The sequence below is a fragment of the Micrococcus sp. CH7 genome (assembly GCF_001595485.1).
Classification (GTDB): Bacteria; Actinomycetota; Actinomycetes; order Actinomycetales; family Micrococcaceae; genus Micrococcus; species Micrococcus luteus.
The window spans coordinates 57392-97909 of sequence record NZ_LOSQ01000015.1; the positions used below are offsets into that span (position 1 = coordinate 57392).

Below are 40518 nucleotides of genomic sequence, written 5' to 3' on the forward strand. Positions count from 1 at the left end.
CTCGAGGCGCTCAGCTCGGTGAGGGGCGGCGGAGATGATGTTGCTTGGCGGGATCTCTCCAGGGGGATCAGAAGGAGTGGTAGCGGGTGTGGATCCTGTGGAGAACGCCGTTCTGCCGCGTCACCATGCGGATTCGGCTGGGGGAACCGTGTGGACGCCCGCTCGTTCGGGGTGTGCATCCGGTGTGGACGAGCCCCGGAGGCCCTCCCCCGCTCTGCACAGGCCCGACCGGAGTTGTCCAGACTCGTCCCCGGATCCACCCCCCCAGTTGTCCACATTCCTGTCCACAGGGCACGTCCACACCCGTCGAAACCCGCGAGATCATGCGGTTTTCGGCTGTGGAGACCTGTGGATACGTGTGGACCACCGAATGACATCCGTGTGATTCACCAGCCTGTGCACCGTCGTCGTCCCCAGGGGTGTGGACGCGGCGTGAGCGGCCTGATTCCGCCATCCACAGGCGCGGAGGTTGTCCACAGTGGCGGGGGTTCTCCACAGAGTTGTCCACACCGGTGGACAATGTGGAAGAAGACTCGAGTCCCGGTCGAAGGTTCGAACCGGGACTCGAGGGGGCAGTGGGTGGCTCAGGCGCCGCGCTGTTTCCGCTTGATCTCGTTGGTGAGCTCGGTGACCTGGTTGTAGATCGTCCGCCGCTCGGCCATCAGCTCGCGGATCTTGCGGTCCGCGTGGATGACGGTGGTGTGGTCGCGGCCGCCCAGGACCTGACCGATCTTGGGCAGCGACATCTCGGTCAGCTCGCGCAGCAGGTACATGGCGATCTGCCGCGCCGTCACCAGCGTGCGGGTGCGGGACTTGCTGGTCAGCTCCTCGAGGGTGAGATTGAAGTACTCCCCCGTGGCGTGCAGGATCAGCTCCGGCGTGATCTCGTGCGCCGTCTCGTCCGTGATCAGGTCCTTGAGCACATGCTCGGCCAGCTCGATGTCCACGGTCTGCCGGTTGAGCGAGGCGAACGCGGTCACGCGGATCAGCGCGCCCTCGAGCTCGCGGATGTTCGTGGAGATGCGCGAGGCGATGTACTCCAGCGCCTCCGGCGGGGCCACGAGCCCCTCGGCCTCCGCCTTCTTCCGGAGGATCGCGATGCGCGTCTCGAGGTCCGGCGGCTGGATGTCCGTGATCAGCCCCCACTCGAAGCGGGAGCGCAGCCGGTCCTCGAACCCGGAGAGCTGCTTGGGCGGCAGGTCCGAGGTGATGACCACCTGCTTGTTGTTGTTGTAGAGCGTGTTGAAGGTGTGGAAGAACTCCTCGACCGTCGCCTCCTTGTCCGCCAGGAACTGGATGTCGTCGATCAGCAGGATGTCCACGTTGCGGTAGACCTGCTTGAACGAGGCGCCCTCGTCGTGGCGGATGGAGTTGATGAAGTCGTTGGTGAACTCCTCCGAGTTCACGTACCGCACCCGCAGGCCCGGGTAGAGGCGACGGGCGTAGTGCCCGATCGCGTGCAGCAGGTGCGTCTTGCCCAGGCCGGACTCGCCGTAGATGAACAGCGGGTTGTACGCCTTCGCCGGCGCCTCGGCCACCGCGTTCGCGGCGGCGTGCGCGAACCGGTTGGACGAGCCGATCACGAACGTCTCGAAGTGGTAGCGGTCGTTGAGGCGGCTGGTCTCCGCGGACGTCGACGGCGGCGCGGGGGTCGGCTTGCCGTTCCCGCTCGGGGCCGCGGTCGCAGCGGGCGCGACGTCGGCCGGCGGCTCGATGCGGAAGCCCGGCAGCTCCTCGGCGACGGCGCGGCGGGAGGTGGCGGCGGTCGCAGCCGGGGGCAGCTCGACGTCCGGCACCGCGGCGGCGGCCGGTCCGCCCGCGAGGGAGGAGCGGCGGGCCTCGGACGAGGGGGTCCGCGGCGGCTGCAGGTTCGCGTCGATCGAGATGGCCAGCAGGATCTCCTCGCGGAACTCCTTGGTCAGTGCGTCCGTGAGGGCGTCGGCCACCTGGGTGCCCTGGAGCGTCTCGCGGGTGGTCTCGTTCGGCACGGCCAGCAGGAGCGTGTTGCCGATGAGGCCCTGCGGCTGGGCCAGGTAGACGAAGCCCATGAGGCGGGCGCTGACCCGCGCGTCGTCCTCGAGGGAGCCCACGACGGAGCGCCACGAGCTGAGCACGGCCTGGTCTGCCACCACGGAGGCTTCCTTTCCTGGGGCAGACGTCCCCGAGGACGGGGGCGGCTGCGCGAGACGGACGACGGTGCTCGGAGTCTAACGGTTGTCCACAGGGTTGTGCACAGACGGTGGACAACCCCTATCATCCTGTGGACGACCGTCCCGGGCGCCCACGGGCGTCCGGGATCCGCGCGCACCCGTTTGACCCCTGCGTACCCCGGCCACTAGAGTTGTCTGGTCCCCCGGGTGTCGGTTGATCGTGCCCGCCGGGGATTTCATGTCAGAGCCTCACCGGTCCTTCCCCCTGGTCCACCTGCTCAGGTCGACGGTCGAAGGCACACAACACGTCGTGGAGAGATCACAGTGACCAAGCGCACGTTCCAGCCCAACAACCGCCGTCGTGCCCGCAAGCACGGCTTCCGTGCCCGCATGCGCACCCGCGCCGGCCGCGCCATCCTGTCCGCTCGCCGCGGCAAGAACCGCGCCGAGCTGTCCGCCTGAGGACCTCGGTCCAGGGACGGCGCGCCCCGTGCTGCCCCGTGACCGTCGCGTCCGCACGCCCGCGGAGTTCCGTCACCTCGGTCGCACCGGCACCCGCGCGGGTCGGCGCACCGTCGTGGTGAGCGTCGCCACGGACCCCGATCAGACCCGGTCCACGTCGCCGAGCGCCCCTCGGCCGCGGGCCGGGTTCGTCGTGTCCAAGGCCGTGGGGAACGCGGTGACCCGCAACCGGGTGAAGCGGCGGCTGCGCGCCGTCGTCGCGGATCAGATGCGCCTGCCCCCGCTGCGCGACCTGCCGGTTCTGGTGCAGGTCCGCGCGCTGCCGGCCGCCGCCGAGGCGGACTACGCGCTGCTGCGCCGCGAGACCGTCGGCGCGCTCGGCAAGGCCCTGAAGCCGCACCTGCCCGCCGCCTCGGAGCACGCGTAGATGACCGTCACGCCCTCGCCCTTCGTCGTGCTCGAGCCCTCCCGTGAGTGGGGGCCGCTGCGCGCGCTGCCGTCCGCCCTGCTGGCGGGCCTGCTCACGGTCTATCGGGCCGTGGTCTCCCCGCTGTACGGACCCGTGTGCCGGTTCTTCCCCAGCTGCTCCGCCTACGGGCTGGAGGCCGTGCACGTGCACGGCGCGGTGAAGGGGTCGTGGCTCGCCGCGCGGCGCATCGGCCGGTGCCATCCCTGGAACGACGGCGGCGTGGACCCGGTCCCGCCCGGGCACCGACGCTGGCCGCCGGGCCGGCAGCCGCGCATCCTCGCCCTGAACCACCCTCCCATCCCACCTGATCTCCCGCAGGAGGATTGACCCCCATGTTCGAAGCCATCCTCTCCCCGTTCCGCTGGCTGATGTCCTGGCTGCTCGGGGCGTTCCACAGCATCCTGGAGTTCGCGGGCCTGCCCGCGGACTCCGGCTGGACGTGGGCCCTGTCCATCCTCCTGCTGGTGGTGCTCATCCGCACCCTGCTGATCCCGCTGTTCGTCAAGCAGATCAAGGCGCAGCGCGCCATGCAGGCCATCCAGCCCGAGCTGCAGAAGCTGCAGGCCAAGTACAAGGGCAAGAAGGACCAGCTCTCCCGCCAGGCCATGGCCATGGAGCAGCAGGCGCTCATGAAGGAGCACAAGGCGAACCCGTTCGCCGCGTGCCTGCCGCTGCTGATCCAGATGCCGTTCTTCTTCGCGCTCTACCAGGTGCTGCTCGGAGCGCGCGGCGCGGCCGAGCGCGGCGAGGCCATGGACGCCCTGTCCGCGGACCAGATCCGCTCCTTCGAGGGCTCCACGATCTTCGGCGCCCGCATGTCGGACACCTTCATGAACTCGCTCGGCGCGCCGGGCAGCACGCCCGTGATCGTCACGGCGATCGTGCTGATCCTGCTGATGTCGGGCTCGATGTTCTTCATGCAGAAGATGCTCATGACGAAGAACATGACGCAGCAGGCCCTCTCCGGCCCGATGATGCAGACGCAGCAGATCATGCTCTACGCCATGCCCCTGATCTTCGGCATCGGCGGCATCAACTTCCCCATCGGCGTGCTCCTGTACTGGACCTACTCCAACTTCTGGGCCGTCGGCCAGCAGTGGTGGATCATCCGCAACAACCCGACCCCGGGCTCCCTCGCCGAGAAGGAGCTCAACGAGCGCCGCGCCGCCAAGGGCCTGCCCCCCGTGGGCCAGAAGGTGTCGAACGCCGAGGCCACGCCCTCGTCCGCGCACACCCAGGCGGGCCGCGGCGGTGCCGTGCTGAACGGTGAGGTCGTCCGCCAGTCGGGTCAGCGCGTCCAGCCCCAGCGCAAGAACCGCAGGAGGAAGTGAGCATGTCCGCCGAGAACGTGACCCCGGCCCCCGAGGCCGAGGACGCCGTCGTCGAGACCCCCGTGGGCCAGGGCTCTCGCGTCGCGGAGCAGGACGGTGCCGCCGTCTCGGAGGCGGTGCGCCGCCTCGAGGAGGAGGGCGACGTCGCCGCGGACTACGTCGAGGAGCTGCTCGACATCGCGGACCTGGACGGGGACATCGACATCGAGGTCCGCGACGGGCGCACGTACGTGTCCGTCGTCTCCGAGGACCACGATGAGCGCCTGGACGGCCTCGTCGGCCCCGACGGCCGCACCCTGGAGGCCCTGCAGGAGCTCGTCCGGCTGGCCGTGCTCGCCGCCACGGGGCACCGCTCCCGGCTGATCCTGGACGTCTGCGGGCACCGGGAGCGCCGCAACGTCGCCCTGCGCACCGCCGCCCAGGCGGCCGTCGAGCGCGTCCGCGCCGGCGAGGGTCCCGTGCACCTCGAGCCCATGGGCGCGTACGAGCGCAAGATCGTCCACGACGTCGTCGCGGACGCCGGCCTGACCTCCGAGTCGGAGGGCGAGGGCGCCCGCCGGCACGTGGTCATCTCCGCCGATGACTGAGCGGGGCTCGGCCTACGAGCGGCGCCCCGGGCTGGATCCGCAGGACCGGGGCGACCGCCCCGCGCCCGTGGGGCAGCCGGCGCCGCCGCTGACCGACGCGCTGCGGCCGGCCGCCGTCGAGCTGTTCGGCGAGGCCCTCCCCCGGGCCGAGGCATACGTGGCCCACCTGGCGGACACCGGCATCGAGTGGGGCCTGATCGGCCCGCGCGAGGCACCCCGTCTCTGGGAGCGCCACGTCCTGAACTGCGCCGTGGTCGAGGAGCTCCTCCCGCAGGGCGCGCTCGTGGCCGACGTCGGCTCCGGCGCGGGCCTGCCCGGCCTGTGCCTCGCGCTCGCGCGCCCCGACTGCCAGTTCCTGCTCATCGAGCCGCTCGAGCGGCGCGTGGAGTGGCTGGACAGGGTGGTCGCCGACCTCGGCCTGGAGAACGTGGACGTGATCCGCGGCCGTGCCGAGCAGGTCTCCGGGAACCTCGACGTCGACGTCGTGACCGCCCGCGCCGTGTCCGCGCTGAAGACCCTCGTGCCGCTGGCCATGCCGATGCTGCAGGGCGCCGGGGAGCTGCTGGCCATCAAGGGCCGCTCCGCGGCCGACGAGATCGCCGCCGCCCGCAAGGTCCTGCGCAAGTATGGTGGTGCCGAGCCCGAGATCCTCACGGTGGGCGAGGGCCTGCTGCCCGAGACCACCACCGTCGTGCGCGTCAGCGCGCGTCCCCGCTGACCCCTCCCCCACCGGGACGGGACGGGCCGGGCGGCAGCAGATCCGCACACCCGCGACCCAGGAGGTAGAGCCGCATGGCGCAGGAGCAGGAGAGCCGGGGTGGGGCCTGGAGGGCCCTGCGCCAGAAGTGGACCGGCCGGACCGCCGAGAAGGGCGGCGCCGACGCCGAGGAGCCCGCGCGGCTCCAGCGTCGCCGTCTGACGCGCCCCGACCGCACCCGCGTGTTCACGACGTCCAACCAGAAGGGCGGCGTCGGCAAGACGACGACGACGGTCAACCTGGCCGCGGCCCTCGCCCGCGCGGGCATGCGGGTGATGGTGGTGGACATCGACCCGCAGGGCAATGCGTCCACCGCGCTGAACATCCCCCACACCGGAGACGTGGCCTCCGTGTACGACGTGCTCCTGGGCGAGATGGAGATCCAGGACGTGGTGCAGGACGCCCCGGACGTAGATGGCCTTCAGGTGGTGCCCGCGACCATCGACCTGGCCGGTGCCGAGATCGAGCTGGTCTCCCTGGTGGCCCGCGAACAGCGACTGTCGCGGGCTCTCGAGGCGTACACCGCCTGGCGCGAGGAGGTCGGGCAGGAGCGGCTGGACTACGTGTTCATCGACTGCCCGCCGTCCCTGGGCCTGCTGACGGTCAACGCGTTCGTGGCGGCCGAGGAGGTGCTCATCCCGATCCAGGCCGAGTACTACGCCCTCGAGGGCCTCTCGCAGCTGCTCAAGAACGTGCAGATGATCCAGAAACACCTGAACCCGCGCCTCCAGGTGAGCACCATCCTGCTGACGATGTTCGACGCGCGGACCAACCTCGCCGTGCAGGTGGCGGAGGAGGTCCGGACGCACTTCCCGGAGCAGCTGCTGAACACCGCGATTCCCCGCAACGTCCGCATCTCCGAGGCCCCCAGCTATCAGCAGACGGTGCTGACCTACGACCCGGCCTCGGCCGGCGCCGTGGCGTACCGGGAGGCGGCTGCAGAGATCGCCAGCCGCGGTGCCCCGGCCGTGAAGGGCTGAAGCGCAGGCGACCCGCTGCTGCGGTCGCCGGATGGCGCTGCTGACGACAACGAAGCCCGCCGGGGGAGCGATTCTCCGGCGGGCTTCGTCGTGAGTGAGCGTGGCCCGGAAGATGGGGAGTGAAAAGACAAGCGGAAACGCTGGGCATATTGGAAGTTCGTGTTTCACGTGAAACGACCTTCTCCGAGGGTGCGAGCGTGGTGCCGCCGCGGCGGGACGATGGGGAGGGGTGCCCGTGGTGTACCGCTTCCGCCTGACACGCTCCCCTCTCTTCCGCTGGGCCGGCCCCTCCGCCGCTGGCCAGGCGCACCTGTCGCGAGGCCTGGGTGCAGCCGCGGGCGGCGACGCACGAACTCACGGGGTGAACGGCATGGCGGCGGGGCGGAGACGGCGGCTGTGAGGGCCGGCGGTGCACGCTGCGTTGAAGTGCTCCGCGAGGGCTGCGCGAGGGCTGCGCGACGCGTGGGGAACGTCCTGGCCGCCGGGCGCGGCCGTGCAGGGTATGGTCCGTCCCTCCTCCTTCACCCGGGTGCGCTGCAGCCTCGAGGATGCAGCCAGCGAGCAGGCCGGGTGCTGTGACTGGGTGCCCCCTCTCCCCCACGGTCAGACCTCCTCGCCGTCGGTGACGTGCAGGGAATCGGGGCCAGAGCGGAGCACGGGCCGTCGTGTCGCCGCGAGGCGCGCGGACGGTCTGCCGTCAGCGTGTGCGAGAGCAGACGTCAGCGGCTATGGTGGGCTGCTGTGATTCGTCTGAGTTGGAGGGGCCGAACGGCGGCGCCAGAAGGACAGTTCTACTGTGCATTCCTGTGTACGGAGTAGGAGAGACTCCGGCAAAGAGGGGCGGCCGCACGCCCCCAATGTATAGAGAGACAAGCATGTGAGCTGGCACTTTGCGGAGTCAGCAGTGGTTAGCGGCTATCGTCGATGTTGATATGTGGACAAGATCTGTGGACAGTGGACGTCTAGGGTGTGCGGCCGTAGATGCCTCTGCGGTGCTGATGAGCCCTGCTCAGTCTCCTGTTGCGTCTGACGACTGGGCACGGGGACGGCGTGTGAATGGTGACTGCGGTGGAGGCCCCCCGGGGAGCCCGCGGCGGCTCCGTGCGGGATGGGGCGGGCCGTGTGGTTCTGTCTTGCAGCGACGTGGGAACCAGGGCGTCGAGTAATCGCCCGGTCGCCGGGGGTTTCACGTGAAACACGGTGGTTCCGCGCTCACCTAGCGTCGATCCCTGACCGCAGCTGTACGCGGATGGAGGCATTGAAGACACACTTTCCACACGAGGCGGTCCTGAAACTTTGATGGGCGGCCCCAGCTGACAGGACGGATGGAGTCAGTGGGTGGGGTGGAGCGCCCGCCGCGTCACTGTACTGCCGCCCGTGACATCGGCGACCACATCGAGCAGTACTGTCAAAGGCGGAAGTGGATGCTCGCTGCCCCGACATGCGACCCGCGACCCGACGTTCCCTCCCAGCCGTTTCACGTGAAACTGAACGACCGGTGATCGGGGCTCACTAGATCGAGCCAGTACCATCAGCGACGCGGCAAGTCTGAACCTCTCAAGATATAGAGGGCCCTGCGCACGCCGGCCTCGGAGTGCGACCCGCTGGTGGGCGAGCTTCCATGGATGAGCGCGCGGTCGAATCTTCGAACGATACGTTTCACGTGAAACGAGCTCCGGGACAAAGGGCCGTGCCGCGAGGTCCCCACCTCGGGCAATCCAGGGAGCACACGTTCCGTGCCGGGAGCGAGCTGACTGAGAATGGCGCAGGAATGTGGCACTGACTCGCAGGTGAGCGAGCACGTGGCCCACCCGAACTCATGTCGTACTTGGATGACAGATTCGTCCGTGTTTCACGTGAAACGCGGATGGTGAAGCAACGTTCAATTCGTCAGCTGCGCGAGTGCGAGGAAGCACTGACGGCGAAGCGACGAGTAGCCGAGCTCATCCGCTCGGTGATTCGAGTGTTCACATCGCACCGCGGGGGAGTGAGACGAGTGCTTCGTTGCTGGTCCGGCATTTCACACAAGATGAGGCACATCATCATGCGGGTAACCAGCAATCTGAGTATCGTCCGCACGGGAGGTGATCGGCCGGGGAGCACATGGAAAACAAACCGAGCAGCCGTGATTCTGATACCGTCCGCTCGTCGACGCGGGCTCGCGTTTCATGTGAAACGAGTGAACCTCGAGAGGGAACACGAGGAGGTCTTGAGGATTGCAGCGGCACCCTTCCGAAGCGCCCCCACTATGAGTGTTCCACGTGAAACACTCACGCTCGCGGCAGGTGCTGTCCGCGCGCCCACATCCTGCCGTCCGGGCCCAATACGGACGTCTCACCCCAGAACCGAGGCCCGAACCTCGCCGCGCCCCTTGCACGTGTCAGGCCCTCGCGCGCCCCCCGGCGGTCAGGGCCAGAGCACCTTGAGAAGTGTCTTCCCGCCGCCCGGGACCATCGAGACCAGGCCGCTCACCTACACTGATCCCAGACCCACTCACTGCAGGAGGACCCGTTGAAGACGAGCCGTCGAGGAGGCCTGGGGCGAGGCCTCGGCGCCCTGATCCAGAGCACTGTAGAAGCCCCGGAAGAGAACGCCGAGGCCACCTCCCCGAAGGACTCTGCGGTGCCGGTGAAGAGCGGCCCGAAGTCTGCCGCGGCAGCGGAGGCCACCACGACATCGACGCGGAGCACCGCGACGACCGAGACGCCAGGGGGGTCCAACGAGCCCGCCCCGTCGGCCTCGCAGCGGAAGACCGCGGGCCGAACGACACAGGCCGGGAAATCAACGGCTGCGACTGGCAGGAACGCCACGTCCGCCACGAAGGCAGGGCCCACCTCGTCGAAGCGTGCCTCGCGACCCGCGCAGCGTCCCGTCGACGTGTTCTTCTCCGCAGAGTCCGAGGATGCACCCGCGGCGCGGCCGACCAAGGGGCGTCCGGCCATGCCGACGGTGAAGGCGCCCAGCAAGCGTGCCACCTCCGCGACGTCGTCGAGGAAGGAACCGGGGGACTCGAGCGTTGAGTCCGCCGCGACCGAGGGGACCGTGTCCGCGGACATCGCGGTCCTGCGGGAGATCCCGGTGGGGGACATCCACCCCAACCCGCGGCAGCCGCGTGAGGTGTTCGACGAGGACCACATGGCGGAACTGGTCACCTCGATCCGCGAGGTCGGCATCCTGCAGCCGATCGTCGTGCGCGAGGTGGACGGCCCCACCCCCCATGAGCTGATCATGGGAGAGCGCCGGTGGCGCGCCACCCAGAAGGCCGGCCTGGACACCATCCCGGCGATCGTCCGCCAGACCCCGGACCAGGACCTCCTGCGGGATGCTCTGCTGGAGAACCTGCACCGCTCCCAGCTGAACCCGCTCGAAGAGGCCGCCGCCTACCAGCAGCTCATGGAGGACTTCGCCTGCACGCAGGAGGAACTGTCTCAGCGCATCGGCCGCTCTCGTCCGCAGATCTCCAACACGCTGCGGCTGCTCAAGCTGCCGCCCCTCGTGCAGCGCCGCGTGGCCGCCGGCACGCTCTCGGCCGGCCATGCGCGTGCGCTGCTCGGTCTCACGGACCCGTCGGACATGGAGCGTCTGGCGCAGCGGATCCAGTCGGAGGGCTTGTCCGTCCGGTCCACGGAGGAGGCGGTCGCGCAGCTGCAGGGCGGGCTCCGGCCGGGCCGCACGCCGCGGCGCAGCACGGACGACGCCCGCCACGAGCGCCTGGACCACTACGCCACCGCGCTCACCAGCCGCCTGGACACCGCCGTGAAGATCACCCTCGGCGCGCGCAAGGGCCGCATCGCCATCGACTTCACCACCGTGGAGGACCTGAACCGCATCATGGACCTCATCCAGGGCGGTCAGGACGGCAAGGGGAAGGGCAAGAAGTCCTGATCCGGAGTTCCCGCGGACGGCGTCCACGGGCACCCGCCGCTGGTCCTGAAGATCAACGCACGACGGCCCCGTCACCCTCTGGGGTGACGGGGCCGTCGTGGTGAGTGGGGGAGGGGCTCAGCCGAGCAGGGCCGAGAACTCCTTCTCCAGCGCGGCCTTGGGCTTGGCGCCCACGGACTCGGCGACCTTCTCGCCGTTCTGGAAGCCCACGACGAGCGGGATGGAGGTGACGCCGTAACGCGCGGCGATGGCCGGGTTCTCGTCCACGTTGAGCTTGGCGATCACGGCCTTGCCCTCGTGCTCCACGGCCATGTCCTCCAGGACGGGTCCGAGCATGCGGCACGGGCCGCACCACTCGGCCCAGAAGTCCACGAGGACGGGCAGCTCGGACTGGAGGACCTTCTGGTCGAAGTCGGCGTCGGTGACGGTGATGGTGCTCATGGCAGCCTCCTGGGGTTTGTTCTGTGTCTGACGAGGGTGGACAGGGGTGTTATCGACATGATTCATGACGCTCCGTCAGGGGTCATGAGTCAGTGGCTCATGCCGGGTTCGCGTCCGACTCCGGGCCGGCCGGCGCGGCCTCCTCCACATCGGCCACGGTCGCGAGGTAGTGCTCCACGTCCTGGGCGGCCACGCAGCCCGAGCCGGCGGCGGTGACGGCCTGGCGGTAGGTGTGGTCCGTGACGTCGCCGGCGGCGAAGACGCCCGGCTGGGAGGTCCGGGAGGACGGATGGTCGATGCGGATCGTGCCGTGCTCCGTGAGCTCCACCTGGCCCTGCACCAGGTCCGTGCGCGGGTCCTGGCCGATGGCCACGAACAGGCCGGTCACGTCCAGCGTGGACGCCTCGCCGGTGCGGGTGTCCCGCAGGCGGAGGGTGTTGACCTTGTCGTCACCGGTCACCTCCGTGACCTCGGTGTTCCAGCGGAACTCGATCTTCTCGTTCTCCATGGCGCGGTGGGCCATCACCTTGGAGGCGCGCAGCTCGTCCTTGCGGACCAGCACGGTCACCTTGGACGCGAACTTCGTGAGGAACAGGGCCTCCTCCATGGCGGAGTCGCCGCCGCCCACGACCGCGATCTCCTGCTCGCGGAAGAAGAAGCCGTCGCACGTGGCGCACCAGCTGACGCCGTGGCCGGAGAGGCGCTCCTCGCCGGGAACGCCGAGCTTCCGGTAGGCGGAGCCGGTCGTGAGGATGACCGCGTGGGTGCGCAGCTGGGTGCCGTCGCCGAGCGTGAGCACCTTGGGGTTCGACGTCAGGTCGGCCTGCACGACGTCGTCGTAGACCACCTCCGTGTCGAACCGGCGGGCCTGGGCCTCGAGGTTCGCCATCAGCTCGGGCCCCTGCACACCCTCCGGGAAGCCCGGGAAGTTCTCCACCTCGGTGGTGTTCATCAGCTCGCCGCCCGCGGTCACCGCCCCGGCCACCAGGACCGGGGAGAGGTCGGCGCGGGCGGTGTAGATCGCCGCGGTGTATCCGGCGGGGCCGGATCCGACGATCACGACGTTGTGGACGCTCGGGTCCTGGGCGGTGGGGGCCACGGGTTCCTCCAGGGGATCGGGGTGGTGGACGCTCCTCCAGGACAACGGCGGAGCCACGGGCGGGTATTCCGCGGTGTCGGGCCGCGGTGCAGCGACGTCCGGCGACGGCGGCCGGAAGGTCCGGCGCGCCGTCGCCTGGGCGCGGGGTCAGCGGACGGCGATCTCGCCGAGCCGCAGGCCGAACGGGAGGTCCGACGTCGTGCCCTCCAGCTGGGGCAGCGAGGTGAGGCTGACGATCACGTACTCGGCCTCGGCCTCGGTGCCCTCGAACGGCACGGGGATGGAGACGGTGTCCTGGTCGAAGGTGCCGTTGCCGATCTCCTGGGCGTTCGCGCCCTCGGGGGAGTCGGCGATGTAGGCGAACCAGGCGCCACCGGTGGCCCCCGTGCTCTGCAGGGTCACCTCGTTCACCTCGGTGCGGTCCTCAAGCTGGACCACGAGGTTCATGCTCTCCACATAGCCGCCGAAGTTTGGCCTCGCGTAGGCGAAGGTGCGCCACACGGTGGTGGGGTCACCGTCGATGAGGTTGCTCAGGTCCGCGTCGTGCTCGGCCTCGTGCTCCGGCAGGTCCGGCACCGAGCGCAGGGCCTGGACGGGCTGCGGGGCGGCCGCGGCGCTCTCGCTGGTCGGGGTGGGGGAGGGGCTGGTGCTCTCCGACGGCGACGGGGTGTCCGATGCTGACTCGGACGACGCAGACTCAGACTCGGACGACGCGGCCGCGGCCTGCGGGGCCGGCCCGCCGCGCAGGTTCTGGGTCAGCAGCACCCCGCCCACGACGAGTGCGGCCAGCAGGCCGAGCACGAGGAGCAGGGCCAGCGGACCGCCGCCGCGCGTGCGGCCGTTGCCGTCGCCCGGGTCGGCCACCGTGGCGCCGTCGCCGCCCCCGGTGGTGGCCGGGGCGGCCTGGGCATCCGGAGCCGCGGCGGCGGCCGTCGAACCGGCAGCCGCCGCGCCTGCTGCCGTTGCGACCCCGGCCCCGGCAGCCACCGGCGCCGCCGTGCCGCGGGACTCCTCGTGGGCGGTCGGCGCGGACTCGGCCACGATCGCTCGGCGGGGGACGGGGCGCTGGCGCCGCACGGGGATCGCCTCGGTGTCCGGGGCGACCGGCTCCGGCGCGTCGGTCTTCTCGGCCGCCACGGGCTCGACGGGCTCGGTGGGCGGCGTGGCCCCGTCGGCATCGGCGTCGGTGGCCTGCGCGGCGGCGGCCCCCGCCGCGACAGCCGGGAGTGCGGCGGTGCCCGCCTGGGCCTCGCGCTTCTCAGCTTCGCGCTCCGCGGCCTCGCGTTCCTGGGCCGCGCGCTTCTCAGCCTCGCGCTCCGCGGCCTCCCGGGCCCGCTCCTCCTCGGCACGACGGCGGGCCTCGGCCCGGCGCTCGAGCTCGCGGCGCTCGGCCTCCTCCCGCTCCGCGGCCAGCCGGGCCTGCTCGGCCTCCCGCTCGCGCGCGGCCCGCTCCTCAGCCTCCTGCTCCGCCTGGCGACGGGCGCGCTCGGCCTCGGCGCGGCGCTCCTCCTCGGCACGCTCCTCCGCCTCCCGACGTTCGCGTTCTGCGCGTTCGGCGGCTTCCTTGCGCTCCCGCTCGGCCCGCTCCGCGGCCTCCCGTTCGGCGCGTGCCTTCTCCTCGGCCTCCTTGCGCTCGCGTTCTGCGCGCTCGGCGGCCTCCCGCTCCGCGCGCTCGCGCTCCTCCTGCTGCTTCCGGGTGGCGGCGTCCGCCGCGGCCAGGGCCGACGCCCCGGCGGCCGCCTTCGCCGCGGTGCCGTCGGAAGGACGGACCCGCTCGGCGAGGCGCTCGGAGAGGCGGTTCAGGAACCCGGGACGACGCTGGGCCTCGTCCTCGTCCGCGCGGAGCCGGCGGTCGAGGTCGGTGTAGTACGCCTCGTCGTCGTCGTAGGCGTGGGGGTCTCCGGTCCGCGACTCGCCGAACAGCTCGGAGCCGAGGCTGTCCGTCTGGAACGGCTCCACGTACAGCTCCTGCGGGTACGCCAGACCCAGCAGGACGTCCGGGTCGGGGTCCCCGCCGGCGATCAGGTACGTGCGGCCCTCGGACAGGCCCAGGTCGAGCACCTGCACGTCGTCGGTGCGCTCGCCCGTGGCCAGCTCCCGCGCGGACGAGGCCACCTGCGTGGCGTTCTCACGTGAGGCCACGAGCACGGTGACGCGGCGGTTGAGCACCTGGTCCGTGCCCAGGAACACCATGTCCTGGTCCGCGGACGTCACCACGTGCTGGGTGATGCGATAGCGGCCGCCCAGGACGGCGCCGACGGCGATGGGCTGGGGCACGGGCTCTTCTCCTGACGACGGGGTCGGAATCCGATGATACGTGGCGTGGCCGTCGCGGCCAGAGATCAGCCGACGCGCAGCAGACGACCCAGCGCCGGCACGCGGGCGACGAGCGGCCGGAGGGCGTCGTCCAGCTCGGGGAACCGCATGGCCCGCAGCACCATCAGGTACACCGGACCCATCGCCACGGCCGCCACCGCGCACGTGAGCAGCGCCGTCCCGATGGAGTTCCACGCGAACCCGCCGGTGTACCCGCCCAGCAGCCACACGACGACGACGCCCGCGGCCGCCGCGGCCAGCGCGGCCAGGCCGGTCTGGACGTGGGCACGCAGCACGGATGCGAGGCCGTAGTCCCCGAACCGGCGCACGGTGAGCACATGGGTCAGGACGAACTGGTACACGTACGAGACGGACGAGGCGACCGCGACCCACAGGGCCATGGACCACAGCGGCAGCAGCATCGCGCCCGCCCACGAGAGCAGCAGCATCAGGAGCGAGCCGCTGACCTGGACCACCATCGGCACCTTGGCGTCCTCGGCGGCGTAGAACACGCGCAGCAGGTAGAAGGAGCCCGAGCGGAACGGGATGGACAGCGCCAGCGCGAGCAGGACCGAGCCCACCGCGACGCCGGCCACCATCGCCGTCTCGGCCGTCGAGCCGAAGACGCGGCCCAGGGGGCCCGCCAGGACCACCACGCCGGCGAGGCAGAACATCAGCGGCACGGTGAACGCGCGCAGACCCTGCGCCGTCGTGCGCCGCACCGCGGACATGTCCTGGCGGCCCATGGCGCGGGCCAACCGATTGAAGAGCACGGTGGCCAGGGAGAGCACGAACACCGAATGGGGCAGCACGGCCATCAGCATCGCCATGTTGTACGCGGCCACACCGGGGATGGCCGCCTGCGCCATCTCGGCGCTCCAGGTCTCCGTGCCGGGGATGCGCAGCTCGCCGCGGTCGCGGGCCTCCGTGGCGGAGGTGACGTACCGCTGGCACAGCAGGAGCACCACGTTCGTGGCGACCATCGTGATCAGGGTGTACCCGGCGATCCGGCCGGTGTCCCGCAGGCCGATGCCCTTCCAGCCGAACCGCGGGCGCAGACCCAGGCCGAGCCCGCGCAGCGGCAGGAAGAGGATCACGGCCTGCAGCACGACGCCCAGGGTGTGGCCGCCGGCCAGCACGACCGTCTGTGCGCTCGTCCACCCGGCGAGGTCGTCCCCGGCCCGGTACGCCCCGAACATGCCCAGGTACAGCACGATCGCGCCGATCGCGACGACGTTGTTCAGCACCGGCGCCCACATGTAGGCGCCGAAGCGCCCGTTGGCGTTGAGCACCTGCCCCACCAACGCGTACATGCCGTAGAAGAACACCTGGGGCAGACACCACAGGGCGAACACGGTGGCCATCTCGAGCTTCTCCGGCGACCAGCCGCGGGTCAGGGCCGTCATGAGCGGGGCCGCCGCCAGCATGACCACCACCGTGCCGGCGAGCATCACGAGCGTGCCGAGCGTCATCAGGCGGGAGGTGTAGTCCGCGCCCCGGTCGGCGTCGCGGGCGTGCTTGATCAGCTGCGGCACGAGCACGACGTTGAACACGCCGCCCACCAGGAGCAGGTAGATCACGTTCGGCAGGGAGTTGGCGATCTCGAAGATGTCGGCCATGTCCGCGGACAGGCCGATCGCCACCGTCACCAGCGTCGCACGGACGAGGCCCAGCACGCGGGAGAGGAGCGTGCCGGAGGCCATGATCGCGGTGGACCGGCCGGCGCGGCGCTCGCCCTCGGGGGTCTCGTCCGCGGGGTCCACGGCGGCCGGATCCGTGGCGGGGGCGGGGTCCGTCGTCGTCGGCTCCTCGTCGGCGACGCCGGCGTGGGCGGGGTCCTGCGCTCGGCGCGGGGCGGGTCTGCTGCTCAAGGGTCACCCAATCGTGGTCGGAAGGCCCCGTGCCGGGGGCGGTGGATCAGGGGCGGGGGCCCCGGGCACCGCCCGGGGGGAAGTGCTGGTCGACCACCTGGCGGGCCAGGTCGACGATCCGGCGCTCGTTGGCGAAGGAGAGGCGGCGCGCGACGTCCTCGAGGCGCACCCACGCGACGTCCACGGCCTCGTGGTCCGGGTCGTTCTCCGTGGTCAGCTCGCCGCCCGTGGCGCGCAGCAGGAAGTGGTGCACGGTCTTGTGGACGCGGTGCCGGGCGACCGTGAACCAGTAGTCGATCGCGCCGAGCGGCTCGAGGATGTGGCCGGCGATCCCGGTCTCCTCCTCCACCTCGCGCACGGCCGCCTGCCGGTGGTCCTCCTCGCCCTCGGGATGGCCCTTGGGCAGGCACCACTCGAGCCGGCCACCGCGGTTGTAGCGGGCGATCACGGCCACCTCGAGGCCGCCGTCGTGCTCGCGGACGATGACGCCGCCGGCGGAGACCTCCTCCACCGTGGGCAGGGAGGCGGCACCGGCGGAACGGGGTCCCGCGGGGGCCGAGGTGACGGGGCGCAGAGGCGGCTGCGGCCGGCGACGCCACGCCCCCAGCGCGGAGGGCAGGGGGGCGCCCCGGTGCGCGGAGGGATCGGGGCGGGTCATGCCGTCAACTCTAGCCCGGCCCGCGCGGGCCCGTGCCGGGACCGTCTGGCACCCTTGTAGGCATCATGGATCTGACCACCGCCACCCACGCGCTGCCCCCCGGCTTCCCCGCGGACGCCACCCTGCCCGCCGTCGTCGTGGAGCTGGGGCGGAGGTTCGAGGCCGCCGGTCACGAGCTCTCCCTGGTGGGCGGCCCGGTCCGCGACCTCTTCCTGGGACGGCCGTCGCCGGACCTGGACTTCACCACGGACGCCGACCCGGACGCGTCCGAGGCCGTCGGCGCCGGCTGGGCGGACGCCACGTGGGACGTGGGGCGGCGGTTCGGGACCATCGGCTTCCGCAAGGCCGGCTGGCAGCTCGAGGTCACCACCTACCGGGCCGAGCAGTACGACCCGGCCAGCCGCAAGCCGCAGGTGGCCTTCGGCGACAGCCTCGAGGACGACCTGCTGCGCCGCGACTTCACCGTCAACGCCATGGCCCTGCGCCTGCCCGCCCTCGAGCTCGTGGACCCCTTCGGCGGCATGCGGGACCTGCACGCCGGCGTGCTGCGCACCCCCGGCACCCCCGAGGACTCCTTCTCCGACGATCCGCTGCGCATGATGCGCGCCGCCCGGTTCGCCTCCCAGCTCGGCTTCGCCGTGGCCCCCGAGGTGGAGCAGGCCATGACCGCGATGGCCGAGCGGATCACGATCATCTCCGCCGAACGCGTCCGCGAGGAGCTCGTCAAGCTCGTCTGCGGGGCGCACCCGCGCGCCGGCCTCGACCTGCTCGTGCGCACCGGCCTGGCCGACCACGTCCTGCCCGAGCTGCCCGCCCTGCAGCTCGAGTCGGACGAGCACCACCGCCACAAGGACGTCTACGCCCACTCCCTGACCGTGCTGGAGCAGGCCATGGAGCTGGAGGGTGAGTACGCGCCGTCGACCCCCGACCCCGTGCTGCGCCTGGCGGCGCTGCTGCACGACGTCGGCAAGCCGGCCACGCGCCGCTTCGAGAAGGGCGGGGCCGTCACCTTCCGGCACCACGAGACCGTGGGGGCCAAGCTCGTCCGCAAGCGGCTGCGTGCCCTGAAGTTCGACAACGACACCATCAAGGCGGTGGCCCGTCTGGTGGAGCTGCACATGCGGTTCTACGGCTACGGCGACGCCGGCTGGACCGACTCCGCCGTCCGCCGGTACGCGCACGACGCCGGCGACCTGCTGCCCCGCCTGCACGCGCTGACCCGCTCGGACGTGACCACCCGCAACCGGCGCAAGGCCGAGCGGCTGGCCCACGCGTACGACGACCTCGAGCGGCGCATCGCCGAGATCGCCGAGGCCGAGGAGCTCGCCGCCGTGCGGCCGGATCTGGACGGGCAGCAGATCATGGCGCTGCTGGGGATCCGCCCGGGCCCGGTGGTGGGGCGGGCGTACAGCCACCTGCTCGAGTGGCGTCTCGACGAGGGCCCGCACGAGCAGGCCGAGGCCGAGGCGGAGCTGCGGCGCTGGTGGGCCGAGCAGCCGGAGGCCCAGCAGGGCTGAGGCGGCGCGGCGGGCCTTCCACCCGTCGTCGGGCCGGGACCACACTGGCCGCATGGCTGAGAAGAAGACCGAGAAGAACGGCGCCCCCATGGGCCCCGGCACCTCCAGCATCAAGGACCCCGAGGTCTACGAGGCGCTGCGCCGCGAGGGCGCGAGCGAGGAGAAGGCCGCACGGATCGCCAACGCCTCCGCCCGGGACGGCCGGGACGAGGTCGCCGAGCGTGGCGGCGAGGCCGGCTCCTACGCGGACTGGACCAAGGACGAGCTCGCGAAGCGGGCCCGCGAACTCGACATCGAGGGCCGCTCCACCATGACCAAGGACGAGCTCATCGAGGCGCTGCGCAACCACTGACCGGCGCCCGCACCCCCGCTTCCGGGGGCGGAATCCGGTGCTTTGGGAGCGGAATACCGCCGGAAACCGCCCCCAACGCGGTGGGTGGGTGGGGGATAGCCGGAGGCTTTGGCCCATCCAGGTCGGGATGGAATGATCGACCGCTGTGAGTTCCGACCAGCGCACCGCGCCCGTGCCCCGCCATGCCCTGTCGCCCCAGGACGGCGTGCCCGCCGTCAAGGTCGGCACGCGGGTCAGCCGCGGCCCCGGCCGGGTGACCGCCCTCGACGGGCTGCGGGGGATCGCGGTGCTCGCCGTGCTCGTCTTCCACGCCTGGCCCACCTTCCTGCGCGGCGGGTTCGTGGGCGTGGACATGTTCTTCGTGCTCTCCGGCTTCCTCATCACCACCGGCCTGGTCCGCGGTGTGGACGCGGGCCGGGGCGTGGCGCTGGGCACCTTCTGGATGAAGCGCGTCCGACGACTCATCCCGGCCATGCTGATGGCGCTCGTGGGCACCACCGCGCTCGCGTGGCTGGCGGTGGACGAGTTCCCCGCGGGCCTGGGTCGCCAATGGTTCGGCGCCCTGACCTACACCAGCAACTGGGTGATGATCCTCGAGGGCGGGGACTACTTCAACCGCGCCTCGCCGCCTCTGTTCGAGCACCTGTGGTCCCTGGCGATCGAGGAGCAGTTCTACATCCTCTGGCCCCTGCTCCTCTGGGGGCTGCTCCTGCTCACCTGGCCGCCGCGCAGCACGGTGAACTCGGGGCGGGTGGCGGACCGACGTCGTATCCTCGCGGTCGCGGTCGCGGCCGTGGCCTCCGCGGCGTGGATGGCCTGGGGCTCGTGGCACGGGTTCGAGCAGGCCCGCCTCTACTTCGGCACGGACACCCACGCCTTCGGCCTGCTGTTCGGCGCGTGCGTGGCGATCGGCCTGGCCCATGTGCCCCGGCCCGAGCACGGCGGCCCCGAGCCGCGGACCTCGGCCACGCGGGTGGCTGTCGCGTGGGGCGCCGTCGCGGTGCTCGCGGCGGGCTTCGCCCTGGTCGACGGCGGCCACGCGAGCACGTACCGCGGAGTGCTGGCGGGCCTGTCCGCCGTCGTCGCGTTCATCGTCTGGCACGTGGTGCAGGGCGACCGGCGCGACTCGCTCTCGCGCGCGCTGGGCAACGGGTTCCTGCGCTGGTGGGGGCGCCGCTCCTACGCCGCGTACCTGTGGCACTGGCCGCTGCTCGTGATCATGCGCGTGATGGTGCCCGTGGACGCCCCCGGGTGGGTCGAGCCCGTGGCCGCCGGCGCGATCCTGCTGCTGACCGCCCTGATCGCCGACCTGAGCACCCGGCTGATCGAGGAGCCCATCCTCCACGAGGGGTTCAGGGGCGCCTTCGGCCGCTGGGGCGCGGCCGCGCGGCGGGCGTTCACGGGCGGGGCCGGGCCGATCGGCCGGCTCGCGGCCGCCGCCACTGCGCTGGGGCTCGTGGCCGTCCCCACGGCGGCCGTGGCCGCCGTGGTGCACTCGCCCGCGCAGACCCAGCTCGAGCAGGACATCGCCCAGGCGGAGGAGTCCCTCAAGGCCGCCCAGGCGGCGCAGCAGGCGGCCCGCGAGTCCCGCGCGGCGGAGCAGTCGAAGCGGGCCGAGGCGTCGGCCTCGGCCTCGCCCGGCTCGGCCGCCCCCGGGGACGCGGAGAGCTCCGCCGGCGCGACGTCCTCGCCCGGATCGTCCGCCGAGCCGTCCGGGCTCGGGCTCGGCGACCCGGCCGTCACGCGCCCCACGTACTCCAAGGAGCAGCTCACCGCGGCCCTGCCGCCGTCCGAGCTCGGCCCGGACGTCACCCTGATCGGCGACTCCGTCTCGCTCTCGGCCGCGCCCACGCTCATGGAGCAGCTGCCGGGGATGCTGCTCGAGGCAGAGGTGGGCTACCAGATCTGGGACGCCGCGGACGAGCTCGAGAAGCTCAAGGCGGACGGCCAGCTGAGCGACGTCGTCGTGGTGGCCCTGGGCGCCAACGGCACCACCCATCGGGGCGACTGGGAGAAGATCCTGGCGGCCGTCGGCGAGGACCGGCTGCTCGTGCTCGTCGTCCCGCACGGCCCGATGGACTGGATCGCGGACGTGCAGGTGCAGATGGAGGCGCAGGCCAAGGCCCACCCGGACCGGATCGTCCTGGCGGACTGGGACGCCGCGGCGAAGCAGCACGTCACGGACTTCTCCGCCGACGGCGTGCACCCCCGCGCCGACGGCCAGGCCATGTACGCCCAGCTCGTCCGGCTCACCATCGAGGACCGGCTCGGCGCGCGGCGCTGAGCGCGGTGGCCGGGGCGGCGCGCGCCCCCACGACGACGCCGGCCCGTCACCTCCACGGGGAGGGTGACGGGCCGGCGTCGTGCGCGGTCCGCGGGGACCGGGCGGGTCAGCGCTCGATGTCGCCGCGGATGAAGGCCTCCACGAGCTCGTGCGCCGCGTCGTCGTTGTGCTGCACGGGCGGGGACTTCATGAAGTAGGACGAGGCCGAGAGGATCGGGCCGCCGATGCCGCGGTCCAGGGCGATCTTCGCGGCGCGCACGGCGTCGATGATCACGCCGGCCGAGTTGGGGGAGTCCCACACCTCGAGCTTGTACTCGAGCGAGACCGGGGCGTCGCCGAAGTTGCGGCCCTCGAGGCGCACGAACGCCCACTTGCGGTCGTCGAGCCAGGCCACGTAGTCGGACGGGCCGATGTGCACGTCCTTCTCGCCCAGCTGCGCGGAGGTGTTGGAGGTGACGGCCTGCGTCTTGGAGATCTTCTTGGACTCCAGGCGCTCACGCTCGAGCATGTTCTTGAAGTCCATGTTGCCGCCCACGTTGAGCTGGTAGGTGCGGTCCAGGGTGACGCCGCGGTCCTCGAACAGCTTGGCCATCACGCGGTGGGTGATGGTGGCGCCGATCTGGGACTTGATGTCGTCGCCCACGATCGGCACACCCGCGGCGGTGAACTTCTCGGCCCACTCCGGGGTGCCGGCGATGAACACGGGCAGGGCGTTCACGAACGCGACGCCGGCGTCGATCGCGGCCTGGGCGTAGTGCTCGGTGGCCAGCTGCGAGCCGACGGGCAGGTAGCAGACCAGCACGTCCACCTCCGCGTCGCGGAGGGCCTGGGCCACGTCCACGGGCTCGGCCTCCGACTCCTCGATGGTCTCGGCGTAGTACTTGCCGAGGCCGTCCAGGGTGGGGCCGCGCTGGACGGTGACGTCCGCGTGGGGCACGTCCGCGATCTTGATGGTGTTGTTCTCGGAGGCGGTGATGGCCTCGGACAGGTCCAGGCCGACCTTCTTCGCGTCCACGTCGAACGCGGCCACGAACTCGAGGTCGGACACGTGGTAGTCGCCGAACTGCACGTGCATCAGGCCTGGGACCGTGTCCGTGGCCTTCGCCTCGCGGTAGTACTCCACACCCTGGATGAGGGATGTTGCGCAGTTGCCCACGCCGGCGATGGCGACGCGGATGGGATTGGTGGCCACGGTCTGGTTCTCTCCTCGACTGTCCGGAACGGGTGCGGGCACGCGGCGCGCGCAGGGGGGCCCACACCGTTCGGCGGGGCGCTCACCCGGGGATCAACCCCGCCAGTCTACGACCGACGACGGCGGCCCCGCCCGTCCGGTGTCCGGGCGGCTTCCTAGGATGGGGGCATGAGACCGGCCCCCGCGCATGCCGCGACCCCCAGCGAGCCGCCTACTCACGCCGCGGACGGCGCCCCGTGCGACGCCGTGGCCGACCCGGGTGCCCCCGCCGGGCGTTCCGCTGACAGCGCACCGTCCGGGACCCTGCCCGCCCCCGGCGAGCGCGGCGGCCGCTTCCAGCTCGCCGGCGGCCTCGCGGCGAACGGCCCCGGACGGGGGACCGGCTCCTGGGCCGGGCCCGCGGCGCTGACGGGGCTGCTGGTGGCTCTGGCCGCCGTCGTGACCGTGCTGCAGAAGTCGCCGTGCCTGCTGCACGGCTGGGGCGCCCCGGACGTCTACTACGCGGGCTGCTACTCGGACTGGGCCGCGCTCTACGGCGGGCGCGGGTTCGCGGCGGACCCCTGGGCGCCGTTCCGGGCGGGCTCCACGTTCGAGTACCCCGTGCTGATGTCCGTCGTGGGCTCGGTGGCGGCCTGGATCACGCAGGCGCTGCCGTTCTCGCCGGAGCAGGGCACGGTGGTGTTCTGGCTCGTGAACCTCGGATTCGTGGTGGTGCTGTGGGCCGTCGTCGCGGTGCTGACCGTCCGGATGGCGGGGCGCCGGTGGACGGACGGGCTCATGGTGGCCGTGGCCCCGGGGCTCGTACTGGCCGGCACCATCAACTGGGACCTGTGGGCCGTGGCCCTGCTGGCGTGCGGCATGTACGCCTGGTCGCGCGGCCGGTCCCTGACGGCGGGGATGCTGTTCGGCCTCGGCGCGGCCATGAAGCTGTATCCGCTGCTGATCCTGGGGCCGCTGCTGATCCTGGCGGTGCGCTCGCGGCGGTGGCGGCCGTTCCTGCTCGCGGCCGGGGGCACGGTGGCGGCGTGGGCGGCGGTCAACGTGCCGCTCATGGCCGTGAACTTCCAGGCGTGGTCCGTGTTCTTCACCTTCTCCGGCGAGCGCGGGCCGGGCCTGTCCAGCGTGTGGCACGCGTGGGACGTGACCGCCGCGCAGGCCGGGTGGGCGTTCGTGCCGGAGGACTCCCTCACCCTGCTGGCCTACGGCACCTTCGCGGTGTGCTGCCTCGGGATCTTCGTGCTCGGCGTGCGGGTGCGGCACACCCCGCGGCTGGCGCAGCTGACGTTCCTGGTGGTGGCGGCGTTCGTGCTCACCAACAAGGTGTACTCACCGCAGTTCGTGGTCTGGCTGATCCCGCTCCTGGCGCTCGCCCTGCCGCGCTGGCGGGACTTCTGGGTGTGGCAGACGGTGGAGGCGCTGCACTTCTTCGCCGTGTGGATGTACCTGGCCAAGGGGGTGGCCGAGACCCCGCCGCAGCACTCCATGGACGACTCCGTCTACGTGGCCGCGATCCTTGCCCACATGCTCGCGGTGCTGTGGCTGTGCGGGCGCGTCGTGTGGGAGATGCTGCACCCGGCGGAGGACCTCGTGAAGCGCGACCACGGCGGCCACCCGGACGCCGACCCGCTCGCCGGCGCGTACGCCGGCCCGGCCCGGGGGCGCTCAGACCGGCCGGCCGCGGTTCAGGCGTAGTCCCAGCGGTGGATCGGGCAGTCCGGGGACGACGGCGCCGCGGTCGTCCCCGCCTCGGCGGCGCCGTCCTCGCGGGGCGGCGGCGGACAGACGCACTGCGCCCCGGAGGCGGCCGTGGCCGCCTTCATCTGCTCGCGCCAGATCACGTGGGGGTCGGTGGCCGGGTCCGCGGCCGCGCCGGGGTGCGCCGGACGCGCGGCGCCGTCGTCGTGGGCGGGGGTGCGGGCCGCGTCCCCGTCCCGGGTGAAGCCCATCCGCACGATGGCCCAGCCGCCCACGGTCCACGCCACCAGGAGGAAGACCCCCACGGCGACGGCGATCATGATGTCCACGGCGGGCTCCTCCTGCGCTGACGGGGCGGGCGATGCGGCCGGGGCCGCTTTCGGGCCAGGGTAGTCGGACGGATGGTGGGGCGCGGTACGGTCGGGTCATGACCCCCGTGACCCGTGACACCGTCGCCGAGCTGCCCGCCCACCTGCGGGACCTGGCCGAGTTCGTGACCGCCTCGCCCTCCAGCTACCACGCCGCGGAGGAGGTCGCACGCCGCCTGGAGGCCGTCGGCTTCACCCGCCTGGACGAGACGGTCGACTTCCCGTCGGCCCCGGGCGGCTACGTGGTGGTGCGCGACGGCGCGGCGGTGGCCTGGATCGTGCCGACGGGTGCCGGGGCGCTGGGCCGCCACGAGGGTGCTGAGGCGCGCGCGGCCGGGCCGGACGAGGCGGGGCAGAGCGCCGGCGTCGTGCCGGTGTTCCGCGTGCTCGGCGCACACACGGACTCGCCGGGGTTCAAGCTCAAGCCGAACCCGGCCACCGTGACGGCCGACGGCTGGGTGCAGGCCGGCGTCGAGGTGTACGGCGGCCCGCTGCTGAACTCGTGGCTGGACCGTGAGCTGCGGTTCGCCGGGCGTCTCGCCCTCGACGACGGCACGCAGGTGCTCGCCGCGACCGGGCCCGTGGGGCGCATCCCGCAGCTGGCCATCCACCTGGACCGCGAGGTCAACGAGGGGCTGACGCTGAAGCGGCAGCGGCACACGAACCCCGTCGTGGGGGCGCTCGCCCCGCGCGGCGAGGGCGCCGGCGAGGCGGAGGCCGACGGTCTGGCCGCCCGCGTGCCCGGTGACGTGCTGACCGCGCTCGCGGCCGCCGCCGGCGTGGACCCGGCCGCGGTGCGCGGGCACGACGTCGTGGTGGCCGACGCCCAGGCGCCCGGACTCTTCGGGCTGGCGGGCGAGTTCTTCGCGTCGGGCCGGCTGGACAACCTGAGCTCGGTGCACGCGGGCCTCGTGGCGCTCGAGGAGCTGGCGCGCGAGCACGGTGGCGCCGAGGGGGCGATCGCGTACGAGGGGACCGTCGCGGGCGGGGTGGCCGGTGAGGCGGCCGGCGCCCCGGTGATCCCGCTGCTCGCCGCGTTCGACCACGAGGAGCTGGGGTCGGCGTCGCGGTCCGGGGCGGCCGGGCCGCTGCTCGAGGAGGTCATGGGGCGCGTGCTCGAGGCGCTCGGCGTGGCCGGGCAGGGCCGGGCGCGGGCGATCGCGGGGTCCTGGCTGCTGTCCGCGGACGCCGGCCACCTGGTGCACCCGAACTACGCCGAGCGGCACGACCCCGTGAACCACCCGCGCGTGAACCACGGCCCGCTGCTGAAGATCAACGCCAACCAGCGCTACGCCACCGACGCGGGGGGTGAGGCCGCGTTCGCCCGCTGGTGCGGCGTGGCGGGGGTGCCGTTCCAGGAGTTCGTCTCCCACAACGACGTCCCCTGCGGCTCCACCATCGGCCCGATCTCGGCGACCCGCCTGGGCATCCGGACCGTGGACGTGGGCCTGGGCCTGCTGTCCATGCACTCGGCGCGCGAGATGTGCGGCGTGCGGGACGTGGAGCACCTGACGGCGGCCGTGCGGGAGTTCTTCCGCGGGGTGTGAGGCTGCGCGTGGGGGGCGCCGCGAGCGGCGTGCGCGGGGCTGCGTCAGCCGGCGGAGCCTGGGGTCACACCGTCCGAAAGCCGCCGACATTGACCAAGGTCGTGCCGTTCACGACGGCGGAGCCGCGCCCGTTGACCGACACGCCGGCGAGGGCCGTGCTGCAGTTGCTGTACCACCCGATGCGCGGCAGGGTGATGGTGCCTGAGACGGGGGCGGGTACCGCGGTCTTGAGCGTGCTGTAGTAGCGGTAGTACTCGATGCCGTCGTTGGTGTACACGGCCGGCGTGGTGCCGGAGACCTCAAGGACGGGGTTGCTCCAGTCTGTTGTCGTGTGGTTCGTCCAGGTGAGGGGGTTGCTGTTCCGCGCCATCGCATCCACCACGCTCCTCTGCACCAGGATGGAGGCGGTCACGTTCGTCACCGTGGAGCCGGTGCGCACATTGACGATCCGGTAGTAGTTGTTGACGTCGTCCGTGGTGACGCTCAAGCGGGAACCCGAGCGGCATTCCGACACCGACGCGCCGGGCACGGCTGCCTGGGTGCCGCGGGTGACCCGGAACACGCGGTCGATCCGCGGGAGAGGGCTGGCCGCCTCGGCGGGGGCAGCGGCGGCGGCGACGACGGTCGGCACCGCCCACGCGAGGCTGCTGGCGACTCGGCGGCGGGAGGGGACGGACTGGGACGGCTGGGGCGCTGCCGACGTGGACTCTGACATGGGATGCTCCGAAACGTGAGAGGGGTGTGACACAGGATGTGTGTCCTCCTTCCAAGGTACGTCGTCGTCGACCGAGGGCAAGCCCCGGCCACCCCACGGCCCCCTAGGGGTGGCACCTCATCTGCGGAGGCGCAGTGCTGGTATTCTTGACGGGATCCCCTGCGTGCCGCCGAAGAGTGCGGATGCATGCGTAAGGGGAGAACGCAGAACCTCCTGCCGCGGAGAGACCGCGGCCGCAAGCCCAGAGGAGGTGGGTTCGCATGCGTGCTTATGAGCTGATGGTGCTGATCGACCCTGAGGTCGACGAGCGCACCGTGGAGCCGACCCTGAAGAAGTACCTCGAGGTCGTCACGAACGCCGGCGGCACCGTCGACAACGTCGACGTGTGGGGTCGCCGCAAGACCGCCTACGAGATCCAGAAGAAGTCCGAGGCCATCTACGTGGTCGTCAACTTCCAGTCGGAGCCGGCCGCCACCCAGGAGCTGGACCGTCTGCTGAACCTCAACGAGACGATCCTGCGCACCAAGATCATCCGTCCGGAGGAGCAGAAGATCACCGCTGAGTGATCCTCGTACCGTGTCCGGAGGGTCTGAGAGCATCGGATCAGTCCCCGACGCCCCCACCGGAACCCCGCTGAGCAGTCCCGGATCCTCGGATCCGGTCACTGACCGGCAGAACCCCCGAAGACAGGAGTGACCATGGCAGGCGAGACCGTCATCACCGTGGTCGGCAACCTCACCGCCGACCCGGAGCTGCGCTTCACCCCGAACGGCGCGGCCGTCGCGAACTTCACCGTCGCGTCCACGCCCCGCACGTTCGACCGTCAGACCAACGAGTGGAAGGACGGCGAAGCGCTGTTCCTGCGCTGCTCGGTCTGGCGCGAGGCTGCGGAGAACGTGGCGGAGTCGCTGACCAAGGGCATGCGCGTGATCGTGCAGGGCCGCCTCAGGGCGCGCTCCTACGACGACCGGGACGGCAATCGTCGCACCAGCTGGGAGCTGGACGTGGACGAGGTCGGCCCGGCGCTGCGGTTCGCCACGGCCAAGGTCACCCGCGCCCAGCGCGGCGGCGGCGGCGGTGGCTTCGGCGGCGGCCAGCAGGGGGGCGGCTTCGGCGGCGCCCCGGCCGGCGGCGGCTTCGGGGGGAACAACGACGGCGGCTTCGGCGGCGCCCAGCAGGGCGGCGGCTGGGGCGGCCAGCAGCAGGGCGGCGGCCAGGCCGCGCCGCAGGACCCCTGGTCCGGCGGCGGTGGCGGCGGATGGGACACCCCGTCCTCCAACGAGCCCCCGTTCTGATCCTGCGCTGACCGGGCGCGGCCCCCACGGCCGCGACGGACACGGAACACCACGGACCTCTCCGTCCGGGCGCACCTCGCCCGGAGGGCCGCCCCGGCGGCCCATCCCACCCGCGACCCGGCACCGCCGGGCCGCACTGCACACGGCCCCGTGCCCGGCACGGGACGTCGCGTGATCCCATCCCGCAGAACCGTTCTGCGGGCTCCAGAGAACTCTGAAGGAGCACCACGATGGCGAAGGCTGAACTCCGCAAGCCCAAACCGAAGTCCAACCCGCTCAAGGCCGCCAAGATCACCGAGATCGACTACAAGGACGTGGCCCTGCTGCGCAAGTTCATCTCCGACCGCGGGAAGATCCGTGCCCGTCGCGTGACCGGCGTGACCGTCCAGGAGCAGCGCAAGATCGCCCAGGCCGTCAAGAACGCCCGCGAGGTGGCCCTGCTGCCCTACGCCGGCGCCGGCCGCGGCTGATCGAGCGAGCGAAGGAAGGAACACCCAGATGGCAAAGCTCATCCTGACCCAGGAAGTGGCCGGTCTCGGCACCTCCGGTGACGTGGTCGAGGTCAAGAACGGGTACGCCCGCAACTACCTGCTCCCGCGCGGTTTCGCCACCGTGTGGACCAAGGGCGGGGAGAAGCAGGTCGAGTCCCTGCAGAAGGCCCGCGCGGCCCGCGCCGTGGCGAACCTGGAGGACGCGCAGGCCCAGGCCGCGCAGCTCCAGTCCGCCACCGTGAAGCTCGAGCGCACCGCCGGTGCGGAGGGTCGCCTGTTCGGCGCCGTCCAGACCGCCGACGTCGCCGAGGCGATCGAGGCCGCCGGCCTCGGCTCCGTGGACAAGCGCTCGATCACCCTGCCGGCGCACATCAAGTCCGTGGGCAACCACGAGGCCCAGGTCCGCCTGCACGAGGACGTCATCGCGACCGTCCAGCTGCAGGTCGTGGCCGCCAAGGCCAAGAAGTGATCAACCGCTTCTGAGCCCGTCGCGCCCGCGACGCGCACCCGAGGCCCCGGTCCGCTCTTCACGAGCGGGCCGGGGCCTCGTGCCGTGGGGGAACATGGAGATCATGCCCTCCGCCCCACCGCCCTCCGACCCCGCCGGCTCGACGGCGGCCCCGCGCCCGCCACTGTGGACGCGCCCGTTCATCCTCGTCAGCGCCACCTACCTGTTCGTGGCGATGATCTTCTACACGCTCATGACCGCGATGGCGCTCTACGCCGTCACGTCCTTCGGCGCGTCGGACGCGGAGGCCGGCGTCGTGGTGGGGGCGTTCGTGCTGGGCGCGGTCCTCACCCGCATGACGACGACGCCCACCACCTTCGCGTGGGGGCGGCGGCGGGTCCTGCTCGTCGCCTTGGCCTGCTACGTCCTCACGACGGCGGCGTACCTCTGGGCGGACTCCCTGGCCACGCTGACCGCGGTGCGGCTGCTCAACGGCATGTGCTTCGGCGCGGCCGGCACCGTGCTGGCCACGGCCGTGCAGCGGATCGTCCCGCCCGTGCGCCGCTCCGAGGGCACCGGCTGGTTCTCCACGTCCATGACGCTCGCGGGCGCCGTCGGACCGATGGTGGCCCTGCAGCTGAGCACCACCGTCGGCTACGACGCCCTGTTCTGGGCGTGCATCGGCTTCACGGGCATGGCCCTGCTGATCGCCCTGTTCCTGCGCGTGCCCGAGCCGCCGCTGACGGGCCGGTTCCGGCTGCACCGGGCGGACGTGTTCTCCGCGGAGGTGGCGCCGGCGGCGGGCGTGGCCCTGGCCTCCGGGTTCATGTACGGCGGCATCCTCGCGTTCATGGCCACGTTCGCGCAGCAGCAGGGCTACCCGGCGATGGTGCCGAGCCTGTTCTTCCTGCTCTTCGCCGCGGGCACCATCGTGGGCCGCGCCGTCCTGGGCGTGCTGCACGACCGGCACGGGGACAACGCCGTCGTCTACCCGATCCTCGCGGGCATGGCCGTCTCCTACGCGGTGCTGGCGCTGTGGCGGGAGCCGGCGGGCATGCTCGTGGCCGGCGCCCTGCTGGGGCTGACCTACGGGCCCGTGGTGAGCGTGTTCCAGACCATCGCGATCAAGGTGGTCCGGCCCACCGAGATCGGCGTCGCCACGGGCACGTTCTTCCTGCTCCTGGACCTCGGCACCGGCCTCGGCCCCATGGTGCTCGGCGCGGTGGTGGCCGCCGTCGGGATCCCGGTGATGTACCTGTTCTCCGGCGGGGTCGGGGTGGCGCTGCTGCTCTACTACCGGCTCGTGCACGGCGGCCGGGCCATCGCCCGGCGCCCGTCCCCGGCCTGAGCGGGCCGGCGCGCTCAGGCGGGCCCGTGCCGGCGCGCCTCCTCGACGGCGCTCGCGACGCCGCTGTGCCACGGCTCGCCGTGACCGGGCAGGACCGTGCCGGCCCCCGTCGCGGCGAGGGCGTCCAGCGAGCGCAGGGCGAGGCCGCTGTCGGCGGTCGCGGCCCCGGCGATGATGCGCGGGCCGCGGCGGCCGGTGTAGGGGTCCAGGGTGACGAGGGCGTCGCCGGAGATGAGGACGTCCCGGTCGGGCAGGTGCAGGGCGCAGTGGCCGTGCGTGTGGCCCGGGCTCGGCACCACCACGGGGCGCCCGGGGACGGGCACCGTCTCCCCCGGGGTGAGCTCGGCCGTCGCCCTGACGCCCTTCACCGCGAACACCCCGGCGGCCACCATCGAGCCCAGGATCGGCAGCGCGGCCGGGTGGCGGAGGGGGTAGAGCGCGCGCGGGTTCTCGTGCGCGTAGGAGTAGGGATGGGCGGCGAGGTAGTGCTCGGCGCGGTGGGCGTACACCGGGACCCCCAGCCGTTCCACGAGGCGACGCGCGGCACCGACGTGGTCGAAGTGCGCGTGCGTGAGCACGAGGGCCTTGATGTCCTCCGGGCGATGCCCGAGCGCGCGCACGGCGTGCCCCAGCGGACGCCACACGGCGGGCAGGCCGGCGTCCACGAGGGTCAGCCCGTCCGTGTCCTCGATGAGGTAGCAGTTCACGTTCGCGTGCTGGACGAGGTGGATGCCGGGGGCGACGGGACGGGCGGTCATGACGGAACCTCCAGGACGGTGGGCGGGTCGCACCGCCGGCCCGGCGAGGGCCTCGGCGGGCGGTTCGAACCCCCAGTGGAGCATCGGCGCACGTGGCCGCGATAGGGCTCAGCGTCCCGCGCCGCCCGACGACGGCGCCCCGCGGCCCCGGGTCAGCGCGCGGGCGGGGCCGGGGCCGCCGTCGTCGTGGGGCTGCTCACGCGTCCCATCCCCCGATGTGCACGAGGGCGTCGCCGCGGTGCACCAGGGGTGCCTCGGTGCGGCCGATGACCACGCCGGTCAGCTCGGCCTTCACGTGCGCGAGGCGGCGGCCGAACGAGTTGTAGAGCGCGCCGATCCGGTCCCCGGCGCTCACGCGTTCGCCGAGCGCGACGTCCAGGTGCACGAGGCCGTCCGCGCGGGCGCGCACCCACGTGGACTGCCACACCAGGTACGGGGCGTCCTGCTCGCCGTCGACGACGTCGGGGTGCACGGCGGCGGTGTCCTCGCCGGTGGCGTCGGTCGCCTCGGGCACGTCCGTGGTCCGCTCCTCGGGGACCTCGCCGGGCAGCGGACCGGGGGCGTCGACGACGGCGTCCGGCCCGGGCTCGGTGAGCCCGACGTCCGCGGGGTCCACCATGTCCAGGGCGGCGAGCACGCGCAGGACCCCGTCCACGCCGGGGGCGATCGCGTACTCGTCGAACCGCCAGGCCTCACCGGCCTCGTAGAGCAGCACGCGCGCGCCGGTCTCGCGGGCCGCGGCGCGCAGGGAGCCGTCCCGCAGGCGGGCGTGGAAGAGCACGGGCGCGCCGAACGCCTCCGCGAGCGCGCGGGTCTGGGGGTCCTCCAGGTCGCACCGGATCTGCGGCAGGTTGGAGCGGCGGTCCGCGCCGGTGTGCAGGTCGATGCCCACGGTGCAGCGGCCGATCACCTCGGTCATCATCAGGTGCGCGATGCGCGAGGCCAGCGAGCCTCGGGCGGAGCCGGGGAAGGAGCGGTTCAGGTCGCGGCGGTCCGGCAGGTAGCGGTCTCCGGCCATCACGCCGAGCACGTTGACGATGGGCACGGCCAGCAGGGTGCCGCGCAGGTTTTTGGGCTGCAGCCGCTCCAGGACGCGGCGGACGATCTCGACGCCGGCCACCTCGTCCCCGTGGATCGCGGCGGAGACCCACACGGTGGGCCCGTCCTCGCGGCCGTGCAGCACGTGCACGGGCAGGGTGACGTCCGCGCCGGTGACGAGCTGGGAGATCGGCAGGGACAGCTCGTGGCGGCGGCCTGCCGCCACCTCGACCCCGCCGAACGCGAAGGGGGCGCGGGCGGGGCGAGGGCTCATGCGCGTCCCCGGTTCCGGCGGCGCACGCCGCGCGGCGGCTGCCCGCCCACGTACGAGGCGGCGGGGTCCACGAGGAGGCCGCCGGCGGCCAGCGCGGTGCGCCCCACGAGCATGCGGAAGCCCATCTCGTCCCGGTGGGTCAGGGTCACCTCCGCCTCGATCGTGCGGCCGGCCAGGGTCAGCGGCATCACGACGACGACGCGCTCCTGCGCCTCGCCGTTCGAGGAGCGGACCGTGCGCAGGTCGGCCACCGGCAGCTCGGCCGTCCGCGCGTCCGCCGCCGAGGTCTGCCACGGGTGCACCTCGAACCGGACCCACGCGGCGCCGTCGCGGGCGAACCGCTCGATGCCGAAGGCGTGGAGCGCCGAGGTGCGGGCGCCGGTGTCGATCTTGGCCTTGATCCAGGGGGTGTGGGCGGCGGGCAGGCCGACCCATTCGCGCCAGCCCACCAGACCCGGGCGAGCGGCGCCGTCGTCGGTGGCGGGCGCGCCGTGGGGGGCCGGGGCCGTGTGCTTAGATTCAGACACGCCCCTCATCCTCCCAGGAAAGCGGTCATGAAGCTCGCCATCCTCTCCCGTTCCCTGCGCGCCTACTCGACGCAGCGGCTCAAGACCGCGGCGCTCGAGCGCGGCCACGAGGTGAAGGTCCTGGACACCCTACGCTTCGGGATCGACCTCAGCTCGGACGAGCCCGATCTGATGTTCCGTGGCCGCCCCCTCTCCGGCTATGACGCCGTGCTGCCGCGCATCGGCAACTCGGTGACCTACTTCGGCACCGCCGTGGTGCGCCAGTTCGAGCAGATGGACGTCTACACGCCGAACACGGCCGCCGGGATCATGAACTCGCGGGACAAGCTGCGGGCCACCCAGATCCTCTCCCGCCATGAGATCGACATGCCCGCCACCGTGTTCGTGCGCAACCGCGGCGAGGTGTCCACGGCGATCGACATGGTGGGCGGGGCGCCCGTGGTGATCAAGCTGCTCGAGGGCACCCAGGGCATCGGCGTGATCCTGGCGCCGACCAAGAAGGTGGCCGAGGCGATCATCGAGACGCTGCACGGCACCAACCAGCAGGTGCTCATCCAGCGGTTCGTGGAGGAGTCCAAGGGCACGGACATCCGCGCGCTCGTGGTGGGGGACCGCGTGGTGGCCGCGATGCGCCGCCGGGCCCAGGGGGACGAGTTCCGCTCCAACGTGCACCGCGGCGGCACCGTGGAGCGCGTCGAGCTCTCGCCCGAGTACGCGGAGACCGCCGTGCGGGCAGCCCACATCATGGGCCTGCGCGTGGCCGGCGTGGACATGCTCGAGGGCGAGCACGGCCCGCTGGTCATGGAGGTGAACTCCTCCCCGGGGCTGCAGGGCATCGAGGCCGCCACGGACCTGGACGTGGCCGGCGCGATCATCGACTACGTGGCGGACCAGGCCGGCTTCCCGGACATCGACGTGCGCCAGCGCCTGGCCGTGTCCACCGGGTACGGGGTCGGTGAGATCACCGTGCACGCCGGCTCCGGCTGGGTGGGCCAGTCCATCGAGGACTCCGGGCTGCTCGCGAAGGACCTGCAGGTGCTCACCCTGCACCGCGGCACCTCCGTGTTCCCCAACCCCGCGGACACCAAGGTCCTCGAGGAGGGCGACCGGCTGCTCTGCTTCGGCAAGACCGAGAACATGCGCGCCCTCATCCCCGCCCGCGCCCGCCGCCCCAAGCGCGTGCGGAAGCTGCCGGCCACCCCGATCCTCGCCTCCGTCGCCGAGGAGGCCCCGGCGCCCGAGGCGCCCGCCGACGACGCCTGAGCCCGGGGGCGGGGCTCAGCGGGCCGGGGCGAACGCGCCGATGCCCGTGAGGTGCCGGCCGAGCGTGAGCTGGTGGACCTCGTCCGTGCCCTCGTAGGTGCGCACGGACTCGAGGTTGTTCGCGTGCCGCAGCGGCGAGTGCTCCAGGGTGATGCCGTTGCCGCCGAGCATCTCGCGGGCCTCCCGCGCGATGCCGATGGCCACGCGGCAGTTGTCCAGCTTGCCGGCGGAGATCATGGCGGGGGTGAGCGGGCCGGCGTCCTTGGCGCGGCCGATCTGGTGCGCCAGCAGGTAGCCCTTGCCGATGGCCACGGCCATGTCCGCGAGCTTGGCCTGCGTCAGCTGGTGGGAGGCCAGCGGCACCCCGAACTGCTGCCGCTGCATCGCGTAGTCGAGGACGGCGTCGAAGGAGTCGCGGGCCGCGCCCATCGCGCCCCAGATGATCCCGTAGCGGGCCTCGTTGAGGCACTGGAAGGGGCCCTTGAGCCCGACGGCGGAGTCGGCCGGCAGCATCGCGGAGGCGGGCAGGCGCACGCCGTCGAGGTGGATCTCGCACTGCACCGAGGCCCGCATGGACAGCTTCTGGGTGATCGCCTCGGCGCGGAAGCCGGGGGTGTCCGTGGGGACCACGAAGCCGCGCACCCCGCGCCCGTCGCCGGGCTCGCCGGTCTGCGCCCAGATGATCGCGACGTCGGCCAGCGTGGCCAGCCCGATCCAGCGCTTGACCCCGTCGAGCACCCAGTCGCCGCCGGGCTCCTGGCGGGCCGTCGTCGTCATGGAGGCCGGGTCCGAGCCGGCGCCCGGCTCGGTGAGGCCGAAGCAGCCGACCGCCTCGCCGGTGGTCATGCGCGGCAGCCACTGCGCCTTCTGCTCCTCGGAGCCGTGCTTGTGGATCGCGCCCATCGCGAGCGAGCCCTGCACCGAGACGAAGGTGCGCAGGCCGGAGTCGCCGGCCTCGAGCTCCTGGGCGGCGAGGCCGTACTCCACCGCCGAGCGGCCGGGCATGCCGTGGCCCTCGTAGGGCATCCCGAGCACGCCGAGGCGGCCCAGCTCGGGGACGATCTCGCGCGGGAACACCGCGTCGTCGTACCAGCGGGCGATGTGCGGGCGGATGTGCTCGTCCACGAAGCCGCGCACCTGCAGCGCGACGGCCTTCTCCTCGGCGGAGAACAGGGAGTCCAGGCCGACGACGTCGGCGCGGCCGAGGAACGAGTCGGCTTCGGCGTGGAACGGGGTGGTCATGGCGGGGGTCCTCTCTGCGGGGTGGTCAGCGGGTGTCGAGCCAGGTGTTGACGGCCGCCGTGTCCGCGCCGAGCGCGGGCGGCGCGTGGCGCGGGTGCGCGACGGGCGGGTCCCACTGCACCGGGTGGCGGAACTGCCGGCCGGCGGGGGCGCCGGAGCGGTCCTGGACCTCGACGGTCGGCTCGAGGCCGAGGGACTCGGCCAGCTGAACGCCCTCGGCGACGGTGGACACGAGGCCGACCGGGAGCCGCTCGGCCTGCAGCACGTCCCGCCAGTGGGCCGCCGTCTCGGCCGAGAGCGCATCCTCCAGGGCGGCGCGCAGCTCCTCGCGGTGCTCGACCCGGTCCGTGTTCGTGGTGAAGCGCGGGTCCTCGGCGAGCCCGGGGACGCCGAGGGCCGCGGCGAAGGTGCGGAACTGCGCGTCGTTGCCGATGGCGACGGCGAGCGGCGCGTCCCGGCACGCCAGCAGCTGATAGGGGGTGATCGAGGGGTGGTCGTTGCCCATCCGCCGCGGGACGACGTCGGCGCCGAGCCAGGCCTGGCCCTGGTTGGCGAGCGCCCCCTGCAGCGAGGAGAGCAGGTTCAGCCGCAGGTGCGCGCCCTCTCCGGTGCGCTCGCGGCGCAGCAGCGCGGCGAGCACGCCGGCGGTGAGGTCCTTGGCCGTGAGCACGTCCACCAGGGCGACGCCCGCCTTCATCGGGGCGTCCGGTTCGCCGGTGATGCTCATGAGCCCGCCCGCGGCCTGGACGATGAAGTCGTAGCCGGGCAGGTCCCGGCCCTCGCGGTCGCCGAAGCCGGAGACGGCGGCGTAGACCACGGACGGGTTCTCCCGCGCGACGTCGTCGTAGCCCAGACCGAGGCGCTCCATGGTGCCGGGCTTGAGGTTGTGGACCACGACGTCGGCCCGGGCGGCCAGGGCGGCGGCCCGCCGCTGGTCCTCGGGGTCCTTCAGGTCCCAGCCGACCGACTCCTTGTTGCGGTTCACGGACTCGAAGTAGGTGGCGCCCGTCGCCGAGCGGGGCGGGGCCCAGCCGCGGGTGTCGTCGCCGCGCACGGGGTGCTCCACCTTGATGACGCGCGCCCCGAGGTCCGCCAGCGTCATGGTGGCGAGCGGGCCGGCGAGGACGCGGGAGAAGTCGGCGACGAGGACGCCGTCGAGGGGGAGCGAGGCCGGGGAGGGGGCGGTGGTGGCCGGGGGCACGGCGGACTCCTCACTGTGGCGGACGACACGACGACGGGTTCCACCCAAGCACCGTGCTTGCGTTCCGTCCAATGACTCTGGGGCGGGTCACTGACGTGCGTGAGTCATCGGTGCCGGGCGGTCCGGGGCGGCCGGGAGAGGTGGGCACGGGGAGGACCCGGGGCCGTGCGCAGACGCTGTCAACTTCGCCGTCCCCAGATCCGGGCACCTTGTCCACAGGAGTTGTCCACAGATGTGGAGGGTGTGGACGACGGTGTGGATAGGCGTGTACCAGGCGGTGTGATGAGGGCGCAAACGAGGGTGCTGTCAAGTCCGGTGGCCGGAGCGAAGGGGAAGTGGAGAATCTTCCTCCACAACTCTGGGGATCGCATCGTCCCAGGTCAGAGCCGGATTCTGGGAGTGGTCGCGCGGTTGTCCCCAGCGTGGTCCCCAGGCGATCCACACGACACGCCGCCGAATCCACACGTTGTCCACAAGGCCTGTGGGAAACGCGGTTGCCCGGCCTCCACGGCGCGCGTAGTGTCGCGTGGTATCCCCAACGCGAGGGCGGGTATTGGCCGCAGGTGACCACTGACAGGCGCGCATCCGCTCGGACCGTCGCCCCGGGGACCGTCGCATCGTCCGCCTGCAGGAGGGTGCGGCGGCACGGGCGGTGACAACAGAGGAATCAGGGCCGGGAAGACCGGCGAGGGCCGCCGTCGTGCGGGCTGTGGGAAGGGAGTCTCCGGACGTTGACTGAGAACTACGGAGACTCGGGCTCCTACGACGGCGGCCGTTCCTCTGAACGCTTCCTGCCGCCCCAGGACCTGGAGGCGGAGCGCTCGGTGCTGGGCGGCATGATGCTCTCCAAGGACGCGATCGCGGACGTGGTGGAGCTGTTGCGCGGCCACGACTTCTACCGGCCGAGCCACGAGATGATCTACGAGGCGATCATCGACCTCTACGGCCGCGGTGAGCCCGCGGACGCCGTCACCGTGGCGGACCTGCTGAACAAGCGCCAGGAGCTCAGCCGCGTGGGCGGCCCCGCCGTGCTGCACGAGCTCATCCAGTCCGTGCCCACCGCCGCCAACGCGAGCTTCTACGCGGCGATCGTGGCGGAGAAGGCCGTCCTGCGGCGCCTCGTCACCGCCGGCACCAAGATCACCCAGCTGGGGTATCAGGGCGACGGTGAGGTCGAGGAGATCGTCAACGAGGCGCAGTCCGAGATCTACAAGGTGGCGGAGAACCGCCAGTCCGAGGACTACGTGCGCCTCGCGGAGATCATGGAGCACGCCGTCGACGAGATCGAGGCGGCCGGCAACCAGGGGGAGGGCCTGACCGGCGTCCCCACTGATTTCTACGACTTCGACGAGCTGACGCAGGGCCTGCACGGCGGACAGATGATCGTGATCGCGGCACGCCCCGCCGTCGGCAAGTCCACGCTGGCGCTCGACTTCGCGCGGGCCGCGGCCATCCACCACAACATGGCCACCGTGTTCTTCAGCCTCGAGATGGGCAAGAACGAGATCGCCATGAGGCTCCTGAGCGCCGAGGCGACGATCGCACTCCAGGACCTGCGCAAGGGCACCATCCGGGACGACCAGTGGTCCAAGATCGCCGCGACCGTGGGGCGGCTGAACGAGGCGCCGTTCTTCATCGACGACTCCCCGAACATGACCATGATGGAGATCCGCGCCAAGTGCCGGCGGCTCAAGCAGAAGAACAACCTCAAGATGGTGGTGCTGGACTACCTGCAGCTCATGAGCTCGGGCAAGAAGGTCGAGTCCCGTCAGCAGGAGGTCGCCGAGTTCTCCCGTGCCCTCAAGCTACTGGCCAAGGAGCTCGACGTGCCGGTGATCGCGTTGAGCCAGTTGAACCGTGGGTCCGAGCAGAGGACGGACAAGCGGCCACAGGTGTCCGACCTGCGTGAGTCCGGCTCGATCGAGCAGGACGCGGACATGGTGATCCTGCTCCACCGCGAGGACGTGTACGACAAGGAGTCCCCGCGCGCCGGCGAGGCGGACCTGATCGTGGCCAAGCACCGCAACGGCCCGACGAAGACCATTGTGGTGGGGTTCCAGGGGCATTATTCGCGGTTCTCGAACCTGGCGAGTGATGCGGGTGGTGGCCCGGGCGGGTTCTGACGGCCGTCACTGACGCAAAACCGCCCCGTCAGTGAGTGCAGAGAGCCTGTCACTCACTCGAGTGAGGCACTCACTGTGTCGACTGACGGCATCAGTGACGTGCAACGTTCTTCAGGGCACGAGGTCGAGCGTCAACCGGGGGCTGGTCTGGCGCATGCATTCCCACAGGTCGACGCAGCGGGTCTCCAGAGCGGCACAGGCGTCAGGGATTTTCACGCGCTTGCGCGCCTGAGGGGCGGGCACCTCGAAGGTGACCACGGTGGCGTCCATGCATGCAGCCTGCGCCACCAACAGCAGATCGGCGCTGTCATCCAGAAACTCGTCCTGCGCGGCCTGTTGATACGCGGGCTGACGGGTCAGGGTCCACTGGGCCAACTCGCCGATGCGCTGGGGCACCTCTGACGTGAGTGGGAGGAAGAGCTGCGGATGGTTTGACGCCCAGGTGGCGAGTTCATCCCCGCCCCGGCATAGCTCCTGCCGCACGGCCTCCACGCTGGCGACCCAGCCTGCCGCATGAGCGCGCTCCAGCCACGTCCAGAACCCCGGGGCGAGATCGAACCCGTAGTAACTGTTCTTCGGCGTGATGAAGGTGTTGGCGTCGAGCAGGAACATCATGCGGCCGCCATCTTCTGAGCCAGGGTGTCCATAACCTCACGCTTGTGGGTTCCCAGCAGGCGGAACGCGTCCCGGTAGCTGGTTCCGCCTTCCCGGGCGCTGGCTACCACGGCGGTGGTGAACGGGACGCCGAGGCGGTAGCGGGCGGTGCGGTAATAATCGCCCCCTCCGCCCTTCGGCGCCGGGGTCTGGGGATGGGGGACGCGGGCCAGCGCTGCGAGCTGCGCGTCGGCGGCGGCAGGGGTGATCAGTCCGCAGGTCTTCATCCGGAGAACCACGACGGCGCGGCTCACCTGGCAGCGTTTGGCCACATCGGCGACCACCTCGTCGAACTCAGTGCTGAGTCGCTCCTGCTGCTGCTCCAGCACGACGCGGGGCACCAGGGCTGCGGCGGCCACCCGGTTGCACCAGGCCTCCTCGTAGGGTGCGTGGCGTCCGGGGCGGGCATCAGACAGCGCACTGTGTCCGAGGAGCAGGTGAGCGGTCTCGTGGAGGAGGGTGAAGTGCTGGGCGGTCTTGGCCTCGGTTCCGTTGACGAAGATCAGTGGAGCGAGGTCGTCGGCCAGGGCGAAGCCCCTGAACTCGTCCGGGTTTAGGGGCCTTCGGGTTTCATTGCCGACGTAGCCGCTGATCATCACCAGCACCCCCGCCTCTTCCAAGGCGCCCACGAGCACGCTGCGGAAGGCGTCACTGGCGCCGGACAGGGCGTCCAGGTGGAGGATCTCCCGGAGGCGTGTTCCGGCATCCTCTGTATCGTCCTGGAGCGTGGCGCTGCCCACGAGGGGCACGGGGTTGGCGCCAATGGCGAGCATGTGGTCCCGGTACCAGTCCTGGCGGAGCTGGCACTCCCGCAGGACGTCCACCAGCTCGGCGGAGGGGTGACCCACGCCCTGGCTGCCCGGCGTGCGCATGTCAGGGATGGGGATGGGTGCCGGCGCCGGGGGAGCGCTGAGAAACAGCATGCCGAAGGGCACATGGACCTTCTGCCCGAACCGTTCCAGCTGCTTCATGGTGGGCTTCTTCGTCCGGCTGAGCCAGGCCTCGAGGTCGGGGTGTGCGGTAGTGGCGCTGGCCAGGTCGATGCCCCCACGTTCGAGGGCCCAGCGCAGGACGGCCGGCTCTACGTCGACGGGGCGTGTCAGATGGTCTGTGTAAGCCGTACCGAGAGGAACGGTAAGAATCATGACCATGATCGACGAGAAGAACCCAGGCGAGCCCT

The 40518-nt window shown here is 72.0% G+C and carries 36 protein-coding genes; 20 read left to right on the plus strand and 16 right to left on the minus strand.

All coding sequences use genetic code 11. The features are described 5' to 3' along the window. Positions 1-584 precede the first annotated feature (584 nt). Positions 585-2132: a chromosomal replication initiator protein DnaA gene (dnaA, locus tag AUV08_RS05400; RefSeq protein ID WP_044659943.1), complete on the minus strand. Its 1548-nt coding sequence runs from the start codon at positions 2130-2132 to the stop codon at positions 585-587. 342 nt (positions 2133-2474) lie between these two features. On the opposite strand from dnaA, the gene rpmH reads away from it, so the two are divergent. The 8 genes from rpmH to AUV08_RS11760 all read left to right on the plus strand — a co-directional run bounded on the left by rpmH (position 2475) and on the right by AUV08_RS11760 (position 10621). Then, positions 2475-2612, plus strand: coding sequence for a 50S ribosomal protein L34 (rpmH, locus tag AUV08_RS05405; RefSeq protein WP_002856443.1), 138 nt, complete (start codon positions 2475-2477; stop codon positions 2610-2612). Positions 2613-2640: 28 nt separating this feature from the next. Next, positions 2641-3039 (plus strand): ribonuclease P protein component, encoded by a 399-nt coding sequence (rnpA, locus tag AUV08_RS05410; RefSeq protein ID WP_002856442.1) that lies wholly within the window; start codon positions 2641-2643, stop codon positions 3037-3039. Further along, positions 3040-3408, plus strand: coding sequence for a membrane protein insertion efficiency factor YidD (gene yidD, locus AUV08_RS05415; protein WP_002856440.1), 369 nt, complete (start codon positions 3040-3042; stop codon positions 3406-3408). A 5-nt stretch (positions 3409-3413) separates the two neighbouring features. Continuing rightward, entirely contained in the window at positions 3414-4412 is a 999-nt protein-coding gene (yidC, locus tag AUV08_RS05420) for a membrane protein insertase YidC (RefSeq protein WP_061867462.1), read from the plus strand. Between the two features lie 2 nt (positions 4413-4414). Further along, on the plus strand, positions 4415-4999 hold the full coding sequence (locus AUV08_RS05425) for a R3H domain-containing nucleic acid-binding protein (protein WP_043282880.1): 585 nt from the start codon (positions 4415-4417) through the stop codon (positions 4997-4999). Then, the gene (gene rsmG, locus AUV08_RS05430) at positions 4992-5717 is read left to right on the plus strand and encodes a 16S rRNA (guanine(527)-N(7))-methyltransferase RsmG (protein ID WP_020628388.1); all 726 of its coding nucleotides are present in this window, start codon (positions 4992-4994) and stop codon (positions 5715-5717) included. Before AUV08_RS05425 ends, rsmG begins: the two co-directional genes overlap by 8 nt. Before the next feature lie 74 nt (positions 5718-5791). Next, positions 5792-6736, plus strand: coding sequence for a ParA family protein (locus AUV08_RS05435; protein ID WP_061867463.1), 945 nt, complete (start codon positions 5792-5794; stop codon positions 6734-6736). A gap of 2511 nt (positions 6737-9247) precedes the next feature. Further along, on the plus strand, positions 9248-10621 hold the full coding sequence (locus AUV08_RS11760) for a ParB/RepB/Spo0J family partition protein (protein ID WP_084776566.1): 1374 nt from the start codon (positions 9248-9250) through the stop codon (positions 10619-10621). A gap of 117 nt (positions 10622-10738) precedes the next feature. Here AUV08_RS11760 and trxA read toward each other — a convergent pair whose 3' ends face one another. The 5 genes from trxA to AUV08_RS05470 all read right to left on the minus strand — a co-directional run bounded on the left by trxA (position 10739) and on the right by AUV08_RS05470 (position 17006). After that, positions 10739-11128, minus strand: coding sequence for a thioredoxin (gene trxA / locus AUV08_RS05450; RefSeq protein ID WP_323662986.1), 390 nt, complete (start codon positions 11126-11128; stop codon positions 10739-10741). 31 nt (positions 11129-11159) lie between these two features. Then, positions 11160-12161, minus strand: coding sequence for a thioredoxin-disulfide reductase (gene trxB, locus AUV08_RS05455; RefSeq protein WP_061867465.1), 1002 nt, complete (start codon positions 12159-12161; stop codon positions 11160-11162). 147 nt (positions 12162-12308) lie between these two features. Then, positions 12309-14438 (minus strand): hypothetical protein, encoded by a 2130-nt coding sequence (locus tag AUV08_RS05460; RefSeq protein ID WP_061867466.1) that lies wholly within the window; start codon positions 14436-14438, stop codon positions 12309-12311. Positions 14439-14503: 65 nt separating this feature from the next. After that, positions 14504-16348, minus strand: a complete 1845-nt coding sequence (murJ, locus tag AUV08_RS05465) for a murein biosynthesis integral membrane protein MurJ (protein WP_002857806.1) — start codon at positions 16346-16348, stop codon at positions 14504-14506. A 46-nt stretch (positions 16349-16394) separates the two neighbouring features. After that, a complete protein-coding gene (locus tag AUV08_RS05470) occupies positions 16395-17006 on the minus strand; it encodes an NUDIX hydrolase (RefSeq protein ID WP_061867467.1) in 612 nt (203 codons plus the stop codon). Between the two features lie 65 nt (positions 17007-17071). Here AUV08_RS05470 and AUV08_RS05475 point away from each other — a divergent pair, with 65 nt between their 5' ends. The 3 genes from AUV08_RS05475 to AUV08_RS12180 all read left to right on the plus strand — a co-directional run bounded on the left by AUV08_RS05475 (position 17072) and on the right by AUV08_RS12180 (position 21159). Then, entirely contained in the window at positions 17072-18523 is a 1452-nt protein-coding gene (locus AUV08_RS05475) for a CCA tRNA nucleotidyltransferase (protein ID WP_061867468.1), read from the plus strand. Between the two features lie 52 nt (positions 18524-18575). Then, positions 18576-18875 (plus strand): Rho termination factor N-terminal domain-containing protein, encoded by a 300-nt coding sequence (locus tag AUV08_RS05480; RefSeq protein ID WP_061867469.1) that lies wholly within the window; start codon positions 18576-18578, stop codon positions 18873-18875. Between the two features lie 145 nt (positions 18876-19020). Next, a complete protein-coding gene (locus AUV08_RS12180; protein WP_231862095.1) occupies positions 19021-21159 on the plus strand; it encodes an acyltransferase family protein in 2139 nt (712 codons plus the stop codon). Between the two features lie 106 nt (positions 21160-21265). Here AUV08_RS12180 and AUV08_RS05495 read toward each other — a convergent pair whose 3' ends face one another. Further along, positions 21266-22351, minus strand: coding sequence for an inositol-3-phosphate synthase (locus tag AUV08_RS05495; protein ID WP_002857798.1), 1086 nt, complete (start codon positions 22349-22351; stop codon positions 21266-21268). A gap of 168 nt (positions 22352-22519) precedes the next feature. On the opposite strand from AUV08_RS05495, the gene AUV08_RS05500 reads away from it, so the two are divergent. Further along, the gene (locus AUV08_RS05500) at positions 22520-24043 is read left to right on the plus strand and encodes a glycosyltransferase family 87 protein (RefSeq protein ID WP_043276134.1); all 1524 of its coding nucleotides are present in this window, start codon (positions 22520-22522) and stop codon (positions 24041-24043) included. Here AUV08_RS05500 and AUV08_RS05505 read toward each other — a convergent pair. Further along, complete coding sequence (locus AUV08_RS05505) at positions 24034-24366, minus strand: hypothetical protein (RefSeq protein WP_231862096.1); 333 nt, start codon at positions 24364-24366, stop codon at positions 24034-24036. The two genes, AUV08_RS05500 and AUV08_RS05505, sit on opposite strands and share 10 nt — an antisense overlap. Positions 24367-24473: 107 nt before the next feature. Here AUV08_RS05505 and AUV08_RS05510 point away from each other — a divergent pair, with 107 nt between their 5' ends. Continuing rightward, on the plus strand, positions 24474-25961 hold the full coding sequence (locus tag AUV08_RS05510; protein WP_061867472.1) for a M18 family aminopeptidase: 1488 nt from the start codon (positions 24474-24476) through the stop codon (positions 25959-25961). Positions 25962-26025: 64 nt separating this feature from the next. Here the strand turns inward: AUV08_RS05510 and AUV08_RS05515 are convergent, their stop codons facing one another. Continuing rightward, on the minus strand, positions 26026-26592 hold the full coding sequence (locus AUV08_RS05515; protein WP_157554107.1) for a hypothetical protein: 567 nt from the start codon (positions 26590-26592) through the stop codon (positions 26026-26028). Positions 26593-26936: 344 nt separating this feature from the next. Between AUV08_RS05515 and rpsF the strand changes: the two genes are divergently transcribed. From rpsF to AUV08_RS05540, 5 genes are all read left to right on the plus strand, one after another. Next, positions 26937-27242 (plus strand): 30S ribosomal protein S6, encoded by a 306-nt coding sequence (gene rpsF / locus AUV08_RS05520; RefSeq protein ID WP_061867474.1) that lies wholly within the window; start codon positions 26937-26939, stop codon positions 27240-27242. Positions 27243-27374: 132 nt separating this feature from the next. Next, positions 27375-27971 carry a single-stranded DNA-binding protein gene (locus AUV08_RS05525; RefSeq protein ID WP_044659956.1) on the plus strand — a complete coding sequence of 199 codons (597 nt, stop codon included), beginning with the start codon at positions 27375-27377 and terminating at the stop codon, positions 27969-27971. Positions 27972-28201: 230 nt separating this feature from the next. Further along, positions 28202-28441, plus strand: coding sequence for a 30S ribosomal protein S18 (gene rpsR, locus AUV08_RS05530; protein ID WP_002857788.1), 240 nt, complete (start codon positions 28202-28204; stop codon positions 28439-28441). Positions 28442-28469: 28 nt separating this feature from the next. Continuing rightward, the gene (rplI, locus tag AUV08_RS05535; RefSeq protein ID WP_002857787.1) at positions 28470-28931 is read left to right on the plus strand and encodes a 50S ribosomal protein L9; all 462 of its coding nucleotides are present in this window, start codon (positions 28470-28472) and stop codon (positions 28929-28931) included. 94 nt (positions 28932-29025) lie between these two features. Beyond that, positions 29026-30258 (plus strand): MFS transporter, encoded by a 1233-nt coding sequence (locus AUV08_RS05540; RefSeq protein ID WP_061867475.1) that lies wholly within the window; start codon positions 29026-29028, stop codon positions 30256-30258. 14 nt (positions 30259-30272) lie between these two features. Here the strand turns inward: AUV08_RS05540 and AUV08_RS05545 are convergent, their stop codons facing one another. The 3 genes from AUV08_RS05545 to AUV08_RS05555 form a co-directional block, all read right to left on the minus strand. Then, positions 30273-31016: an MBL fold metallo-hydrolase gene (locus tag AUV08_RS05545; RefSeq protein WP_061867476.1), complete on the minus strand. Its 744-nt coding sequence runs from the start codon at positions 31014-31016 to the stop codon at positions 30273-30275. Positions 31017-31212: 196 nt separating this feature from the next. Further along, on the minus strand, positions 31213-32328 hold the full coding sequence (locus AUV08_RS05550) for a succinylglutamate desuccinylase/aspartoacylase family protein (protein WP_061867477.1): 1116 nt from the start codon (positions 32326-32328) through the stop codon (positions 31213-31215). Continuing rightward, positions 32325-32855, minus strand: coding sequence for an ATP-dependent zinc protease (locus tag AUV08_RS05555; RefSeq protein ID WP_061867478.1), 531 nt, complete (start codon positions 32853-32855; stop codon positions 32325-32327). The genes AUV08_RS05550 and AUV08_RS05555 overlap by 4 nt, the downstream gene beginning before the upstream one ends. Before the next feature lie 27 nt (positions 32856-32882). Between AUV08_RS05555 and rimK the strand changes: the two genes are divergently transcribed. After that, on the plus strand, positions 32883-34118 hold the full coding sequence (gene rimK, locus AUV08_RS05560) for a 30S ribosomal protein S6--L-glutamate ligase (RefSeq protein WP_061867479.1): 1236 nt from the start codon (positions 32883-32885) through the stop codon (positions 34116-34118). Between the two features lie 15 nt (positions 34119-34133). Here rimK and AUV08_RS05565 read toward each other — a convergent pair whose 3' ends face one another. After that, the gene (locus AUV08_RS05565; protein ID WP_060974275.1) at positions 34134-35360 is read right to left on the minus strand and encodes an acyl-CoA dehydrogenase family protein; all 1227 of its coding nucleotides are present in this window, start codon (positions 35358-35360) and stop codon (positions 34134-34136) included. 25 nt (positions 35361-35385) lie between these two features. Then, on the minus strand, positions 35386-36561 hold the full coding sequence (locus AUV08_RS05570) for a CaiB/BaiF CoA-transferase family protein (RefSeq protein WP_061867480.1): 1176 nt from the start codon (positions 36559-36561) through the stop codon (positions 35386-35388). Positions 36562-37292: 731 nt separating this feature from the next. On the opposite strand from AUV08_RS05570, the gene dnaB reads away from it, so the two are divergent. Next, positions 37293-38684 carry a replicative DNA helicase gene (dnaB, locus tag AUV08_RS05575; RefSeq protein WP_061867481.1) on the plus strand — a complete coding sequence of 464 codons (1392 nt, stop codon included), beginning with the start codon at positions 37293-37295 and terminating at the stop codon, positions 38682-38684. A gap of 111 nt (positions 38685-38795) precedes the next feature. Here dnaB and AUV08_RS05580 read toward each other — a convergent pair whose 3' ends face one another. Beyond that, positions 38796-39299, minus strand: coding sequence for a DUF4411 family protein (locus AUV08_RS05580; protein ID WP_002857771.1), 504 nt, complete (start codon positions 39297-39299; stop codon positions 38796-38798). Further along, positions 39296-40518, minus strand: a 1223-nt coding sequence (locus AUV08_RS05585) for an ImmA/IrrE family metallo-endopeptidase (protein ID WP_157571215.1), incomplete at its 5' end; no start/stop codon positions are given. The genes AUV08_RS05580 and AUV08_RS05585, both read right to left, overlap by 4 nt.

Excerpts from the sequence above, each read along its gene's own strand:
- yidD (WP_002856440.1), top strand. The coding sequence starts at position 3,040 with ATGACCGTCACGCCCTCGCCCTTCGTCGTGCTCGAGCCCTCCCGTGAG.
- yidC (WP_061867462.1), top strand. The coding sequence starts at position 3,414 with ATGTTCGAAGCCATCCTCTCCCCGTTCCGCTGGCTGATGTCCTGGCTG.
- AUV08_RS05425 (WP_043282880.1), top strand. The coding sequence starts at position 4,415 with ATGTCCGCCGAGAACGTGACCCCGGCCCCCGAGGCCGAGGACGCCGTC.
- rsmG (WP_020628388.1), top strand. The coding sequence starts at position 4,992 with ATGACTGAGCGGGGCTCGGCCTACGAGCGGCGCCCCGGGCTGGATCCG.
- AUV08_RS05435 (WP_061867463.1), top strand. The coding sequence starts at position 5,792 with ATGGCGCAGGAGCAGGAGAGCCGGGGTGGGGCCTGGAGGGCCCTGCGC.
- trxA (WP_323662986.1), bottom strand. The coding sequence starts at position 11,128 with ATGAATCATGTCGATAACACCCCTGTCCACCCTCGTCAGACACAGAAC.
- AUV08_RS05470 (WP_061867467.1), bottom strand. The coding sequence starts at position 17,006 with ATGACCCGCCCCGATCCCTCCGCGCACCGGGGCGCCCCCCTGCCCTCC.
- AUV08_RS05475 (WP_061867468.1), top strand. The coding sequence starts at position 17,072 with ATGGATCTGACCACCGCCACCCACGCGCTGCCCCCCGGCTTCCCCGCG.
- AUV08_RS05480 (WP_061867469.1), top strand. The coding sequence starts at position 18,576 with ATGGCTGAGAAGAAGACCGAGAAGAACGGCGCCCCCATGGGCCCCGGC.
- AUV08_RS05500 (WP_043276134.1), top strand. The coding sequence starts at position 22,520 with ATGAGACCGGCCCCCGCGCATGCCGCGACCCCCAGCGAGCCGCCTACT.
- AUV08_RS05505 (WP_231862096.1), bottom strand. The coding sequence starts at position 24,366 with ATGATCGCCGTCGCCGTGGGGGTCTTCCTCCTGGTGGCGTGGACCGTG.
- AUV08_RS05510 (WP_061867472.1), top strand. The coding sequence starts at position 24,474 with ATGACCCCCGTGACCCGTGACACCGTCGCCGAGCTGCCCGCCCACCTG.
- rpsF (WP_061867474.1), top strand. The coding sequence starts at position 26,937 with ATGCGTGCTTATGAGCTGATGGTGCTGATCGACCCTGAGGTCGACGAG.
- AUV08_RS05525 (WP_044659956.1), top strand. The coding sequence starts at position 27,375 with ATGGCAGGCGAGACCGTCATCACCGTGGTCGGCAACCTCACCGCCGAC.
- rpsR (WP_002857788.1), top strand. The coding sequence starts at position 28,202 with ATGGCGAAGGCTGAACTCCGCAAGCCCAAACCGAAGTCCAACCCGCTC.
- rplI (WP_002857787.1), top strand. The coding sequence starts at position 28,470 with ATGGCAAAGCTCATCCTGACCCAGGAAGTGGCCGGTCTCGGCACCTCC.
- AUV08_RS05540 (WP_061867475.1), top strand. The coding sequence starts at position 29,026 with ATGGAGATCATGCCCTCCGCCCCACCGCCCTCCGACCCCGCCGGCTCG.
- AUV08_RS05545 (WP_061867476.1), bottom strand. The coding sequence starts at position 31,016 with ATGACCGCCCGTCCCGTCGCCCCCGGCATCCACCTCGTCCAGCACGCG.
- AUV08_RS05550 (WP_061867477.1), bottom strand. The coding sequence starts at position 32,328 with ATGAGCCCTCGCCCCGCCCGCGCCCCCTTCGCGTTCGGCGGGGTCGAG.
- rimK (WP_061867479.1), top strand. The coding sequence starts at position 32,883 with ATGAAGCTCGCCATCCTCTCCCGTTCCCTGCGCGCCTACTCGACGCAG.
- AUV08_RS05565 (WP_060974275.1), bottom strand. The coding sequence starts at position 35,360 with ATGACCACCCCGTTCCACGCCGAAGCCGACTCGTTCCTCGGCCGCGCC.
- AUV08_RS05580 (WP_002857771.1), bottom strand. The coding sequence starts at position 39,299 with ATGATGTTCCTGCTCGACGCCAACACCTTCATCACGCCGAAGAACAGT.